Below are 57,671 nucleotides of genomic sequence, written 5' to 3'. Positions count from 1 at the left end.
AACAAGCAGGATGCCATCAGGTTTATCATCTTTGGAATTTAGATAAGCTTTCAGAGAAGTAAGGGGATTGAGAGGAATTGAAAGTATTATACATCGCCACATCGTTTCCGGCACCAGATAAGGGCGCAACCATATATACTGACTTAGCTGAAGAGCTGCATGATTCAGGTCATGAAATAACAGTCGTTGTTTCAGAGCAGGCAAGAAATAGAAAAAATACGGACATGAAAAAAGAACGCGGTTTTGATGTGCTTCGAGTTGTAACTGGGAATTACTACGATGTAGGTTTTATAGAAAAAGGAGTAACAACCCTTAAAATTCCTATTTTAATGAAAAAAGGTATTACTAAGTATTTAAGTGGAAGAAAATTTGATTTTATATTGTTTGAAGCCCCTCCGGTAACAAATTCAGGACTTGTAGCTTGGGCTAAAAAGAAATTTAATTGTTCTGCGTATTTAATGCTCAAGGATATCTTTCCACAAAATGCGGTTGATTTAGAGATTATCAAGCGTAATGGTTTGTTATATAAATATTTCACAGCTAAGGAAAAGAAGCTATATCGTACTTCTGATTTTATTGGATGCATGTCAATTGAAAATAAAAACTACATTATTGAACACAACCAATGGCTGGATTCAAGTAAGTTGGAGATATTTCCTAATACTAAGAAGATAACGAATGAAATTGAACCAAATGGTTTTCCTATGCGAGAACGTTATAACATCCCCCCGGAATCTTGTGTTTTCTTATTTGGAGGTAATATGGGAAGGCCGCAGTATATAGAGCTTCTATGTAGAGCGGTCAAGGAATGTAAAGATGAGCAGGGGATATACTTTCTCTTTGTTGGCAGAGGAACAGATCGACTTAAGATACAGGAAACAATTAGAGAGAATGATATAAAAAATGCTCTGTTAATTGAAAATTTACCGAGGCATGAATATGAACAGGTTACAAAAGAATGTAATGTAGGATTAATTGTTCTTGACCCGCGATTCACAATTCCTAATTATCCGTCGAGAATTTTATCATATATGGAGTATGCGAAGCCTGTATTGGCGGCTACCGATGATGTTACTGATCTTAAAAAACTGATCGATGAGGCTCAGTGCGGTGAATGGGTATGGTCAGGCGATGCTAATTCCTTTGTATCAGCAATAAGAAGAATGGCAGAAAGTGAAGAACTGTTCATTCAGGGAAATAATGGTCGGGAGTATGTGGTCAACAATTTTATGGTTAAACGTTCTGTACATATTTTAGAGAGTCACTTCAAATAATTAGAAGAGGTAATGGAATGTTCGCAAATAAAACTCTATTAATAACAGGTGGTACAGGTTCATTCGGAAATGCTGTTATGAAGAGATTCCTTAATACAGATATAAAAGAAATACGAATATTCTCCAGGGATGAGAAAAAGCAAGATGATATGCGTAAAGTTTACAAAAATGAGAAACTTAAGTTTTATATAGGTGATGTACGGGATTTAGCTAGTGTAAAGAATGCCATGTACGGTGTAGATTATATATTCCATGCAGCTGCGCTAAAACAAGTTCCATCATGTGAGTTCTTTCCTCTAGAAGCTGTAAAAACAAATGTATTGGGAACAGATAACGTACTTACCGGTGCTATTGAATGTGGTGTATCAAAAGTTATTTGTTTATCAACGGATAAGGCAGCTTATCCAATCAATGCAATGGGAATCTCGAAAGCTATGATGGAAAAGGTGTTTGTTGCTAAGGCAAAGACAGTAGATCCAAGTAGGACATTAGTTTGCGGGACAAGGTATGGAAATGTTATGGCTTCCAGAGGTTCTGTAATACCACTCTTCATAGAGCAAATAAAGAATGGCCAGCCGCTAACAGTAACCGATCCAAACATGACAAGATTCTTGATGAGCCTTGAGGAGGCTGTTGAACTTGTGGTGTTTGCATTCAAAAACGCTGAAGCTGGAGATATTATGGTCCAAAAATCTCCTGCTTCAACTATTGGGGATTTAGCAATAGCACTGAAAGAACTTTTTAATGCTGACAATGAAATAAAAATCATCGGTACCCGTCATGGTGAAAAATTATTTGAAACTCTGCTCACAAGAGAAGAACACGTAGTCGCTCAAGATTTAGGTGGTTTTTATCGAGTGCCGGCAGATCAGAGGGATCTGAATTATGATAAATATTTTGTAGAAGGCGATCAAAAGTTATCGACCGAATCAGAATATAATTCTCATAATACAGAAAGATTAAATGTTGAACAAATTAAAGATAAGTTATTGATGCTCGATTATGTTCGCGATGAACTGAAAGGCTGGGGTTAAATATGAAAATCCTGGTAACCGGAGCCAAGGGGTTTATTGCTAAGAATCTCATTACAGAATTGAAAAATCGGGACTACGCACAAATCTTCGAATATAGTAAAGAAACTGACCCAAACTTACTTAATGAATACTGTAAGGAAGCGGACTTTGTGTTTCATCTCGCTGGGGTAAATCGTCCGATTGATCCGACTGAGTTTACGAAGGGAAATGTTGATTTTACTTCGACTTTGATCGCTACCTTAAATGAGTATAAGAATACTTGTCCAGTAGTGATTTCATCTTCAATCCAAGCTTCTATTGAGAATCCGTACGGAAAGAGCAAAAAAGCGGGAGAAGATTTGCTCCTTAGACATGCTGAGGAAACAAAGGCAAAGGTGTTAATTTATCGTCTGCCAAATGTATTTGGCAAGTGGTGCAAGCCAAACTATAACAGTGCAGTAGCAACATTCTGCCATAGCATAGCTCGCAGTTTGCCGATAAAAGTAAATGATCCAAGCATTGTGATGAACCTAGTTTATATTGATGATGTAGTTGAAGAGCTAATTAAAGCATTAAACGGTAATGAAACGTTGGTTGGAGATTTTTGTGAAGTCCCTATAGTACATACGATTCCTCTTGGAGAAATTGCCGATTTGATCTATTCGTTCAAAAAAAGTCGTGAAGATCGAACGATTCCAGATATGTCAAATGGTTTTGCTAAAAAATTGTATAGTACTTATCTGAGCTATTTACCAATAGAACAATTTAGTTATGATCTAAAAATGAATATAGATCATCGTGGTTCTTTCACGGAATTCATAAAGACCCCGGACAGAGGTCAAGTATCCGTTAATATATCTAAACCTGGAATAACTAAGGGGAACCACTGGCACCATACTAAGAACGAAAAATTTCTTGTGGTAAGTGGGAAGGGGATTATACGTTTTAGAAAAATTGATTCAAATGAAGTAATAGAATATTACGTAAGTGGAGATAAGCTTGAAGTAGTAGATATACCTATAGGATACACACACAATATTGAAAATATTGGCGATACTGATATGGTCACGATTATGTGGGCGAATGAGTATTATGATCCTAATAAGCCGGATACTTATTTCTTGGAGGTATAACTAGTGAAGAAATTAAAAGTCATGACAGTTATTGGCACTAGACCTGAGATTATTAGACTGTCAGCTGTAATAAATAAATTGGAAGATTCTAATGCGATTGAACATACGCTTGTCCATACAGGCCAAAATTATGATTATGAACTAAATGAGGTTTTTTTTAATGACTTTAATCTGAAAAAGCCAGACTACTTTCTTAATGCGGCTACTGGAACTGCTGTAGAAACTATAGGAAATATCTTAATTAGAATTGACCCTATTATGGAAGAGATAAAGCCAGATGCTTTATTGATATTAGGAGATACCAATAGTTGTTTGTGCGCCATCGCAGCGAAGAGAAGGCATATTCCGATATTTCATATGGAAGCTGGAAATAGATGTTTTGATCAGCGAGTTCCGGAAGAAACGAATAGGAAAATTGTAGATCATGTCGCAGATATCAATTTGACCTATAGTGATATTGCAAGAGAGTATTTGTTAAGAGAAGGGCTACCTGCTGATCGCATCATAAAGACAGGAAGTCCAATGTTTGAAGTGCTTAAATCAAGGAAGGCTGAAATTGAAAAATCAGATATATTAGGGAAATTAGAACTTGAAGATGGAAAATATTTTGTTGTATCTGCCCATAGAGAAGAAAATATAAGTTCAGAAACAAACTTTTTAGATTTAGTTGATAGCTTAAATGCAATTGCAGATATATACAAATTACCCGTGATAGTAAGTACTCACCCTAGAACCAGAAGTATGATAAATGCTAAAGGAATTGAGTTTAATCCAATGGTGAGAACCTTGAAACCTTTAGGGTTTAACGACTATGTAAAGCTTCAAATTAATGCAAAAGCGGTCCTTAGTGATAGCGGAACAATTAGTGAGGAATCATCAATTTTGGGATTTAAAGCGCTAAATATTAGACAAGCTCATGAAAGACCGGAGGCAATGGAAGAGGCAGCGGTAATGATGGTTGGACTAAAAAAAGATAGAATACTACAGGGATTGGAAGTTTTAGAGAATCAAAGAGAAGATACGTTAAGGCGAGTAGCCGATTATAGTATGCCTAATGTATCGGATAAGGTGTTGCGGATACTATTGGCATATGTTGATTATGTAAACAGAGTGGTTTGGGAGAAAGATAAATAAAATATTGTTTTCTACTTAAAAGGAGAAATGACAGAGGATGCTGAGAAGTAAACATCAAAGACCAATTTCCAAGTAAAGCCTCATTGAATGGTACTATTGGAAACTATGGATGTCGAAACTTTTTAATAATTTAAGTTTAAGGATGAATAAAATGCGCGAAAATAAAGGTCTGAGCCAAAAACTTGCAGTCTTTGATTTGGATGGAACTCTTTACAAGTGCAACTCGCATATAGAACTCTTAAATCAAAGATATAGAGCGAGAATTTTTGACTCTATTTTTCTAAAGGCTTTTGGTAAAGTATACAGCAGAGGCTACATGAAATTATTACATTATTTTTATAATAGGGTACCGATAGGCTACATCAAAAAGTTTAATCCTGAATTTCGTGAAAGTGCATTGGAATTTTTGAAGGAAAAGAAAAGAGAGGGTTATTGTGTTGTAATTGTTTCTAATGCACCAAAGGAGTTAATAGAAGTAGCTGCAAAACGCTTAAAATTGAAGTGGTTGCGAGCAGAGATTGGTCAAAAGAACAAGGTTGTGTTAGAAAATTATTCTTTTGATAAACTCTTTGTATGTACAGATAATCTTAGTGATATAGATTTATTAGATATTGCACACGAAAGGGTAATCTATGCTACCAAAAGAAATATAAGCGTATTTAGTGATAGGTACCCTAATGCAACCATATTGTTGGAGGTTTAAAGGTGAAATACTTTCTGCCATTTGTTTATGGGTTCTCTACTAGAGCTAAAACAATAGTATATAAATTGTCTTTTTTTATTGTCGTTTTCCTACCAATTTTTTTTATTAGTGTATATGGAAATGGGGATTTTTTTTATACGTTTCCTCGTCTCATCATTGCATTTATAGCTTTGTACAGTGTATATGAAATTGGTTATATATTTAACGATACCCTTACAGTAAGATTTGAAAAAAAACCGACTTACCGATTAAATCAAACAGAAAGAAATAAAGTAGAGAGGTTATCAAATTTACTCATTTCTACGAGGATAATTGTTGTAATAGTATGTGCCATTTTACTAGACTATTTAGGTACAGAACATCTAATCTTATTTATAGCAATGCTTGGGTTGTTGGACATCTGCTATGCAGCTCATAATTACTTTAGAAATAGAATAAACATACTAACAATATTTCTAGTATTATTATTTAAATACACAACTGTATCTGTTTTATTTCTTAAAACAGAAGATTATTTAATATACTTAACTACACTAATTCTTATTGTACCAGTAGCAAGGACAATCGAATTTGCAGCTAAAAAAGAATATAATATTAAATTTCTGGAAAACTTTAATTACGATAGCTTTCGTGTGTGGTATTATTTAATCTTATCTGTTGTTTTTGTCGTACTAACAATTCTCGATAATAGGTTTATTCCTGCATTGATGTTATCAGTTTTTTTTCTAGTTTTTAGATCAAGTTCGATTATTATTTTAAAAACCAAAGATTTGGGTGGTAAAATAATGAAAATTAGAAAGAATGATAGTCAATAAGGATAAGAAATACACTGAATGAGGGATATAGCGTGAAGAAAAAAGTAACATTTATTATTACTGATATGAGCAGCGGTGGTGCTGAAAGGGTATTATCTATAATTGCCAATTATTTAGCACAAAGAACAAATATCGATGTGAAAATAGTTGCTATTCAGGATGACCTAGTAGACTATCCTCTCGATGAGAGAATAAATCATTTCTATCTTGAATGTAAAATGAAAAGTAAGCCATTAAGAATTATTGAGCGAGTCATTAAGTTAAGAAGAATAATTAAGGACTCAGATGTTGTAATCTCTTTTTTATGGTTTCTTAATATATATACAGTAATAGCCTCATTATTTCTTAACAAGAAGATTATTATTTCTGACAGAAGCGATCCCGCAAATGAGGTAAAGGGGATGTTTTCTATTGGAAGAATACTGAGGAATTTATTTTATAGACTTCCAGATAAAATTGTATTTCAAACTCTAGATGCAAGTAATTACTACCCAAATGCAATAAGGAAAAGTTCAACAATTATACCTAACCCCATATCCCCATACTTACCTCCTAGGTATTCCGGTGAAAGGAAGAAAGAAATTGTTGCCATGTGTAGATTGGCACCACAAAAAAATCTAACTATGATGATCGATTCCTTCGAAATGTTAGTCAAGGACCATCCAGAATACAGATTAATTATTTACGGCGAAGGTGAACAAAGACAAGAGTTGGAAAAATATATAGATCAATTGCGATTGAATGAAAAGATTGAACTGCCTGGCTTTAAGAATAATATACATGAAAAAATTATTGATAGTGCAATATTTGTTTCATCATCAAATTATGAAGGAATATCAAATTCAATGTTAGAGGCATTGGGAATGGGGATACCTTCAGTTGTAACCGATTGTCCAGTGGGTGGGGCAAGGATGTATATTACTACTAATGAAAATGGAATTTTAGTTCCGGTAGGAGATGCAAAAGCTATGTATAGAGGGATGAAAAAGATAGTTGAGGATAAAGACTTTTCTGAAAAAATGTCAAAGAAAGCAACTCTTATACGCAATGATCTTAGTGTAGATGTTATTTGTAAAAAATGGTTAGAACTAATCTAGTTTTTTAGCTACGTTCCCTAACGGAGGAATTGAAAAAAATGCTTGTGCATAAGGATGTCACTAAACATACAATAAATTTAGAGTCATTATCTAAGTTAGTACTCCTTTGTTATATTTGTACTTTGTATGCGTTTTATGAGATTAGAATATACGTTGAAGTTGCTTATTTACTTGTTTTTTTTCTATACCTTATCAATAGGAGAAATAACCAACTAACAATATATTTTGTTTGGAGTTTATTGTTCGTTGGAGTTTGTCTACTATCGAACTTGTGGACACTGGATCCAACCTCTTCATATAAAGGAACAAGGGCAGTATTAGAAGTAGTTATTATCGGCAACTTGTTAGTTATTTTTATTAATAGTAGAGAGAAGTTACATTATTTAATAAAGTGTTTTGTGATTGCTGGAGTAGTACTTGTTGCAAAATTATTAGTAACTACTCCTTTTGATGTTTGGGGAACTGAGCGTATCGGATCTTATCTATATAATGCAAATACAATGGGATTGTTTTTGTCAATTTCAGCAATAGCTGCAATGCAGATGAGTAACTTAAAGAATAAGAAAGTATATTATTTTTTAATCATTATTTTTTTTGTTTTTATTGCTTTCACAGGATCTAAAAAAGCATTTTTCTTATTTATCTTTGGGTTAGGATTGTTGTATTTATTAAATAAAAGAAATAAATCAAAAGTAGTATTTGCAATACCAATTTCTATTTTATTTGTTATAGTTGGCTATCAAATTATTATGAGTGTCCCTCAGTTTTATGCAGTACTTGGATCCAGGATTGAAGTCTTATTTAGTTTGTTCACAGGCGAAAATAATATTGATGCTAGTACAAGGGTAAGGATGGAACTAATAGACATTGGAATTCAGTTATTTAAACAAAAGCCATATCTTGGTTATGGTCTAGCATCATTCACTAATGTTTCCTATGCTGATGTATATTCTCATAATAACTACATTGAATTATTAGTTGGGGTTGGTGCAATTGGAACAATTATTTACTATAGTATTTATATTTATATAATATTTAAATTATATAAATATAGAGGAGAAACAATCGGCAATATTTTTTTAACTATAATATTTTTACTAATTTTTATGGAGTATGGACTGGTCTCCTATTTTGGTGAATTATATCAGATGATAATAGCCTCTTCTGTTGCAACTATAAAACTGATTTATGAAGAAAAACGAAAAACCCGATAGTAAATTAATTTCTGAAAAATTGCGAGAGGAGTCAATAGTTTGAGAAATTTATTGATTCTTGTGGACTACGACAATAAGTTCCTTATTTCACTTAATAATAAAAATAAATTTGTGACAATGGACATAGATAAACTTAAAAGATTATTTATATCTAAAGGTTATAATGTTAATGTAAAGCAGTTTTCAGAAATAGATTTTAATAATAGTTTTGCAGATCATTTTGTTATCTACCAGACGTCAGAAGATATAGGGCAGTTTTATAAAAAATATATTGAAGATATTATTTACTTATTACAGATGCTGGGAGCCATTGTGTTACCAGGATATCAGTACCTAAAAGCACATCATAACAAGGGTTTTATGGAACTACTTAGAAATACATTTTCTGATGTCTCTTTGAAATCAATATCGAGCAAATACTACGGTTCGACTTTTGAAGCTCTAAAGCATGATCATCTTAAATTGCCTGTTGTAATAAAACAAAATTCTGGTGCTGGCAGTGAAGGCGTATACTGCGCTAGGACAGAGAGTGACTATAGAAAGTATATTATGAAATCAAGTAAAACAATACTTGGAAGTAGCTATTATAATCTTTGTAGTGTTGCTTTAAAAAACAATATAAAGAAGGTTCTTGCAGTAATAGATCCCAAATATAAGAAAAGAGTCAAAAAGATTCAACGGCCTATAATTGTACAAAATTTTATTCAAGGTTTATCAGGAGATTACAAAGTACTATACTTTGGTGGAAAATACTACACTTTATATCGCCAAAACAGAGATAATGACTTTAGAGCTAGTGGAGGGGGACGATTGTATGAAGTGCCAGTGGAAGAAAACGCTCCACTTTTAGACTTCGCTAAAAAACTTGTCAATGAAATCGATTTCCCTATAATTGGGATGGATATAGGTTTTGATGGTGAATCATACCACTTAATAGAGTTTCAAATGATCCACCTAGGACCATACACATTACAAAGATCTAACTACTATTTTATTTGGGAAGATAATAAGTGGAAATGTGTTGAGAATAAATCAAATCTAGAAGAAGAGTTTGCAAGGAGTATTAGTGAGTACATTGCGAAAAAATTTCCCATAGACGAGAAATAATTACGGAGGTTACATGGCTAATTCGTTATTAATAGCAGGAGACCTAGTCCCAACTCAGTCAAATACCGATCTATTTAACAATGCGGACATCGTGAGGTTGCTTGGGGGTGAATTGTTCTCACTATGGAATTCAACTAACATGCGAATATTTAACTTAGAAGCACCTCTTGTTGATAAAGAAACCCCTATCCCTAAGTGTGGTCCCAACCTTAGTGCCCCAACAAGTACTATAAAAGGGATTAAAGCATTAGATCCTACACTACTTACTTTAGCTAATAATCATATCCTAGATCAGGGTAAAGGAGGGCTAAATTCAACTACAGGAATATTAAATAACTATGGAATTCAGTATGTTGGAGTTGGTAATAATTTATCTGAAGCTAGTACATCTTATACTCTAGAACAAGATGGCGTGAAAATCGGCATATATGCTTGTGCAGAACATGAATTTACTATAGCTACTGAGGATACTCCTGGCGCAAATCCATTCGACCCATTAGAAAGTCTTGATCATATACAAAATTTGAAAACGACTTGTGACTATGTAATCGTTTTGTATCACGGAGGCAATGAGCATTACCGATATCCCTCCCCTTACCTACAGAAGATCTGCAGAAAAATGGTCAGAAAGGGGGCAGATCTAGTCGTATGCCAGCATAGTCATTGTATTGGTGCGTATGAAAAATATGAAAAGTCTGTTATCGTTTATGGGCAAGGAAATTTCATATTCGATAGGTCTGAAAGTGAGCTCTGGAAGACAAGTTTACTAATAAAAGTAATCTTTGATAATGAGTTGCGTATAGAATATATTCCTATTGTAAAAAACGGGAATGTTGTGAATTTAGCTGATGAAAAAGAATCAGAAAATATATTAAAAGACTTTCATAAACGTTCACTTGAAATATTACAAGATGGATTCATTAACAGACGCTATAGTGAATATGCAAGTAATAATCATTTAATGTATTTGGGGCAATTTGTCGGATTTGGTAAATGGTTATCGAGAATTGATCGTTATTTATTAAAGGGGAAATTAGCAAAAAGTAGATATAATAAGAAGCAACTGCTAGCAATGCAAAATTTTATCGAATGTGAAGCTCATCGTGAATTATTGTTGAAGGGTTTGAAGGAGAAATTATGAGTGGAAGATGATAAGCAATTATATGGGAAAATTGCCAGTGCAGCTAAATGGTCATCAATTACTGAAATAATTGCAAAAATATTTGTACCTGTAACAAATATGATATTAGCAAGACTCTTGGTACCTGAAGCATTTGGTGTTATTGCAACTATAACAATGATCATCAGTTTTGTTGAAATGTTTGCAGATGCAGGATTTCAAAAATATTTAATTCAGCGTGAATTTAAAAGTGAAAATGATAAACATTTATATGCAAATGTTGCTTTCTGGACAAATTTTGTTATTTCACTTTTTTTATGGAGTATAATCTCCTTATTTAATGAACAAATTGCAACAATGGTGGGAAATCCCGGGCTCGGTGTGGTTGTTATAGTAGCATCAATTCAATTACCAATAACGGCTTTTTCTAGCATTCAAATGGCACTTTTTAGGCGCGATTTTGACTTTAAATCACTTTTTATTGTACGAATCATAGCAGTTATTATTCCTTTTATTGTAACAATACCGTTGGCTTTTTTGAATTTTGGATATTGGTCAGTAATTATAGGTGCGATTTGTATGCAACTTTTTAATGCGGTGATTCTTACAGTAAAATCAAAATGGAAGCCTAGGCTATTTTATAGTTTGCAGATATTAAGAGAAATGTTGTCATTTAGCGTGTGGTCGTTGGTGGAAAGTATCTCTATATGGCTCACAGCATGGGTAGATGCTTTTATTATTAGTTACTTTATGAATGAATATTACTTAGGAATATATAAGACATCTACAATTATGGTGAACTCTTTACTAGCATTAGTAACAGCTGCTACTGTACCAGTTCTTTTTTCAAGTTTATCACGGTTGCAAAATGATGATGAAAAATTCAAACAAGTTTTTTTAAAATTTCAAAGACTTGCTTCTATATTGATTTTCCCGATAGGCGTGGGTGTTTTTTTATATAGTGATTTAGCCACACAGTTACTTTTGGGGAGTCATTGGAAGGAAGCTAGTGGTGTTATAGGGATATGGGGTTTGACTAGCTCAATTATGATAGTTTTTGGCCATTATTGTAGTGAAGTATATCGAGCAAAGGGAAGGCCAAAGTTATCCTTTTTATCACAAGCATTACATCTAATAGTGCTCGTACCAACATGTGTAATAGCAGCAAAATACGGATTTTGGCCTTTAGTATTTGCGAGATCGTTGGTTAGAATACAATTTGTTATAGTGCATTTGTCAATTATGAAAATCAAAATAAAGATTTCTGTACTTAATACGTTTAGAAATGTACTACCAACTATGATTGCTACCATTGCTATGGGGCTATTCGGATATTTTTTGAAAACAGTAGTAAGTGAAAGTATATTATGGAGCATATTTTCTATTGTTTTATGTGTATGTTTATATCTGATTGTTTTATTCTTTTTTCCAACTTTGAGAATGGAATTGATGAGTTTAATTACAAAAGTATCGCCCAAAAAACTCTTTAAAAAGTAAACAGGCTTATGAAGGAAAGAAGCTTGAAATTTAATCATAATGGCAAAGTTTCAAATCAAATATTTGTATATTTTTTGCTAATGGAATTAGAATCATACTGTTTCTTTATAAAAAAACATGTTAAAAAGGCAGGCAATACTATGCACAAAATAACAGTAGCCGGTACCGGCTACGTCGGCCTAGTAGCTGGCGTATGCTTTGCCGAAATGGGCCACCAGGTGACTTGCGTCGACATTGATGAGAATAAAGTAGCCTTAATGAAGTCAGGTGTCACTCCAATTTACGAAGCTGGCTTACAAGAGTTGATGCAAAAGAATTATGCAGTAGGAAGAATTACGTATACTACAGATTACAAATCAGCATACAAAGATGCAGACGCTATCTTCATCGGTGTAGGCACACCTGAACAGCCGGATGGGTCTGCAAATCTTTCATACATAGCGAATGTCGCACGGCAAATTGCTGAAACGATAGAGAAGGACTGTCTTGTCATTGTGAAATCTACCGTGCCGATCGGTACGAATGATAAAGTCGAGCAGTTTATTCAAGATTTTCTAGTCCATGATGTGAAAGTAGAAGTAGCGTCAAATCCGGAGTTTTTATCCCAAGGTTCTGCGGTACATGATACGCTGCATGCAGAGAGGATTATTATAGGGACTGAAAGTAAGTGGGCAGAGGAATTGCTTAAGAAAATCTATAAGCCTTTTCATATACCGATCGTATCAGTGAACAGAAGATCCGCTGAGATGATTAAGTATGCCTCGAATGACTTTCTCGCCCTTAAAATTTCCTATATGAATGATATTGCTAATCTTTGTGAACTGGTCGGTGCGGACATTCAGGATGTTGCCAGAGGTATGAGTTTTGACGAACGTATTGGCGGTAAGTTTTTGAATGCCGGTATTGGTTTTGGCGGTTCCTGTTTCCCTAAAGATACTAAGGCGCTCGAGTATATCGCTAAACAGCATGGTTATGAGTTAAGGACGGTTAAATCTGCGATTGATGTTAATAAAGACCAAAAGACGATGCTATACAAGAAAGCCAGCAAAAGGCTGATCACGTTTAATGGTCTTAAAGTTGCGGTTTTGGGATTAACTTTTAAACCGGGGACAGACGATTTAAGGGAAGCGGCATCTTTAGAGAATGTCCCGTTACTTTTGGAACAAGGTGCAGATATTTTTGCTTACGATCCCGTCGGTGCCGCAAACTTTGCTAAAAACTTTCCTGAAGGTATAAGCGGTAGAGGAAGTATAAAATATGTTGAGCATATAGAGGATGCTCTAGAAGGAGCAAATGTCTGCTTTATCTTTACGGAATGGGGAGAAGTGAAGGCAGTGACTCCCGATATGTATAAGAAGCTGATGAGAACTCCTCTTATTTACGACGGAAGAAATATTTACGGTGTCGATGAAATGAGAGCAGCCGGGGTAGAGTATCACTCGATTGGACGGGAGCCTGCATTAAGAGAAGGTTTAAAGGAGTCGAAAAGCTTTGAATTACAAACCGTTAGATTCTAATAAGGTTTATCTTATTACCGGAGCGGCAGGATTTATAGGATATTTTTTATCGAGAAAACTATTGGAGCAGGGCTGTCAGGTAATCGGGGTAGATAATTTGAACGATTATTATGATGTGAACCTTAAATATGCTCGGTTGGAGCAACTAAAACCGTATGAGAAGTTTACCTTTATAAAAGGCGATATTTCAGACAAGACAATGATCACTAGAGTCTTTGAAGAGTACAAGCCCAATGTTGTGGTAAATCTGGCTGCTCAAGCCGGAGTACGGTATTCCATAGAAAATCCGGATGTGTATATTCAAAGTAATATTATTGGCTTCTTCAATATTCTTGAGGCTTGCAGACATCATCCGGTGGAACATTTAGTTTACGCATCATCCAGTTCTGTCTATGGATCGAATAAGAAAGTACCTTTTGAAGAGACGGATTTTGTGGATCATCCGGTTTCTCTATATGCTTCCACCAAGAAATCTAATGAGTTAATGGCTCATACGTACAGTCATCTTTATAACATACCAGCTACCGGACTTCGCTTTTTTACTGTTTATGGCCCCATGGGGCGACCGGATATGGCTTACTTTGGTTTTACCGATAAATATTTTGCCGGCGAGCCAATAAAGATATTTAATAACGGCGATTTCGAAAATGATCTCTACCGAGATTTTACCTATATAGATGATATTATTGAAGGAATTGAGCGAATTATAGGAAAGCCTCCTGCCGACTCTGTTCCTCATAGTGTTTATAATATTGGAAATAACAATCCGGAAAAATTAATGGTGTTTATTGAAACGTTAGAGCGGGTAATAAGTAATACGCTTGGTCAAAAAGTAGTATTCAAGAAAATCTTTGAACCTATTAAGCCTGGAGATGTTCCGGCGACCTACGCTTCTACTGATTTTCTGCAGCAAGCAGTTGGGTTTAAACCTGCAACGCTGATTGAGGAAGGTTTGCAGAAGTTTGCGAATTGGTATGTCAAGTATTACGGAGTCAAAGGCAAACATTAAGCATCTGAAAGGTATTAACTCTTATGATCCAACTCCAAAATATCACTAAACAAGTCCCCGATTCCAACGGCAATCTCGATGTTCTCAAAAGCATCGATTTATCCATTTCTTCCGGAGAGTTTCTCTCCATCATGGGTCCGTCGGGATCGGGGAAGTCGACGCTATTGAATATACTTGGTTTGCTGGATGAACCGACATCCGGCCAGTACTTGTTCGAGGGAACGGATGTTCGTAAACTAAGCGGACGTTCTCTGGCCCAGTTTCGGAACAGCAAGATCGGCTTCGTTTTTCAATCGTTCATGCTGATTCCTCGCCTTAGCGTAAGGGAGAATATTGAAGTCCCTATGCTCTATACAAGATGCGGACTCAAAGAGAGGAAACGCAGAGCGGAGAAAGCGCTTGAACAAGTCGGCCTCATCCATAAAGCCAAAGAACCGGTTATAAATCTTTCCGGCGGACAGAAACAAAAAGTCGCTATAGCTCGTTCTATAATTAATGAGCCGGATTTATTGCTGGCCGATGAGCCTAGCGGGAATTTGGACGCAGCCTCCAAAGAGGACATTCTCCGTATTTTTGAATCGTTAAACCAGATGGGCAAAACGATCGTGATGGTCACGCATGATCCGGAGGTCGCGCAAATCGGCAAACGCATCCTGACTTTAAAAAATGGAGAGTGGTCAGCAACCCCTGCCTTTGCCAAAACGGAGGTGACGGGTTGAGAGTAATTCGAACATTTGGCGTAGCTTTTCGGGGATTATGGAGTTATCCGGTACGCACCTGGCTCGCGTTATTGGGAATTACGATCAGTACGCTGCTAGTCGTTTTCCTGCTGGCTGTCCTGTTCAATTTCAAAAACAGCCTGGTCGGACAAATCCAAAATGTCGGCGTCCAACAAATTGTGGTGATGCCGGGAAAGCTTCTCAATAGCGGAAAGAACATAAGCGAAGTCAATCTGTCTAGTCTTCTTTCTTACACTTCCGTCACGAGTACCCTTACGTATCAGGATGCCATCGACGTCAAAGCCCAGATACCCGAAGTAGCCGGGGCGGCTCCGCAGCTTGAAACCGTCACGCGAATAGCGGGAGCAGGCAAAAGCGCCGAGGTTATGTACACAGGTACGATGCCTGATCTTGCGAATATGTATTCGCTCGAGCTCGAGGAAGGGCGATTTTTTACCGAAGAAGAGGCGGTTCAGGAAGAATCGGTTATTGTTTTGGGCCAAACGATCAAGCAGTTGTTATACGGGGAAAGTAGTGCGATCGGGAGTAAAGTGAAGATAAAAGGGATCGATTTTGAAGTCGTTGGCGTGTTGAAGGAGAAGCAGCTTATCGGTTTTACTTTTAACGAACGTGCGTATACCGGTTATCCGCTTGCCGCGAATACGGCAAATCTGCAAAACGCGTCGATGCTTTTTTTCGAAGCGCAATCACCCGAAGGGCTTGAGGCGGTAAGACAGGAAATAGCCAAGGTGATTACCAAAAATCACGGAGGCGTACAAGACTTCGGTTTGATGGCACCGGAAGGCGCCCTTCATGTGATTGATACAATTGGGAATCTGGTTACGGCTATTGCGCTGGGTATTACTGGCGTATCTTTCCTGGTCAGCGGACTGGGAATCATGAACGTGATGCTGCTTACGGTTAAGGAACGCACAAGGGAGATCGGCATTCGCAAGTCGGTCGGCGCCGAGTGGTGGGATATTTTGCTGCAGTTTCTTTTGGAAGCTGCGTACATCAGCGTTTTGGGCTGTGTGCTTGGACTAGCCGGCTCGTATGGATTGCTGCATCTGCTGCATTCATTTTTCCCTGTCCTTACCACATTATTCCCATTGCAATGGGTTGCCGGTTGTTTATTGTTCTGTGTTGCTTTAGGGTTGTTGTTCGGCATTATTCCTGCAGTGAAGGCTCTCCGAATTAAGCCGATCGATGCGCTGCGCTACGAGTGATTCATTTTGCAACAAATCACGCGCAAAGGGTAGGTGGAATCGAGTATGAGAAAAATGATTTTTAGCAGCGTAGTCCTTGCATTGAACGTATTGCTGTTTACTGGATGTTCTTCGTCTCCTTCTACTAAGGAGCCTACCCCTACTGTTTCTCTTGAGCCCTCCGCTTCTCCCCGGACTGAAGCCAATTCTTCGCCTGCACCTATCCCTTCGGGAAGCCCGTCGCCGGAAAACTCTCCTAGTCCTTCGTCTAATCCACCGGCAGATGACAAAGAGTCTAATAAAAATGGGAGTCAGCAGGGCGGCACATCACAACAAGGGGAAGGCAAGCAGCAGACGGAAGACGGGGATTCTAAGGGTTCGGAGCCAGCAAATAGCAATCAGCCTGAAAAGACACCTGCCGTGGCGGAGAAGGTTACAGTTGAGCAGATAAAAGGAAAATACGCAGCGCAGCTAACAGAGCTGGGGAACTTTTATAAATCGCAAATTCAGAGTATTTACAATGAAGCGGTCGGCGCTCAATCGAAAGAACAATCGAAGCGCGAGCTGTACGAAGCCTATTTAAAGAAGGCGGCGGCATTGGAAGAAGAGTCGCAGGCAAAGGTGAATCAGGCTCTTTCGCAAATGAAAGGAGCCTTAACGGAGAATAACCTCCCAACCGATAGCAAAAATGAACTGCGTTCCGCCTACTACGCTGAAGTGGCCAAGGCCAAAGAAAGCTTTACGGCGAAAGCGAAATCGGAGTTTGGGTTGAAATAAGGCTGGATTGAAAATAGATACACTGTATAGCTATGGGCGCTCAAGGAGGTACGACTGACATTGAAGAAAAGTCATAAAATATTGCTTTGGTCAGGCGGTATTGTAGTCGCAATTGCTACTACAGGCTATTTTGGGATGAACTATGCGGTTGATCGTGCGATGGATGCTTTTGTTGCATCAGCACTTCAAGCGGAGCTGGACTCCGCTGCAGGCTCGGTTTCTTCGCCGGCCGCATCGGATAAACCTAAATCTTCGCCTTCACCGGCAGCTGCAGATGGGGGCAAAGAACAAAAGTCGTTGAATCCGGCAAGCTCGGCGAACGATGTGCCTAAGGATCAGGGAGGCAATCAAACAGCAGGCAACGATGATAAAAAGACTGCCTCCGGACAGAAAGATACGCCGGGTACGACATATGACCCGTCAATTTCGGCAGAGCAAGCGAAGAAAGTCCAAGAAAGCATTACGGCAAAGGAAAAAGCGAGGGTTTCCGCCATACTGCTTAAGAAGCTGAGCGCCTCCGATATCTCCACTTTCATGAATATGTCTAAAGGGGGATTAACGAACGAGGAAAAGGAAGAAGCCAAAAAAATTGTCCTGCAAAAGCTCAGCGAGGACGAATACAACGAACTTATTGCCATTGCCGCAAAGTATGGGTTAAGTCAAGGAAAGAGTTATAAAGAAACATCAAAATAAATTATTTTTAATAGGAGGAGAACAAACAAGTGAAAAATGTACGTAACAGAACAAGAACATGGTTAGTTATTATGCTTGCGGTTATGATGAGCTTAACGGGAATAACGGCGTCAGCTCAGCAAATCCCAAAAGAAACGGAGGTATATTTCGTCCCACTGCAGTTTGTTTTTGACGGTAAGACCTTTGCCCCGCCTACTGATCAGAAGGGATTTATATATGAGGGCAGTACATATGTGCCGCTTCGTTTTGTCGCTTATGCTCTGAATAAGGATGTTCAGTGGGAGCAGTCGAGTTATACTGTGACGGTACAGGAGCCGGACAAGTTGGCGCAGATTGTGATTAAAGAATACAACATGAATCGCGAAGTGCGTGACCCGGAATCAAAGAAAGTGGATACGTCGGAAATTAAAGCTTCTATTATAGATGTCTATCAAGAGAAAGTAACTTATGTTTTTGATGAGGCCGAAAAAGAGCCGTCCGAGGAGCTGCCTGGCTTCATCTATCAAGATACGTTATACGTACCGCTCCGCTTCTTCTCTGAAGCGCTTAACCGGGTCATCGACTGGGATCAAGAAACCTATACGGTTTCCACGAGCACCAAGAAAGAGCCAAAGCCGGAAACGAAGCCTGACAAGAAGCCAGACAAAAAGCCGGAAGAAGGGAAAGAGACATCTACATCCAAACCTTCGGCGGCATCCCTTATTGAGGCAGCCAGGAGTCAGTTGTCCTCTATGGAGTCCAGCGCAACAGATTCATTCATGAGCTTGGCCATATCGTATTTATCCAGCAGTGATCCGAATGTTAGGGCAGGTATTAAAACGCAAGCGGAAAGCATGTTGGCACAGCTGGATTCTCAGGTTGCTTCGATTACAAGCAATTTGGAAGCTCAATTATCGGCGAATGGATACGATACAAGTGCTGTGGCTGCGATACGGCAGGAATATGCGGACAAAAAAGCGGCAGGCAGAGCTGCGTTAGAGCAAATGAGATAAATAAGCGAAATAGTAAAGAGCGTTCCGGAAAGGTTACCCTTTCTAGAACGCTCTTTCTATTGAATGAACTATTCGATAAATCCAGTGTTTGTCAGCAAACGTTTCAGCATGGTAGCGGATTGTGCACGAGTTGCATTCTCATTCGGAGCAATCGTCGTATCTGTCATACCGTCAACGATGCCGGCTTTAATAGCAGAAGCAATTTCGTTTTGAGCCCATACGATTTGGTCAGCATCCGTGAACTTCGAAAGCAGGGAAGCTTGCTCAGTTGCGGAAACCGTCGTATCTTGGCCTGCGAACTTCAGTGCGCGAACAACCATAGCGGCCAACTCTTCACGAGTAATTTGAGCATTCGGTTTGAAAGAACCGTCCTCATAGCCGTCTACGAGACCGGCAGCTTTAGCTGCACCTACAACGCCTGTGTACCATTCGTTACCCTTCACGTCCGTGAAGTAAGTAGCGCTTGTTGCAGTCGCTGTAAGACCCAAAGAACGAGTTACAAGAGCAGCGAATTCTGCACGAGTGATGTTACGGTCTGGTTCAAAGATATCAGCAGCTGTGCCTTCAACAATGAACTTGCTTGCAAGCAGCTCAATGTTGGCTTTAGCCCAGTGACCGGTGATGTCGCCGAACGAGTTGGAAGTTTCCACTACAACATAGATGCTGTTGCCTGTACGCATAAATTGAGCTTCTTTGCCGGAAACTTTACCAGGAACGAAAGTCAATTTACCAGTAGCAGGATCGAACATTGCAACTGTAGGTGTTTTAGTAGCTTCCTTGTTCAGAGGCATTTTACGCTTTACGTAAGTTTGACCGAAATCGTTGATTTCGATAGTCTTGCCGTCTTTCGTAATACCGACAAGAACGAATTCAACTGCATCGGACAAAGCTTCCGCTCCAGCCTCACTAACAGCATCAGCAACAGCTGTTGCATCATCGCCTGTTACCTTCTTGATCGTGAGTTTCAGCTCAGTAAGATCAGTCAGATCCAGAACGGAAAGCGGAAGCGCATAAGTACCGTTTTCGTTGACAACAGTGATTGTTGCTCCAGCTTTCGAAGCGGCGTCAACCAATGCAGCAACTGGAATTATGATGGTATCGCCAGTCAGCTTGATTGTAACATTCAAGTTAGACGCGAGAGCAGCTTTCAGCACATCAGCAGAGATTGTACCGTTGGAAGTCAGTTCTGTGGATGGGTTAGTAGTGCCACCACCGCCAGTACCGCCGCCACCGCCAGTACCACCACCACCGCTTGGGCATGAGCCTGCACAATAAGTTGCACCAGTTACATTGTTGTAAGTTGCTTTAAGGTTGAGATAGTCATAAACATTAGCTGTTACATTTCCGCTGAAAGTGTAGTACCAGTAAGTGGATCCTGATACCGAACCGAATCCATCATAAGCAGCCTTATCGAGAGATAGCAATTCCGTTCCATTCGGAGCGTAAACAGCTAGATTTACACTGCCGTAAGTACTGTCATACACATCGCTATAAACAGTTGCAGTAACGTTACCTGTGTTTTTGTCATACTGAAAGTCTTTTACCCATGTAGCGGCAAAAGCAAGAACTGGTGTCAGAATGGACATAATCAGCAATACGGCAAGTAATCCGGAAGTCTTCTTCACGGTATTAGATTTCAACATGGTTGAATTCCTCCTTTCTTTCGTACTTGTATTTGTATGGTTTGTTTTCTTTGTAAAACCCATTGTATTGGTTTCACCTCCTTTGTCTAGTGACCATTATATAGTAAGCAAGTCTATTTGTTAATGATTATTTAGACAAAATATATCCAAATGTGAGAAAAAATTCAAAATATGCCAACTTAACACGCTATTGAACCAACAAATTCGCTGTTACAAGTTTCTGAATTTCATTTGCCTCATTGGCATCTTTGGCGATCAATTTGTTGTATAATTCTTGGTCGTTCTTCTGTTGCTTTTGCAGCGATGCCAGATACCAGCGGATATTCATACGAATCTGTTGGTCGTCCAGTTGATCGGTAACGCCTAATTTCAAAATTTCAGATGCTGCAGGGAACTCTCCACGAATGAAATGGATTTGTCCGACATTAAAGGCAATTGTTTTGGTGACGTAAAATTCTCTTCCTTGGCCTTGTTCTTTAGGAAGCAGTGCAAGTTCTTTGGTCCTATCAACGATGCCGTTATATAGTTCGAGTGCATGGTTCCAATATTGGTCCGTCTTGTTAATGTTATTCTCATTTCTGGATTCATTTCCTAGTTGTACATCTAATGCTATTAATCTCTCATAAATACTGAGCTCCCAAGGGAAGTTTTTCAGACCATCTATTAAGACGTTACGAGCGTCCAAAAAGTTGCTCTTTAGAATATTTTGGTTGTACTGAGCTTCCATGACATAACGATTAATCGGCTCAGTCTGCTTAATCTTCTGAATGGTCACTCCCAAATCGGAATAAAACTTCTCATCCTTGGTTTGTTGATAGGCTTGGCTAAGCAAATTCGCTTTAAAAAGCATATAGTCCGGATGTTTAGGATTACGGTCAATCGCTTTATCCAGTTCAAGCATAATTTCCTGAAATGGTTTGTTATTCTGCTGAGCACCGGCTACGGCGGAGGTATATAAACGATCCGCGCTTAGCATGCGAAGGGAGATAACAAGGAATACGATTGCCAATAAACCTAGGGCAATAGGGAATCCTTTATGGTATCCGGATTTTATCTTGGCAAGAAGCTTTCCGTTCCCTTCTTCCGACTCGGCAATCATACCTCCCATACAGAGAAAGAGAAGCACGGCGATATAGGCATAACTCATATTAAAGTCGATAATACTGTGAATAAGTATAGATATTGTTACTAACGCGTAGAAAATTCTCCGGTCTCTTTGCTCTTCGTCCTTCTTTAAGAAAAATCTAACGAATAGATAGAAGACAAAACAAATAAATAATGTGAGAATCAATGTGCCGATAATCCCGATTTCAACAATATATTGCAAATAAAAATTATGAGCTTGCCGGCTTGTATAAGGGTTGTTTTGATATTTCTCGTAAAGTGCAGCCCAACCGCCGCCGCCAGCCCCAAGAAGCGGGTAATCTTTAATAAGCTTGAAGGAATCTTTATAAAATGTTCCGCGTTCAAGTACGCTATGTTGCGCAAAATTAATATTCTCGATTCGGTTCTTAATCGTTTCTGGCAGAAACTTCGTTACACCGGTATTTCCGAATAACAAATAGGCAGCAAGGCCCCCCAAAATAATAGACGCGACTGGAATGGCGAGCACCGCAAAGCGCGAACCGTTATATTTGTTTAATTTCTCCTGAAGCCAAGACGCTCCATACATTTGGATAATTGCAATAATGGCTGACAATACGGCGGATGCCCCAAGTACGATAAGCCAGCCCTTCCAAGAAGCTGATGCGGAGAATTGCTTGTATAAATCTTCACCGATCGTAGTAACCGGGCTCAAAATAATAAATGTAGCAATAAGTGCCAAGGCCGTATAAACCATAATCAAAATTTGTCGATGAAGTCTAAACAGAAAAAGACTTAACAATAGGATAATAGGCAGCAGCACGAGGGCACCACGCGATAAGGTCACAATAAAAGAAATGCAGATAGGCACTAGCATGAAAGCATGAAGAAGTGTGTAGTGCCATTTTTTGGACTTGACGATCTCGAGTAGACAACCGAGTAGAATAGCCATCAAGAATGCAGCATAGGTGTTGGCGTACTGAAAGGCGGAGGTAAGACGATAACCGTTAAACTCATCACCCATAACTGCATCCCGGTAATGGGCAAGTCCGAACCAGTTAAATACCGTGTAGATGAAGTTGCCTTCGTATCTTGGACTGCCGAACCAGTAGAACAAACCGAACCAAACAATAACATAGCCTGAAATCATTATCGTTCCTTGCAGCAGTTGATTTCCATGGGGATTGCGGGTTAAGTAAACACCGATTACAAAAAATAAAGCGTACATGATATGTAAATAAATCATGTTGGTAGAGAAATAACCGGAAGCTGCATTAAAAGAAGACAGCAAATAGGAAAGAGGCAGAAGCCAAACTGCTAATGCCATCACGTCCTTGTGTTCTTTCAACTTCCACTGAAAGTATAAAAAAATGGCAATCAGAATCATCAGGATTGAAGTCCAAACGAATGAACTGATGATCGGACTATCGAAATCCGACGTATAGCCGTTGAACAGCCCCCGTTGAAAAGGTGCCCAAAATAAAAAGATAACGACAATCCCTAACGCTCCCCACAAGGTCATGGACTGGTTATCGGTTGCCGGCACCGCCGCGGGAGCTTTCCCGTATTGTTTGGTTTTCCCGTACATGAAATTAAAACTCCTCTAATTTTAGTAATTGACAACCATAATTTTATCATACAAGATTCGACAGACAAAATGATATATTATTTTGGGAAGTATATTAAAATCTGGGAAAGAATCGTCGAAGTCTAGTTTTATTCGACTTATTTTGATAAGATGAGGGTTGAAAACTCTTGACACATGACTTCCCATAAAATTGTAGGAGTATGGAAATGATAGTAGCATTCATGAAAAACATGCTTAGTCAGCAAAGATTTATTTTGAATCTTGCTAAGAAGGATTTTAAAACTAAATATATGGGCTCTTATTTAGGGACGTTTTGGGCGTTTCTACTTCCGGTCGTTCAAATTTTAATTTTTTGGTTTGTTTTCCAAGTCGGATTCAAATCAATGCCTGTCGATAATTTTCCATTTATCCTATGGTTATCTTCGGCAATGATTCCCTGGTTTTTTATTTCCGATTGTATTCAGAATTCAACCAATTCCATTGTTGATAACAGCTATTTGGTAAAGAAGGTTGTTTTTAGAGTAGGTGTTTTGCCTCTTATCAAAATATACTCTGCAATCTTTGTTCATCTGTTTTTTATATTTTTTATTTTCATTATGTTTCTGATTTATGGATATATGCCGTCGATCTATAATCTTCAGGTGTTGTATTATATGTTCGGCATCATCGTGCTTGTACTTGGTATTTCATGGATAACCTCAGCGTTAGTTGTGTTTTTTAAGGATACGGGGCAAATTGTCGCTATGTTCCTGCAAATTGGCTTTTGGTTAACGCCTATTTTTTATTCTCTAAACATCGTGCCGGAGAAGTTCCGCGTTTTTTTGAAATTGAACCCGGCGTTTTATTTGATCGAAGGTTATCGGGATACGTTTGTGTACCATAAGTGGTTTTGGGAGCATCCTTACTTGACCATATATTTTTGGACTGTATCGCTGTTGCTAATGGTAATCGGTATTTTCGTGTTTAAGAGATTAAGACCGCATTTTGCGGACGTCCTATAAGGAGTCATTCGGCATGAGCTCTAAGAAAATCATATCGCTAAGCAACGTTACAAAAATATATAAGTTGTACGATGAACCGATAGATCGATTGAAGGAGGCACTTCATCCCTTTCGAAAAAAATATCACCGTGAATTTTATGCGGTTAATAATGTTAGCTTCCACGTAAACAAAAATGAAATCGTAGGTCTAATCGGGAAAAATGGTTCGGGTAAATCAACTATTCTAAAAATGATTACCGGGATATTAAATCCTAGCGATGGGGCCATTCAAGTAGAAGGAAAAGTTTCCGCTTTACTGGAATTGGGGGCGGGTTTTAATCCGGACTATACGGGTATGGAAAACATTTATCTCCACGGTGCGATTATGGGTTTCACAAAAGAGGAGATAGATTTGAAGGTTTCGGAGATTTTGTCTTTTGCCGATATCGGGGAGTTTATTAACCAACCGGTTAAAATGTACTCAAGCGGTATGTTTGTAAGACTAGCGTTTGCCGTAGCCATTAATGTAAATCCTGACATTCTTATTATTGATGAAGCACTTAGTGTGGGCGATGTGAAGTTCCAACAAAAGTGTTTTAGAAAAATAGAAGAGTTTAAAAGAGATAAAACCATTTTAGTAGTTTCTCATGATATGGGTGTCATTACAAAGTACTGCGATCGGGCGATCTGGATTAACGAAGGGACTCTGCTTCATGATGGTTCGCCTGTTGAAATATCAAAGAAGTATCAGGCTTTTATGATTGACTCCACGCTGACGAAATACGATACCACATCGGAGCCTTCGGTCAATTCGGCCCATGCAGACAATACAATAGATCCGATAGATTCTAATCTTGATGTGCTTGGGGATCAGAAAGTCGAGATTCTTGGAATAGCGATGTTCGACCAAGAAAACGGGAAAACCTTGATTGTATATCCAGGACAGATTGTAAAAATTGTATTAAAGGTTAAATCACACACCCATATACAGGCTCCAATTGTCGGATTTACTATAAAAGACCGATTAGGGACTATTTTGGCACAATGCAACAGCTTTGTCCAAGATAAGATGCTATTGGATTTGGCTGAGAACCAGGTTTCGATGTTTACTTTTACATTTCATATTCCACAACTAAATCAAGGCAGATATTCGATTTCACCCGCTATCGCTTCAGGAACTCAAGATGAGCATGTACAGCATTGCTGGGTTCATGACGCTCTCGTTTTTCAAGTTTTAAATAAGCAGAAGTATCACCTTGAAGGTATTTTAGTATTGGATGAAGTCGATATCAATCAAATCAGTTAAGGTGGTTCTTGAAGATGGAATTTACAGGTGAGAGGTTTACTCCAAGCTTAGACGATAAACAGCTTGAAACCGAACATTTACAAAGATACTACTCCATTACTGAGCTGGTAAAAGGGAAAGTAGTATTAGATGCTGCATGCGGAGAAGGATATGGAGCATTCTACATAGCTCAATACGCGAAGACCGTATACGGCATCGATATAGATCATGACACTATATTTCACGCGAATCAAAAATATGGGAAAGCAAATCTACACTACAAGCAAGGCTCAGTAGAGAAGTTAGAGATACCGGAGTGCTCTATTGATGTCGTTATTTCGTTTGAGACAATTGAGCATGTTGACGAATCTCAGCAGCACACCTTTCTGAAGGAGATTAAGAGGGTCTTGAAGAAAGACGGTATTGTCATTATTTCGACCCCAGACAAATATCTCTATTCCGATCTTCCTCGGTATGACAACCCTTTCCATATTAAAGAGTTCTATAAAGATGAATTCCGTGACTTTCTAGAAGGTTATTTTGCGAATGTGAAAATGTATTTTCAACGATTTGAAGTAGTTTCTCTACTTGGGAATGAAATGTGCGAATCGTTTGATGATATTCAAATAAATGATGGCGAACGATTGAATAAAGGCAAGTATATGGTTGCCGTTTGCGGCGATTTGGACATTAGTGATGTTGAAATCCATTCATTGGTTTTGGATAATGGCATACACTATCAGGATTTAATAAGCAGGGTCATAGGCCTTCAAGATGAGGTCGAGGAACGTAATTCGCATATTAGTAAACTTGATGAGTTCATAGAATCCAAAGAAAAACAAACAGCTCAATTAAATGAATTGCTGCTAAGCGAACAAGCAAATAATCATAATTTACGTAATTATTTGAACGTTGCGGAAGCGGAATTAGAGGAAACAAACGCAAAATTTGTAACTATGGAAAATGATTTTAAAGAAATAGCAAACCATAAGGATATCGTTATTAATAATCAACTTGGACACATTAACCAACTTTTGGAACAAGAGCGTAGGCTGGTAACGATTTTAAACTCAAGCGGATGGAAAGGGTTAAATAAATATTACAGGTTCAGAGACGCTATATTACCACAGTCAAGTAAAAGAAAGCTTGTTGCGAAGCTTTTACTTAAAACGATAAAGAATCCCAGGAAAATGTTTGGCATGGTGAATTCTGCAAACATTAAGAAATTCATGTACTATTCTCGTACGGATAAGACAGCATTGCTTCAAAATCGAATTGATAATTACTTGGATCGGCAACAATCACAACCGAAACAAGAATTTACTATAACTAAAATTGATGATACTAGCAAGAAACTTATTTTTCCGAAAACAGACAATCCTACAATCTCAATAATAATTCCAGTCTATAACCAATGGAGTTACACTTACTCATGTCTAGCCTCTATTCTTGAGAATACGGACGGAGTTAGTTATGAGATTATTATCGCAGATGATCTATCTACTGATGAAACGCAGAATATCCAAAGTGTCGTGGAAAATATTGTCGTGATCCGTGATGATGTGAACCGCGGTTTCTTATTGAACTGTAATCATGCTGCTACATTTGCAAAGGGCAAGTATGTATATTTTTTGAATAATGATACCAATGTGCAGCCAAACTGGCTGTCATCTTTACTGGATATGATTGAGAAAGACGAGACGATTGGTATGATAGGTTCGAAATTGGTCTATCCGGATGGCAGGCTTCAGGAAGCCGGCGGCATTATATGGAGTGATTCTAGCGGATGGAATTATGGCAGGCTAGATGATCCCGCTCATTCTGATTATAACTATGTAAAAGAAGTGGATTATATTTCTGGGGCTGCTATCATGATCCGTTCTCAATTATGGAAGGAACTCGGCGGATTCGATGAAAGGTTCGTGCCTGCCTACTATGAAGATACGGACTTGGCTTTTGAGGTAAGAAAACTGGGATATAAGGTTGTACTCCAACCCCAATCGGTAGTTATCCACTTTGAAGGAATATCTCATGGAACGGATACGAATGCCGGAATTAAAAGCTATCAGATTAAGAACAAAGAAAAGTTTGTTGAAAAGTGGAAAGATACATTACAAAACGAACATTTTGAAAATGCTACGGATGTTTTTTGGGCAAGAGACCGCAGCTCGAAGAAAAAAACCATTGTTGTAGTCGATCATTATGTACCTCATTATGATAAAGATGCAGGCGGTAGATGTGTATATCAATATTTAACCTTGTTCGTAGAAATGGGTTATCACGTTATTTTTATCGGTGATAACTTTTTCAAGCATGAGCCTTATACGTCGCAGCTTGAGCAATTAGGTATTCAGGTGCTTTACGGAAATTGGTATGCAAAGCATATAGATGATTGGGTTAAGCAAAATCAAAAATACATTGACTATGTATATTTGAACAGACCTCATATCTCGATTAAATACATTGATTTATTTAAAAACCATACGAATGCAAAAGTAGTTTATTTCGGTCATGATCTGCATTATGTAAGAGAAAGAAGAAATTATGAAATCGATAATAACCCGGAGTTTTTGAAATCGGCAGATAAGTGGAAGAAAATGGAGTTCGAACTTTTCCGGAAGTCGGATGTTATCTACGTAGTAGGAAACTATGAGCAAGAGCTTGTAAAACGGGAGTTTCCACATAAAGAAGTAAGAAATATACCTTTATACCTATATGATCATAATCACTTTTCGAGTGAACAGTTATCTGATTTTGAGGAACGTAAGGACCTGTTGTTCGTAGGCGGATTTGGACATAAACCCAACCAAGATGGAGTGTTGTGGTTTGTAAAATCCGTTTGGCCTAAGATCTACGAAGAGAGGAAGGATGTAAAACTCTTTATTGTAGGATCCAATCCTCCTAGCGAAATCAAAGAACTAAGTTCGGATCGAATCATTGTCACCGGTTTTGTAAGTGACGAGGAGCTTGAGAAATACTACAAACAGTGCCGAGTGGTAGTAGTGCCTTTAAGGTTTGGCGCAGGGGTTAAGGGAAAAGTCGTTGAAGCAATGGCGAACGGACTTCCACTCATTACGACCTCAATTGGTGCTGAAGGGCTTCAAGAAGTGGAGAGCGTTGTAAGGATCGCTGACGATGAACAAAAATTTGGCGATGAAGTACTTTCTCTCTATACGAACAGGGATATGTGGGAAGAGATCTCGAGAAAGTCATTCGAGTATATTGAAGACAATTTTTCTAAAGCCTCTGCAAAAGAACTGATAAAAGAGGATTTTGGTAAAAAAGGATAGGGGTGTGAAACGTGATCAATATTATTCTATGTGGTGGTAGTGGGACACGTTTATGGCCCCTTTCCAGAGAACTATTTCCAAAGCAATTTATCAAGCTGTTTAACGGACAGTCTCTTTTCCAAGAAACGTTGCAAAGAAACAAAGGGATATGCGAACAATTTATTATTGTATCTAATAAAGAACAACATTTTCTTGCATTAGATCAATTGGAGAAGTTACAGGTCGGTTCGACAAGGTTTATCTTAGAATCGGCTGCAAGAAATACAGCACCCGCTATAGCTTTGGCTTGTCTGGCGGTTGATCCTGATGAGATCGTCTTGGTTACTCCATCCGATCACTTAATTACGGAGACAGAGGAATACAAGGAATCGGTTAAACAAGCTGAAGGTTTGGCGCGAGATGGTTATTTGGTTACATTCGGTATCAAACCGACTCATGCTGAAACGGGATATGGGTATATTCAGAGTGACGGGTATGATGTTATTTCTTTCAAAGAAAAGCCAGACCTAGAGACAGCAAAGCAATATATATCCGATGGGAGATTCTTTTGGAATAGCGGAATGTTTGTATTTAGAGCAGGTACCTTTTTGCGAGAGCTTGAAACTGTTGCCGTTAATGTATATGAGGCGACAAGCAACGCTTTCCAATCAAGTGATGGAATGGACCCTATACTCATTGGCAGAAGAGAAATGGAGAGTATTCCGAGTATTAGTGTTGACTACGCAGTGATGGAGAAAAGTAAAAAGGTTAAAGTTATACCCTCTCAATTTGGTTGGTCCGATCTTGGAAGCTTTGATGCTGTATATAATGAGTTTGACAAAGATGAACATGGCAATACTCTAAACGAAAACTATATCAATGTTGATTCAGGTAAAAACCTGATTATATCTGATCGGACTGTAGCAACAGTGGATATCGAGGATCTAATAATCGTTGATACAGACGACGCTCTGCTGATTACGAAAAAGGGATCCTCGATGAAAGTGAAAGAAGTAGTAAATCAATTAAATGAAATAAACTCATCGCTTACTAATGTTCATGTAACAACTTATAGGCCTTGGGGATCGTATACCTTATTGGAAGAATCGGGCGGCTACAAGATCCGTCGTACAATTGTTAAACCTGGTTGTAAGCTAACCATGCAGAAACATTATCACCGTAATGAACATTGGATTGTGTTAAGTGGTACAGCAAAGGTAACACTTGGCGATAGGGAAGTCATTATCCGTCCGAATGAATCGACGTATATCCCAATCAGCGAGCTCCATCGTCTTGAAAATCCGGGGAAAATTGATCTAGTGCTGATTGAGGTACAAACAGGAGAATATTTAAGTGAAGATGATATTGTGAGGGTTGGTGACTTACGTGACAAGTAGTAGATTAAATTTGGAAATCCGTACTCAGGAACGATATAAAAGTTTGGTCTACTATGTAACAGGAACGCTTATTTGTGCGGTCGTTATGTATTACGTACTGAAACTGCAGCAATTTCAACTTAGAATTCCTTACGTTTACAACGGAGATGGATTGTCGACTGGTTTGGTGATTAAGGGGATGGTTGATAATGGATGGATCAATGTTAATGAATACGTAGGGGCACCCTCTAGGTTGGAAATGTATGATTATCCTCTTGGTGGAGATAATCTGCACTACTTGATGATGAAATTTATATCTCTATTCTCTTCTGATTATGCCGTAGTTATGAATTTGTATTTTTTATTGACCTTTCCTTTGGTAATGATATCTTCAATGTTTGTTTTTAAACATTTTAAAATACCGTTCATACCAAGTCTGATGGGCAGTCTTCTTTTTACTTTTATTCCTTACCATATCATTAGAACAGGACATTTATTTTTAGTAGCATACTATTTTGTGCCATTGATTATTATGATAATTTTATGGTTATCCATACATGATGATTTAATTCTAAAAAAGGAAGAAACTACAAGAAAAATAAAACTCAATATTTTTAATCGCAAATCACTTTTTAGTATTTGTGTTTGTATACTAATATCTGCTGCTGGTGTATACTATGCGTTCTTTTCTTGTTTCTTTTTAATTGTTATAGGTACATTTACATCAATGTTCAAAAAAAAACTACTGCCTTTTTTAGTTTCGTGTATTCTTGTGACAGTTATAGCCGGAGGCTTAATTCTTAATATTTCGCCGAGTTTATACAACAAATATGCAAATGGTGGGAACGGAGAAGTAGCCAGCAGAAATGCTTTGGAATCAGAAACTTACGGGCTGAAGATTATTCAACTTATTTTGCCGGTAACTTATCATAGAGTTTCGTGGCTTGCCGAAAAAAAAGAAAGTTATAATAATAAAGCTCAATTTGTTAATGAGAACGATTCTTCATCACTTGGAATAATCGGAGCTTTTGGTTTTTTAGCCTCTTTATTTATTTTTTTATTTAGAAAAAACTCTATTAAAAATACCATAGGGCAAAATCTCGGTCTGATGAATATTAGTGCAGTTTTGTTGGGGACCATTGGCGGATTTGGTACAATAGTTGCTGTGTTACTTACTGCTCAGATACGTAGCTACAATCGAATTAGCTTATTTATCGCATTCTTTTCAATTTTCATTATCATGATTTTCCTTAAGAAAATAAATGAGAATTATGTAACAAACACTTTGAGAAGAGTATCTTTTTCTATCTGTGTCATTTTGATTGCAGTATTTGGACTGTATGATCAAACAAGAGATAGCTTAGTACCATCCGAAATAATTAAAAAAGAATTTAATAGCGATCGTGACTTTGTTAAGCAAATTGAATCTCAGCTCCCAGCCGAATCTATGGTCTTTCAACTTCCATATGTTACTTTTCCGGAGGGAGAAACTCTCCAGAATATGGGAAATTATGACTTGGCAAAAGGATATATTCATTCTAGTAGTTTAAGATGGAGTTTTGGTGGGATGAGAAATCGGGAAGGTGATTTATGGCAAAGGGCACTGATACAAAGGCCGGTAAACGAAGTATTGGAAAAACTATCTATCGTGGGTTTTAAAGGGATTTATATAGATCGAAATGGGTATTCCCAGGAATTTGCTAACAAAGTGGAGAAAGAAATTCACTCTATTTTGAAGGTGGATCCTTTGGTAAGTTCGGATAAAAGACTTGTTTATTATAGTTTGGAAGAGTACTCAAATTCTATACTTGGAAAATACTCGAAGGATGAACTGGCTTTAAAGAAAGGTGAAGCTTTAAATATTACTAAGAAAAAAAGTGCATATTTAAATGGTAAGCTAGACTGGCAATACGTTGACTCAATGCCTGATTATAAAAGTGTTCAAATAGTTGCTTTTGAGGGGCTTCCAACAAACCAGTACCAAATTAAGCTAACAAAACCAAATAAGAAGCCGTTACAATTTAATGATAGCTTTAGTGCTCCTGATAATTATTCATACAGACATTGGGAAAACCCTAAACATTTGGTGATATCGATATCGAATAAGGATTCTGGATGGTCAGATTCATTTATACCTCAGAAAGAAGATATTTCAAAGTATTTTGATTTACACCCTTATTTATTAGAATATACACATATGGAACAACTACCGGCGGGGACTCTGACACTACGTGAGTAATTTATCCTAAAACAAAATAAGGGGAAATGAAATGGATGGTTTTTTAAGGAAAGTGATGCTAAAAAAACATAATATCTCGACAATATTAGTTATCATTTCCTCTTTCTGTTTATTTTTATACTACCTAAATAATAATTATAATGTAAGTTATTATGATGAAACAAAATATATCGATATCAGTAGTTCAATTCTTAAGTCTGGATTATTTGAAATAGTAGAACCTTTGCGGACTTATTTATATCCTCTTATTATTTCTATATTTAGCTTTCTAGTAAGCGGTAATATTATCATAACTAAAGTACTTGTTAGTGTATTCCAATTCATCATTTATTTAATAACAATCATCTATCTAGCACATGTTTCACTTAAAGTTACAAAGGACAAAAAGTCGTGGTATTTTGTTTTGGTAGCAGGAGGTCTTAATCCTTATTTAATTCAGTCAACTACATTGTTTTTGACAGATATTCTCTCTACTTGTTTTGTAGTAATAGCTGTTTTGATTTTTTTCTCTGAGAATATCAATAAATATAGAATAAGCACCCCAGCAATGATTCTATTATTTGCATCAGTTATGATCAGACCATCGTCTGCTATTTTTATACCAATAATTTTTGGTCTGGTCTTGATTCGTTTTTATAAGAAAAGGGATTTTAATATTATTAAAATCTTTTTGGTTGCTGTCCTATCCCTTGTTGTTTTTTTGCCTCAATTGTATAACAATGTAGTGCATTTTAATCACTGGACACCATTAATTCATGAAGATCTTTATTCTTCACAAAGCATGTGGGCAACACAATATTTAAAATATGGAACAGTTATATCTCCTATGGAGGTTCCTCAACTCTATTATTACAGCCCTTTTAATTTAGAGGGGATAACGAATATTTATCAAATGTCTTATAAAAACACTATAGCGTTTATAATTACGTATTTTAGTCACATTTTTGGTGTTCTCGATTGGGGGTATGTGGATGCATATATTAAATCATTCTACCCTATCAGTAGACTAGTAGCGTCGTTTTTTCTATATATTACTTGGTTTGTAATATTATCGGGTATTTACTTCTATATACGAAATAAAAAAAATCGAGACAATAGGTATTCATTTACATTATTCTCAACAATTTTGTTATCTGTTGTTTATGCTGCTTTTATTGGAACGACATGTGTAGAGAGTCGATTTGGTTATCCAATCTTTTTATTACTCCTTCCATTCTCCGGTATTGCAATCAGTAGTATCATGAGTAAGACAAGAGTTATTTACTATAGTCTCGTTTCCTGTTTTCTACTTATAATTTTATTTTTTTGGGTTTCGTTCACAATTGATCTGCAGACCAAACGAATAGATTGGTATAATTTTTTTCTACATGGTGAGGAAAAAAAAGTAGAGAGATTTATAGAACTGAACGGTGGTTTAGAGTGGAATTTTGTGGTCGGGTTATCGAACTACAAGATTGTACAGGTTACGTTATCAAATGGGGATATTTCATCTAATCAAAATGATATGTTAGTTACGAAATACAATGGAAAAACCCTTAAATTTGATGATAGTTTTAGTCAAGCTGATAAATATTCCTACCGACATTGGGAAAACCCAAAGCATTTAGTAATTTCTATTTCAAATAAAGATAGTGGATGGGAACAAGGATATAATCCTACTACAGAAGATATCAAGCAATATTTTAATAAAAAGCCGTATAAACTTGTTTATTAAGTTTGATGGAGGGTAGGAAATGAAACCTGTATTTCAAAGTGAAGTTATTGAAATAAAAGAACTAGGTGATGAGCGAGGCTTTCTATCAGTTGTCGAGGAAAATAAAACAATACCCTTTGAAATTAAGAGAGTATTCTATATTTACGGTACTAAAGAAGGAGTACGACGAGGATTCCATGGGCATTTTAAAACCAGACAAGCCCTTATTGCAGTCACAGGATCTTGCAAAATTCATCTGGATAATCTATCTAGAAAAGAGGAGGTGTTACTTGACTCACCGACGAAAATATTGATATTAGAACCGAATGACTGGCATGAGATGTATGATTTTTCTCCTGACTGTGTATTACTAGTCTTGGCGTCACATCATTATGACTCAGAAGACTATATTAGAGACTATGATAATTTTGTGGAAATATATAATGGTTAATAACAATTATGAAAATAGGTGGGCATTCAATGATTCCGTTTCTGGATCTAAAGCAAATAAATTTGCGCCATGAAGAAGAGATCATGCAAAGTATTAGTCGTTTTTTACAATCCGGATGGTACATTCTTGGAAAAGAAGTTGATCAATTCGAGCAAGAGTTTGCCGAATACTGTGGTACAAAGTTTTGTTTAGGTGTCGCAAATGCCTTAGATGCTTTGACATTAATATTACGGGCATATGGTATTGGTGAAGGTGATGAAGTAATTGTTCCATCTAATACGTACATTGCTTCTATTCTATCTATTTCGGCTAATGGAGCTACTCCTATTCTTGTAGAACCGAATATTGGAACATATAATATAGATCCACTTAAAATTGAACAGAGCATTACAGTAAATACGAAAGCTATTTTGGTTGTACATTTATATGGACAATCCTGCAATATGGAACCTATTCAGGCGCTAGCGAAAAAATACGGGCTTAAGATCGTGGAGGATTGCGCTCAAGCCCACGGGGCTATCTATAAAGGGCAAAGAGTTGGCAATTTAGGTGATGCTGCAGCATTCAGCTTTTATCCTGGAAAGAACCTGGGAGCTCTCGGTGATGGTGGATCTATTACGACAAATGACGAAGATGTTTATTCACGATTAAAAGCACTTCGGAATTACGGTTCGCATAAAAAATATGAAAACCTCTATAAAGGAGTAAATTCTCGACTTGATGAGATACATGCTGCGGTATTGAGAACTAAGCTGAAATATTTAGATGATGACAATCAAAAAAGAAGAGAAATTGCCGATTACTATAATGCGCACATAAACAACGAACTTATATCTATACCAAAAATAGAAGATGATAGTCCACTTAGCCATGTCTGGCATGTGTATGTAGTTCTCACAGAAAAACGGGATACCCTTCAACGATATTTAACAGAACGAGGTATACAGACATTAATACACTATCCAATACCACCGCACCAGCAAGAGGCATACAAAGAGTTGAGCAGTCATGTATATCCCATATCGGAAAAAATTCATAGGGAAATATTAAGTTTACCTATAAGTCCGGTTATGTCTATTGATGATGCTGTTAAGGTAGTGGAGGCACTAAATGAGTACAAAGAAAATCTTTAGCATAGTTGTACCAATTTATTTTAATGAGTTAAACATCCCTCATACCGTACCTAGATTGCAAAAACTGCGGGAAATGCTAACCGATTATGAAGTTCAGCTTGTTTTTGTCGATGATGGTTCAAAGGATAAGTCCTTAGAATTATTACTTGATGCCAAAAAGCTTGATGACAGTATAAAAATAATTAAGTTAAGTAAAAATTTTGGTTCTATGTCAGCTGTGCAAGCTGGTTTACACGCTGCATCAGGTGATTGTGTTGGGATAATCTCAGCTGATCTACAAGACCCCCCAGAACTTTTTGTCGATATGATTGCAAGTTGGGAGCAAGGAAATAAAGTTGTAATGGCAACAAGATCAGATAGGGATGAATCAGTCTCACAAAAGATGTTTTCTAATTCGTACTATTATCTCATGGATAAATTCGCCATAAAGGGGTACCCTAAAGGGGGATTTGACTTTGTTCTTATTGATAAACAAGTCGTAAATGAACTGAAGGGTATTAGCGAAAAGAATACAAATATCATGAGTCTGATATTTTGGTTAGGGCACAATCAAGATACATTCTCATATGTTCGACAAGAGCGTAAGTTCGGGAAGTCCAGATGGACACTAAGCAAGAAAATTAAACTTTTTATAGACTCATTTGTTAGTTTTTCTTATGCTCCAATAAGATTTATGTCATTTGTAGGGGTACTGACTGCCGTGTTGAGCTTTTTATACGGAATTTTCGTTATAATTAATGCTATCTTTGGTGGTATTGAATTACAAGGATGGACAACTCTAATTGGACTAATTACCTTCTTATTAGGTATGATTATGGTAATGTTGGGTATTATTGGCGAGTACTTGTGGAGGATTTTGGATGAAAGTAGGAGACGTCCTCCTTATATTGTTGATGAGGTATACGAATAAGTAAAAAAGATGGAGGTAGCCTTTATGATTCGAGAAACAGCCAGGATATACACAGATCGATTAGGCAAACAGCTTGAAATAAAGGACTATGCAATTATTTATGAACATGTATCGTTGGAAGATAACGTAATAATTGGTGAACATGCTGTTCTTGGTCGTTCAGCATCACCGACCTCAGTAGTGAAGAAGGAGTTTTCGAAAGAACGAGAGACTTATATATCCAGTGGAGTTTCGATTTGCAGTAATGTTATTATATACGAGGATGTTAAAATTGGCAGGGATTCACTAATAGGGGATAATTCGTCGATCATGCCAAAAGTTCGAATTGGTGATGAAGTTCTTATTAGCCGTGGAGTGACAATAAATACGGATGTTGATATCGATTCTTATACTAGAGTGATGGATAACTCACATATTACAGGCCGGGTGAAGATCGGGAGTCACGTTTTTATAAGTGTTGGTGTGACTATGGCAAACGATAATTTATTCGGAAGAAATGGCTACGATGATAAAGTGTTTGGGGCGGAAATAGGCGATTATGTTTCAATAGGTGTCGGTGCTATAATACTGCCAGGTATAAAGATAGGGAAAGGCAGCATAGTTGCCGCAGGAAGTGTCGTTAAAAAAGATGTTCCTGAACACGTAATTGTGGCCGGCAATCCCGCAAAGGTAGTGTCAAAAGTTCCTGCCTCACTAAGTAGATACGTTCAAGAATAGGGGGGAATCCGGTGAGACATAGCTATATAAAAGCAATTGATTATTATTTGCCTGTAGATAAAGAATATAACGATCCAAATGATCGATTAACAGGGAAAATAGGGATAAATTCCAAAAGTATCGCTGGGGAAAATGAGTTTGCATCAGATCTAGCGTGCAAGGCAGCTGAAAAATTGTTCAGTAAAGGGAAATGTACACCTGATGAAATTGATTTTATCTTGTACTGTACACAGTCACCTGACTATCTGTTACCTACAACAGCATGTTTACTTCAAGAACGATTAAGCTTACCAACTTCATGCGGTGCACTTGATATTAACTTGGGTTGTTCTGGGTATGTTTACGGGTTATCTCTAGCAAAAGGATTGATTGAAACCGGAGCAGCAAATAATGTGTTACTGATAACCTCAGACACGTATAGTAAATATGCAAATCCCAAAGATAGAAGTGTCAGATTACTTTTTGGTGATGCGGCCTCTGTGACACTGTTATCTTACTCGGAAGATGGGAATTCTATTGGCCCATTTGTTTTCGGGACAGATGGCAAAGGTGCAAACAATTTAATAGTGCCGGCAGGCGGACTAAGAGAGCCAATGACTTCCGCTTCTTATGAAGAAGTCCAGGATGAGTTTGGAAATATCAGATCAAGAAGCAATCTGTATATGAATGGAAATGAGATTTTTAACTTCGCTTTGAAGGAGGTTCCGAAAGCAGTACAATCTCTTTTACAAAAGGGAGACTATACTGTGGAAAACTTCGATTATTTTGTATTTCATCAAGCCAATCAATATATGTTGGAAACACTGCGAAGGAAGTTAAACATTCAAAAAGAAAAATTCTCAGTACAGTTCGCAGATTGTGGTAACACAGTCTCCTCTACAATCCCAATTGCTCTCTTAAGAGATTTTGAAGAAGGTAAGATGAAATACGGGGATCAAGTAATGCTGGTTGGTTTTGGGGTTGGATATTCGTGGGCTGCTTGTTCTATAAAAATGAAATTATAACACGGGAGGCATTTATATGAATTTACAGGAGTTTACAAAGGCGTTCGAAGAAATCGTTATGGTCGAAGAAGGTACTGTTCAGCTTACTACGGAACTATCAAGTTTAGATGATTGGGACTCTTTATCTAGAGCATCTTTATTGTCAGTATTTGAAGAAAGTTTTCAGTTGAAAGTAGAAGAGTCTATAGTTCGAAATGCAGCTACATTTCAAGATATTATTGATATTGTGAAGGATAAGTTGGAATCTTAAATGAATCGTTTCATAAGGAAAGAATTTATTTGGTATGTAATGGTAGGTGGTTTTAATACTGCTATTACATACCTGTTGTATTTAGGTTGCCTAATTTTCTTTTCGTATACTATTTCTTACTCTATATCATATATCATTGGAATCTTTACAGCATTTATACTAAATTCTAAACTTGTATTCCGTACCAAGTTATCTTGGAGGAAAGCATTCCAATTTCCGCTTGTATATATCGTTCAGTATATAATTAGTACGTTTCTACTATATGTAGGAATCAGTATGCTGAATATCAACGAAAAAATTGCACCATTAGGTGTTTTACTGTTGACAGTTCCTTTGACTTTTATATTGGCCAAATGGATATTCAAAAACAAAAACAATTAAAGGGAGAGAGTGAGAACAAAATGAAAGGTATTATCCTTGCTGGAGGTACAGGCTCACGTCTGTACCCTTTAACGAAAGTAACCAATAAACATCTGTTGCCTGTCGGGAAATACCCTATGATTTTCCACTCCGTTTATAAACTTAAACAAGCAGGCATTCAAGATATTCTTATCGTGACTGGTAAAGAACACATGGGGGATGTCGTTAACCTATTGGGAAGTGGATATGAATTAGGAGTCACTTTCACCTATAAAGTCCAAGATGAAGCAGGTGGGATTGCACAGGCTCTTGGTTTGGCTGAGCATTTTGTGGGGCAAGATCAAATGGTGGTCATTTTAGGTGATAACGTTTTTTCCGATAGTATATCTGTTTATGCGCAAAATTTCTGTGATCAAGGTGTAGGAGCTAAAATTTTGCTTCAAGAGGTCCATGACCCGCAGCGATATGGCGTTGCCGAGCTTGAAGGAGAGAAAATTGTTTCTATTGAAGAAAAGCCGAGCCAGCCAAAAAGCAGTTATGCAGTAACCGGTATTTATATGTTTGATCACAAGGTGTTTGATATTGTAAGGACATTAAAACCTTCCGCTCGGGGCGAATTGGAAATCACCGATGTAAATAATGCATACATTAATAGAAATGAACTGACTTACGATATACTTCAGGGTTGGTGGACAGATGCGGGAACTCACAGTTCTTTGGCTAAAGCAAATGAATTGGCTAAGGACATTACATTCGGCGAGGAGTTCGGCAAGTTGAAACTCTAAAGAGGTGTGTATGTGAATAAGAAGGAAACAAAGCTAAGCGGAGTCTATATACTAGAGCCAAAGGTGTTCGGTGATCACCGTGGTTTTTTCATGGAGAGCTATAACCGGCAAACCTTTGCTAATCTTGGATTAGATTACTCGTTTATTCAGGATAATCATTCGTTGTCTAAGGAAATCGGCGTGCTTCGGGGACTGCACTATCAATTAGAACCGAAAGCTCAAACAAAGCTTATTCGGGTGATACGAGGAGCAATATACGACGTTGTAGTGGATATCCGCAGAAATTCTTCTACCTTCGGCCGATGGGTAGGGGTGGAACTTTCTGCTGAAAATAAACGGCAGCTTTTGGTTCCAAAGGGTTTTGCGCATGGATTTTGTACAATTGAGCCCAATACGGAAGTTGTTTACAAGGTGGATGAAGTGTATTCCCCAGCTCATGATCGGGGTATTTTGTGGAACGACCCTGCACTGGCGATTAGCTGGCCGGTTTCAAAGCCAATCTTATCCGAAAAGGACGAGAAGCACCCTTGTTTACAAGATGCGGAAAACAATTTTAATTAGCGGAGGCCTAACATGAAGGTATTGGTTACAGGTGGTGCCGGCTTTATCGGCAGCAACTTTGTTCTATATATGCTTAATAAATATCCGGATTATGAAATTGTTAACTTGGATGCTCTGACATATGCGGGGAATCTTGAGAATCTGTCCTCTGTACAGGGCAATTCGAAGCATACGTTTGTCAAAGGGGATATTGCGGACCGAACGTTGGTAAATGAATTATTTTCGAAGGGAATTGACATGGTTGTCAATTTCGCGGCTGAATCCCATGTCGATCGCAGCATTACGGAACCTGATATCTTTGTGCGGACGAACGTAATGGGAACCCAAGTATTGCTGGATGCTGCTAAGAAATATGGCGTCCAGAAATTTGTTCAGGTCTCTACTGACGAAGTGTATGGGACGCTTGGGGAGACAGGGCTTTTTACTGAAGAGACCCCACTGGCTCCAAACAGCCCATATTCCGCAAGCAAAGCGGGGGGAGATCTTCTTGTACGGGCTTATCATGAAACGTTCGGCCTGACTGTAAACATAACACGGTGTTCCAATAACTATGGACCGTATCAGTTCCCTGAAAAGCTTATTCCGCTAATGATCGCTAATGCATTGAACGATAAATCACTCCCGGTTTATGGCGACGGATTAAATGTTCGAGATTGGCTGTATGTAGAGGATCACTGCAGCGCGATTGATTTAGTTATGCATGAAGGTAAAAACGGCGAAGTGTATAATATCGGCGGAAATAACGAGCGGACGAATATCCAAATTGTGAAAACTGTTTTGGAGCAGCTTGGCAAGCCGGAATCTCTGATTACTTATGTGAAAGACCGTCTTGGTCACGATCGCCGATACGGCATTGATGCAACCAAGATAACAACGGCACTGGGATGGAATCCGAGATACCACTTTGAGTCTGGAATTAAAGCTACGATTGAGTGGTATTTGGAAAATCAGGACTGGTGGAAAAGAATACAGTCCGGTGCTTACCAGGAATATTACGCTAAGCAATACGGTGACAGACTGAAAGGGGAATAAACATGAAGGTCGCAGTTACAGGAGCGAACGGCCAACTGGGTAAGGACCTAGTTGGAATACTCCGTAGTCGAGGCTTTGATGTTTATGGTTTTGGCAGAGACGAGCTGGATATTTGTAATTTGGATCAATGCCAACAAGTTCTAACTAGAACGCGGCCTGAAGTTATTATTCATAGTGCTGCGTATACGGCCGTCGACCAAGCGGAATCCGATCAGGATAGAGCATACGAGGTCAATGCATTTGGCACGCGCAATATTGCGGTTTGTGCTAATGAAATTGGAGCCAAGCTGGTTTACATCAGTACAGATTATGTTTTTGACGGTACGGGTCAAGTACCTTATAAGGAGTTCGACTCAACGAATCCGAACGGGGTATACGGGAAGTCGAAGCATGCCGGAGAGCTTTTGACACGATCTCTTTGTCATAAGTTTTTTATTGTGCGGACATCATGGGTTTATGGCCTTCACGGTAATAATTTTATCAAAACGATGTTGAAGCTTGGTAAAGAACGTGATTCGCTCAAAGTCGTTAATGATCAAATCGGTTCGCCGACATATACGGTTGATTTAAGTCATTTTCTTGTCGAGCTGATTCAGACCGAGAAGTATGGCATTTATCATGCCTCCAACTCAGGAGTGTGTTCGTGGTTCGATTTTGCAAAAGCAATATTCGATGAAAGCGGACTTGAGATTAAGGTTGAACCATGTACTACTGACGAATTTCCTAGGCCTGCTCCAAGACCTAAGTATTCGGCGATGGACCACATGGCGATTCGTTTAAACGGTTTTGCCGATATACCGCCTTGGCGTGATGCGTTGAAACGGTTTTTGGAACAGCTGCAGCACTTAGATGCTTAAATAAAAGATAGTGCAGTAAAGACTAGATGACTGGAAAATCTAGTCTTTTTTTCATTGTCTCGACCAGTATGAGTGCTTTCATGGTATAATGAAGCTACTTACATTTTAATGGGGATCGTTATGGATATTAGTGTGTTGATTCTAAACTATAATACGCGCGATTTAACGCTGCAAACGATTCGTTCCGTACAACAGTCGGTTACCGAATATTCTTATGAAATCATACTAGTGGACAATGCTTCGACGGACGGCGCAGTTGAAGTTGTTAGAAGCGAATTTCCAGCTATTACGGTGATTGTTAATGATGTGAACGTTGGCTTCGCACGCGCCAACAATCAGGCTATACAGGTCGCCAAGGGGCGTTATATCCTTTTGCTGAACTCGGATACCGTGGTGCAGCCGGATACGTTGGATATCATGATTCGACATATGGACACAAATCCGGCTGTAGGAGCAAGCGGCTGTAAGGTTGTACTTCCAGACGGATCGTTGGATAGAGCCTGCCTTCGCGGCTTTCCTACCCCTGAAGCCTCTTTTTACTATGCATTCGGGTTCTCCAAGCTATTTCCCGGCAACCCGCGATTCAGTCAATATCAACTTAATCACTTGGATCCTGATCTGCCCCATCGGATTGATTGTTTGGTCGGAGCGTTTATGTTGGTACGTCGGGAAGCAATCGAACAAGTCGGGATGCTGGATGATACGTTTTTTATGTACGGTGAAGATATTGATTGGTGTTACCGGATTAAAGAAGTTGGATGGGAGATATCATACTATCCGCTTACCCGGATTATTCATTATAAAGGGGCCAGCAGTCGAAGAAAGCCAGTTAAGATTGTATATGAGTTTTATCGGGCGATGTGGGTATTTCACCGGAAGCATTTTATCCCAAAATACTCATGGGTTGTAAATGCGATGGTTTTCGCAGGAATTTCGCTAAAACTGACGCTAGCTTTAGTTCAAAATCAGATTAGACGTATGAGGTGATTAGCCGCCATGATTCGTCGAAGTCAAGGCATGTTGACGCAGCTTTATGCAGGCTGTGATTTTATAATTATGCAATGTTCATTTCTAGTTGCTTTCTACATAAAGTTCATGTCCGGATGGATGGGGTATGAATGGCATCTTCCGCGTTCAAATTATCTTACTTGGAGCTTGATTTACGGAGTTATTGCCGTAGGCTTAGGTTATTTAACCAATTTTTATTCGCCAAAGCGTAAAAAACGGTTTTCTTTCGAAGTTTTCAAAATTATTCAAATTCAGGCAGTCAGTTTGCTCATTCTTATTATGATTCTGTTTCTTTTGAAACAAATGGATGTGTCCAGGCACTTTCTTGCCATGTTCTTTATTTCTAATCTGGTATTTATCGGTTTTTATAGGTATGCAATTAAACTTGGATTGAAAAGTCTTCGAGAGAAAGGTTATAACAAACAATTTGTCCTTATTCTTGGGGCGGGGAGTCTAGGAAGACGGTTTTATAAAAATGTCATGCACCACCCTGAGCTTGGCTTTGAAGTTGTCGGCTTTTTGGATGATTTCCAAACCGCGCATGAAGAAAGCCCACAGTACTATAAGCCTATTTTGGGGAAGGTAGAGGAACTCGAATCCATACTTCAGAGTATGTTAGTAGACGAAGTCATTATCGCGCTGCCTCTGGATGCACATGACAAGTATGGCCATATAATATCGATTTGTGAAAAAGCCGGAGTCCGTACAATGATTATCCCTGATTATTATGACTTTTTGCCGGCTAGACCGCATTTTGATAATTTTGCAGGCATGCCGCTCATTAATGTTCGTGATATCCCTTTAGATGATCTAAGTAATCGGGTAATGAAGCGAATGTTCGATATTGGGTTCTCTCTAATCGCTATTGCCTTTACGTTGCCGCTTATGCTCATTATCGTACTAGGAATTAAGGCGACCTCTAAAGGCCCTATAATTTTTAAGCAGGAGCGGGTCGGTTTGAATCGTCGCACATTTCAAATGTATAAATTTCGTTCGATGAAAGTATTAGAACAAGCAAGTTCTGATCAACAATGGACAACTGCAGATGATCCTAGAAAAACCAAGTTTGGTTCATTCTTAAGAAAAACAAGCTTAGACGAATTGCCGCAGTTTTTCAATGTTTTATTCGGGCACATGAGTGTAGTTGGACCGAGGCCGGAGCGCCCATTCTTTGTAGAGCAATTTAAAGAAGAAATTCCGAAATATATGGTTAAACATCATATTCGACCGGGTATTACCGGTTGGGCGCAAAGCAACGGATTGAGGGGCGACACGTCAATCAAGGATCGCATTTCTTATGACATTTTTTATATAGAAAACTGGACTTTTTTGTTTGATATTAAAATTATTTGGAAAACGGTTTGGAATGGTTTTGTGAACAAAAACGCATATTGAGAAAGGTTGGGATCTCGCATTAGCGTCCCAACCTTTTTTCTTACCCCAACAACTCCCCCAAAACCTCATCCCCTGCCGCGCGCGCCGCGATATCGGGGCAGGTGCTTTCGGCGGACTCGATCGTCCAGCCGGCGACTTTGGTGCCGCAGACGACGGCCTTGGCAAGCGGCAGGCCGCTTACGAGGCCGGCGACGGTGCCGGCGAAGAAGGCGTCGCCCGCGCCGGTTGTGTCGACGACGTTGACCGGGAATACCGGCTGATAGCCGGATTCGCCGGTCGTTGCGTCGAAGTAGACGGAGCCTTCAGCGCCGAGCGTCATGACGATCGACTGTAGCCCGCTGGTTTTGACATAGGCCTTCAGATGGCCGATGATCGTCTCCGGCGGAACCCCCTCGAACGTCGCGTTCATCAGGCGCTCCCCTTCGATATGGTTGCAAATGAAGCAGGCCATGCCCTGCAAGAGATCCGGATGGCTGCCGATCACGTCAAAATTGCCGGGTATGCCGTACACGGGCTTTCCGTGCTGGGCTGCCAGCTGGATGACGCGTCGGGAGATGGGCTCGTTCAAGTCAAGCTCGAGGGCGATATGCGACGTCTCTTGGACCAGCTTGTCGCCTTGCTCCAACAACTGCTGCTCTATATGCGCCATGTCGGGCATTTGCGAAATGGAGCCCGCCAAGTCCCCGTTCTCGTTCAGAATGGCGAGCCACATCCCCATGCCTCCGCTCGGCGCTTCCTTCACGTAGCTTACGTCGATGTGACGGGCTTGCAAGTGGTTCACCACTTCATGGCCGATGCCTGTCGCATCAACGGAGCTGACGAAGGTTGTCGGCACGTTGAGGGAAGCGATCGTCTCGGCTACATTACGCCCGACGCCGCCGTGAACGAATTGGATCGAGCCTAAATTCCGGCCGGCCGGCCGATAATCTTGAAAGGCGAATCCTTTACAGTCTATAAATACCGTTCCGATGACGGCAATTCGTTTATTTTTCAAGGGGAGGCAGCTCCTTAATATGCTTAATTTTTTCAAGACGCCCATAAGGAACGGCTGCCTTGAAGTACACATGTTCTCTGCCGAAGAAACATATACTTGGATATATATGCAAACGCAGCTTTCGAGTGACTTCGACAACCGTATTCTCATATATTATAGGGAAAAACGCAGCTGCATGAAAGAGCTGGGCGAATAAAACGCGGACGGACGTGCCATACTGCTGAGTAGGAAGGTTATGGAAGAGGAGGTCCGAGCATGGTCGATCAAGACGATAGGGTTCCGGAGGACACGCTTTCGGTCGGAAAAGGAATTGCTTACGGCATCCTGTTTGGCTCTATATTATGGGCAGCGCTTATCGGGGCTTTTTGGTTTCTGCTGAGGTAGGCCGGATTCGGCAACTATTCAGGTTTTGGATATGGCTTGCGGTTTATTTCTAATAAGATGAAAAAAGCCTGCTCGCAGCAATACTATGCTGCAAGCGGGCTTTTTGCGTTTAGCTCGGGGAATGACCGCTGCGCTATGAAGCTAGAATATGCGTCTTTTTTGCCGTCACGGAACACCGCAATGGAAGGCGTTTCGACCGCAGTCATGTAACCGTCGTTATGTGTATCGTTTTGGCATCGCACAACACCGCTATGCGCGCTGTTCGACAGCCGCCATGTGCCACCATAATCTTGACCGCCGCCGTGCCGCTAAATGCGCGTTACGGAGCGCGATGACAAGAGCGCAAGTTACATGTAAGCTTTACTACTACAATCCCGTCACGATTTTCTCGATATCTTTAACCAGCAGCTTGGCTGCCATCATGCCGCCTGCCGAGTTCCAGATCGCCTCGTCGACGTTGAAAATGCGGTTGCTTTTCACGACGTTCATATTTTGGGCAAGCGGATCTTTAAACCAGCTCTTGGCTAAATCGGTCGCTGCTGTAGCGCCGTCCCGGTCCGAGGTGAAATAGAACAGGACGTCTCCATCCAGCATTGGCAGCTGCTCTTTCACGATGTCCAACGTGAATTCCTTCTTATTTTGCGATTCCGGACGCGCGAAACCGAGTTTTTCCAGCACGACGCCGGCAAAGTTCTGCTTCAGGTAGACGCGGACTTTGTCCGGCTGGAAGCGGGCCATGGAAATTTGCAGCTTCGTTTTGTCCCCCAGCTTGGCTTTGGTATCGGCGATGAGCTTGTTGAATTGGTCCAGGACGGCTTTGCCTTCGGTTTCTTTGTTTAATGCTTTTGTGTAAAGCTCGAAGTTTTCCAGCATGCTGTCGCCCAAATTTTCGGTAAATACGGTAGGTGCGATGGCGGTAAGCTGATCGTAAATTTTCTCCTGGCGCACCTTGGTGCCCAAAATTAAATCGGGCTTCAGGCTCGCAATCAGCTCCATATTCGGCTGCGTTTCATCGCCGACGACTTGCACGCCGTTCATGCGGTCTTTAATGTGGTCATACCACGGATTCCCGATCCACGATTTGACGGCGCCTACAGGCTGTATGCCGAGCTCCAGAAGCGTTTCGGTTCCTTGGGTAGTAAGAACGACTATGCGCTGCGGCGTGCCGGTGATCGGGGTGCTGCCCATCGCGTGCGTGATGGTTCTCGCCGCGTTTTGCGTTGGGCTAGGCTCCGGACTCGGAGTCTCGGTGGCGCTTTTGCCGCACGCTGCCAGCAGGGAAATTAGGACAAGGGATAGAAGAAGGGCGAGTGGTTTTCGGAATAGCTGCATGATCGTAAATTGATGCCTCCTTGATGATGTAAGCTTAAACATGTTCTAATTGACAATGATTATCACTCTTATGTTACAGTTGTAACATTAGTATAAGTTCGTTCGTTACGCAACTGGAAATAGCACACATTGCATCAAAAATGGACAGAGAAGAGGATGTGTCACATTTGGCGGAAGCGCAAACCGTTCGGACGCCGCGTTCGAAGGAATGGATTATGACGGCTTTGCTTCAATTAATGGAGCATACGGGGTATTCGGATATTTCTATTCTTCAAATAGCGGACAAGGCCGGCGTCGTTAGGCAAACCTTTTACCGGAATTACAAGGATAAAGATGAAGTGTTGTTCGCGTCGATAACGGAGCTGTTTGAGCAGTTTTTCGGAGATTTCGGCAAGGAAAGCTTGTGGAGCGAGCGGTTGTTCATCCGATTGTTCGATAAGTGGAAGCATCGGCTGCCGCCGGCCTTGCTTAACAACATAACCAATAAAGACCGCAAGGTTCGTCAAATTTTATATAGAAGCTTGAGTTTTTGCTTGGATCGGATGATTGCGGAGGCGGCGGGAGAAGAAACGGGAGAAGGACTTTCGGAGAGTCGCTATTATGCGCGCGCTTCCTTGTCTTCAGTTATTCATGTTATGCTGATCGATTGGACGCTCAGCGGCTTTCGGCTTCCGCCGGAAGAAATGGGGGCGATCTGCTTTCAACTGACCGCTTCCATGAGAGACGAGCTGGGACGAGTCGCGGCGGACCGGGGGTTTTAGTATAGTGTGGCGGCCCTGCGTCCGTGAAAAAAAAGGTTTTGTCCGGCGAAAATCATGTTGTTTAACAGCAGCCGTGTGACCGGGCGTCGCGCGAAAAATGCCATGCGACCGTCCAACCGTTCTTCGATCGCTGAAGGCGCATCGTCTTCCCGTGCGGAAGCTTATTTTGACAACTTGTCAGGCTCGTCACACTTGTCTGCATAATTGGCCAAGTACCCTCATAGACATGTATCAGTGTTCGATATTTAGCCAATGAGGGGATGATGCACAATGCGTCGGATCACATGGATAGCAGCCATCGTGATAAGTTTAGCGGTAGTTCTGGCCGGATGCGGCAGCAAGGACGCAGGATCGGTAGTCAAACAGTTGGATCATGTGATCAGCAAGCTCGAAAGCTATCAAAGCACGGGTACGATGACGCTGAATACCGGTCAAGAGCCGCAAGTATATCAGGTCGAAGTTTGGTTCCAAGACCCTCATTACTATCGCATTTCGCTGACCAACGACAAGAAGGATATCACGCAAATCGTGCTGCGCAACGACGAAGGGGTGTTCGTACTGACGCCTCATCTGAACAAAAGCTTCCGCTTCCAAAGCGATTGGCCGGAAAATCAGGGACAAGTTTACTTGTACCAGTCGCTGGTTCAAAGCATCATGATGGACGGCGACCGGCAGTTTACGACCGAAGAGAACAATTACGTGTTCGATGTGATGGCGAACTACCAGAACGCTTCGCTATCCCGGCAAAAAATATGGCTGGACAAGAAGGACTACGCGCCAAGACATGTCGAGGTGCTTGACGCAAACGCGAAAGTGATGGTCGTCGTCGACTTCAACCAATTCCAATTCGGCAAAAAGTTCGACAAGGATTCGTTCGACATGCAGCGCAACATGACAAGCTGGAACGTTCAGTCGCTGCCTACTGCAGCACAGCCGAACGACGGCAAAACGAACGCCGGGACGGGAGAAAAGGCGGCGGACGGCAAAGCCAGCTCGACCTCCGCGCCTGGCAGCAAGTCGACGGACGGCAAATCGTCCGATGCCGACGGGAAGCAAACCGGCGCGAACGCGGCGAACGGCGGTACGAACGGAACGAAATCGACGGACGGCAAAACGCCCGAAGCTTCCGGAAAACCAGCCGGCGCGAGCCCCGCAGCAGGCCACACGGATACATCCGGCGGCAAAACAACCGGAGCAAGCGACAAACCGGCAAGCGGCTCGGTGCAAGGCGGCACGAAGGTGGGAGCGAATGAAGTCTCTTTCGGCGTGATCGAGCCGACGTATTTGCCTAAAGGCGTGACGAAGCAGGATGTGAGCGAGGTTACGCTCGGCGACAACAAAGGGATCATGCTCCGCTATTCGGGAGCTTACAACTATACGCTGCAGGAGTTCCAGCCGAAGGAGCAGGAAATGCTCGGACCGGAAGGCTCGTGGGTCGATCTCGGCTATACGGTCGGCGTGATGACGGGTACCGAGAAGAAGACGCTCGTTTGGACGTATGACGGCATCCAGTACCGGCTTTCCTCCGGAGATTTGGCGCAGCCGGAGATGGTGAAAATCGCTCAATCGGTACAGGATGGAATCGGCAAGTAACGTCCGGGAGCGGTGAAAACGGCATGAAATGATGCTGTAACGGTATTGGCTCTAAACTGTGCCGCCTGGATCCGCTTTTGGTATAAGTCTCGGAAAGTATATCTCCGCTGACCGCTCGACTTCCGGTAAATGGAAGCGTCAAAAACGCCCGTAATCATTTATCATTCATTGACAGCATTGGTAGTTCGGATTAACATAGGTTTATTGGTTACGGGACGCGAGTTTACAGCCGATTGTGGGGAGCCGGACACCGCGATGATGCGATGCTCCGGCCCCCTTGTCGGTTTCAGGAGAAGGTGAACGGCTTGGATTCGTTTTATCGCCCTACTTGGGTAGAGGTGTCGCTGGATGCGCTTAGCCGCAATATAGAAGCGTTTCGCAGGCTGCTGCCCGCCGAAATCGGCATTATGGCGGTCGTCAAGGCCGATGGGTACGGTCACGGCGCGGTGCAGGTGGCAAGAACGGCGCTTAACTGCGGCGCGGCGTATTTGGCGGTTGCCTTCCTCGACGAAGCGCTGGAGCTGCGCAGGGCGGGCATAACCGCGCCGGTGCTCGTGCTGGGTTATACGCCGGTCGAAGGGCTGGCTCTGGCCAGAGACTACGACATTACGATCAACGTATTCAGCGACGAAGTGCTGGATGCGCTGGCCGAGCAAGGGGATAACGGGCGGCCGGTATCCGTCCATATTAAGCTGGATTCGGGTATGGGGCGGATCGGGCAGCATAGGGAAGAAGACGCCATTTCGTTTATCGAGAAAGCGCTGCGCTTGCCCGGCGTTCGCGTCGAAGGGCTGTTCACGCACTACGCATGCGCCGATGAAACGGACAAAACGCACACGCATGAGCAGCATCGGCAGTTTAAGCGGATGGTGGATCATTTTGCGGATAAAGGGATTCGCTTTCCTTATGTGCATGCCGGAAACAGCGCCACGGCGATCGATTTGCCGGAGCTTGCCTGCAACATGGTTAGATTGGGCATCAGCATGTACGGATTGTACCCGTCCGCTGAAGTGAATCGGGAGAAGATCGAGCTGGAGCCGGTCATGAGCTTGAAAACGGGTCTCGTCATGGTCAAAACGCTTCCCGCCGGCAAAACGATCAGCTACGGCGCGACTTACGTCACGCAGCGGGATGGCGAACGGATCGCGACGTTGCCGATCGGGTATGCGGACGGTTTTTCGCGGATGCTGAGCGGCAAGGCGAATGCTCTGGTACAAGGCCAAAAAGTGCCGGTTGTCGGAAAAATTTGTATGGATCAATGCATGATCGATGTGACGGACGTCTCCGGGCTGCGTTTGGACGACGAGGTCGTGCTGCTGGGACGTCAGGGCGAGCAAGCGATTACGGCGGAAGAGATCGCCGAGCAGCTCGGCACGATCAACTACGAGATCACGTGCATGATTTCGCACCGCGTTCCAAGGGTATATATGCAGGGCGGAACCGTGCGAAATACGGTCAATCTTTTGCAGCATACGATTGATTAGGCTGGGTTGGGATGATTTACCGCTGCCATTTTGCGAAATAAATGGGAGGAATTTTACGTCCCTTGCCGAATACGTATAGTTGGAGAAGCTTTGAACGAGTGAAAGGCCTACGCCAAGAGGAGTATATGGCTGCGGGGCGTCAGTATGCCTTCCTGAATTTTGGCTGACGAGCCGAACGATATAGACATACATGATATACTGAGCGCATATATTTGTCTTTGTATAAAAATGATTGAGCTACGCCATAATGGTAATATTGTCTTTGGTAAAGTTGTGGGGGTGCGATACCGAATATGTCCAACGTCAATACGAAGCGGATTATGATCAGTTTGCCGGACCAGCTGCTGCAGGAAGTGGATGGGATTGTCGAGAAGGAAAACTCGAACCGGAGCGAATTTATCCGCCAAGCGATGAAGTTGTATCTGATGGAACGGAAAAAGCGCCATTTGCGTGAATCGATGCAGCGCGGCTATATGGAAATGGCCAAAATCAATCTCCACATGGCATCGGAGGCTTTTCAGGCGGAGGAAGACGCAGGCAGTACACTTGACCGCTTAGTTAGCGGGGTGTGACCATTGATCGTAAAACGTGGCGATGTATTTTTTGCGGATTTATCACCCGTCGTCGGTTCCGAGCAGGGGGGCGTACGTCCCGTTCTCGTCATTCAGAACGATATTGGAAACCGTTTTAGTCCGACTGTCATTATTGCCGCGATAACCGCACAAATCCAGAAGGCGAAGCTGCCGACGCACGTCGAGATCGATGCGGCGATGCACGGCTTCGATCGCGATTCGGTCATTCTGCTTGAGCAGATCCGTACGATCGACAAGCAGAGGCTGACCGATAAAATCACGCATTTGGACGACGAAACGATGCGTAAAGTCGACGAATCGCTGCAGATCAGCGTCGGCTTAATCGAATTTTAGCGTCCGGTTTACACTTACAACGAACAGGCGAGGGAGACCCCCTCGTTTTTTTGATTTTGTGGGATGATTCTGCATGGGAGCCGGAGCGGTGCGCGACGTGTGTCTTTTTGCTGGAAGTGCGATACAATAGAGGATATTCGGTTTGAACATGGAACCTTACTACTACTATTTGACGTTGCAAAGGATGATGCAAATGGCTAATGAGATCGGACAAGTTCAAGGGGAGCAGTCGGCGTTCGAGCTGACGGAGGAAGCGAAAGCGGCCGTTCAGGAGCGCATTCTGAAGCAGGTTGCGGCGGAGCTGCAGCTCGCGCCCGGCAAGGTGCGGACGACGGTCGGCCTGCTGGACGAAGGAAACACGATTCCCTTCATTGCCCGCTACCGGAAAGAAATGACCGGCGAGCTTGACGAGAACGAGCTCCGTGCCATCGAAGAGCGGCTGAACTACTTGCGCAACCTGGAGGACCGCAAGCTTGAGGTGCTGCGTCTCATCCATGAGCAAGGCAAGCTGACGGACGAGCTGCGGCAGTCGATCGAGCAGTCGGCCAAGCTGCAAGAGGTCGAGGACTTGTACCGTCCGTACCGCCAGAAGCGGAAAACGCGCGCCAGCGTAGCCAAAGAACGCGGTCTCGAGCCGCTGGCCGACTGGATCATGGCGCAGCATCGCAAGGGCGATTTGCAGGCTGAGGCGGCCAAGTATGTCAAGCCGGACAAAGAAGTGGCCACCGCCCAGGACGCGATTCAAGGGGCGATGGACATTATCGCGGAGAATATCGCCGACGATGCCAAAATCCGTACCTGGATTCGGCGTTATACGCATGATAACGGCCAGCTCGAGACGCTTGCCAAGGACGATAAGCAGGAATCCGTTTACGAAATGTACTACGACTACAAGGAGCCGGTCCGCAAGCTGCCTCCTCATCGGATTTTGGCGATCAACCGCGGCGAGCGTGAAGAAGTGTTGAAGGTGTCGCTTACCGTCGCACCCGATAAAATTCATGATTTTATCGGCCGTCAAATCTTGAGAGGCGATTCCCCTGTCCGCGAAACGCTTGCGGCAACCATTGAGGATTCTTATAAACGGCTTATCGCGCCGTCGATCGAACGGGAGGTGCGCGGGGCGCTGACGGAAAAAGGGGAGGAGCAAGCGATTCAAATTTTTGCCGAGAATTTGCGCAATCTGCTGCTTCAGCCGCCGATCAAGGGCAAGGTTGTGCTGGGCGTCGATCCCGCCTACCGTACCGGGTGCAAGCTGGCGGTCGTAGACGATACCGGCAAAATGCTGAAAATCGCCGTCACATACCCGACGCCGCCGAACAATAAAATCGCCGAAGCGAAGGCGGTCATCAAGCAAATGATTGACGCGTACGGCGTTGAGCTGATCGTAATCGGCAACGGCACGGCCTCCCGGGAGACCGAGCAGTTTATCGCCGAGCTCATTCGCGAGGTTAATCATAAAGGACTTCAATATATTATCGTAAGCGAAGCGGGAGCGAGCGTATACTCGGCTTCTAAGCTGGCGCAAACCGAATTTCCCGATCTCGACGTGGCGGAGCGCAGTGCGATATCGATCGCCCGCCGGATGCAGGATCCGCTTGCCGAGCTTGTCAAAATCGACCCGAAATCGATCGGCGTCGGCCAGTACCAGCATGACGTTTCGCAGAAGCGGCTGGAGGAAAGCCTCGGCGCGGTCGTCGAGTCGGCGGTTAACCATGTCGGCGTCGATTTGAACACGGCATCGCCGTCGCTTCTATCGTATGTGGCCGGCGTGAACGGCACGATCGCCAAAAACATCGTCGCGTACCGCGAAGAGAACGGCAAATTTACCGACCGCAAGCAGCTGCTTAAAGTGCCGCGTCTCGGTGCCAAAGCGTATGAGCAATGCGTAGGTTTTCTGCGCATTCCGGGCGGCGGAAATCCGCTCGACAATACGCCGATTCACCCGGAATCGTATACGGTCGTCGATAAGCTGTTCAAGGAGCTGCGCGTAGAGCTGGCGGCTCTCGGCTCATCGGACCTTAAGGATCGGCTTGATTCGCTCGGGCCTGCCGAACTGGCGGCGAACCTCGGCGTCGGGGTACCGACGCTGCGCGATATTCTCGACAGCCTGCAGCGCCCGGGCCGCGATCCGCGGGAGGAGCTGCCGCCGCCGATTTTCCGTACCGACGTGCTGAAAATCGAGGATCTGACGGCAGGCATGGAGCTGCAGGGGACGGTGCGCAACGTCATCGACTTCGGGGCATTCGTCGATATCGGCGTGAAGAACGACGGACTTGTCCATATATCCCAGCTGAGCGACAGCTATGTCAAACATCCGACGAACGTCGTTTCGGTCGGCGATACAGTGACGGTATGGGTACTCGGCGTCGATTTGAACAAGGGGCGCGTCAGCCTGACGATGAAAAAGCCCCGCGCATAATTGTGGCTGCGGATCCCGGAGCTCGGGCCCCGTGCTCAATCTTGTATAAGTAGAAGGATAAACGCAAAAAGAGCAGCGTCCGTTTCCATGGCGAACGGCCTGCTCTTTTCGTATGTGAGGCGTAATAGCGTTCCGAATTCGCGGCGGCTTTGCCGCAGAAATCAGTTTTTGCGATGGGGACGATCCCCTGGGAGCGTTTCCTCTGGCCCGGTATGGGAGTAACGGGTTCGGTAAAAATACCAGCAATCGTTCAACAATCGGATTTGACGGCGGTTTTTTTTCTGGAAAGCTCGCATCAACTGATTGCAAAGCCACTGCGGCATATTTCCAGCCCCTTCCTGCTGTGCTTACTATTACGATATGAAGGGAATGGTTAAATGGTGCAGGTCCGCTGTCTGTGGTATATTACCCCAATTATGAAGGCTAGCCTTCTTCATCCTCGTACCATTGCTCAAGCTGCGCCTGAAGCGCCCGGATTTCCGTTAAAAGCGACACAAGCGGATAAGCCTTCTCTTGAATCGAGGCGAATGATTGCTCAAGCGAATTGATGTAGGAAAGTCCGTTCGTTACAGGGCATGCGTTGTCGATTACGTCGAGATCGTCGCATTCCGCTATCATATGCGGCAGCTTAGGGATGTTGCCTGCCGTAAGCTTCTCGATTTCTTTATGTAAGCGGCGGTTCAGTGCGGTCAATTGGTACATGTGTGTGGCGGGCATTTCTACAAATTCCAGCTCATTGTCCAGCTTTAGCAGTCCGTATCTATATTTCGGCATAATACCACCAAGTTCCCCTCTCGTCGCGGCTGCGGCATTCAGGCGGTCTCTGTCGAGCCAGCGCAGCATCAGTCTTTACTTGACAGTTTAGCGCAACCTGGTGTAATAATTCAAGCAAGGATAAACACATATCCGATAAACCGAGAAAGTGAGGCGGGCGGGGTGGAAAACGAACAATTGCAGCAATGGGTCGAGCGCATATCCCTGACGTATTTTGGTATACCGTTCGTCCATAAGGCGACCTTCAACCGGCGGCTTCGGGCAACGGGGGGGCGTTATTTTACGCGGACGCATAATATAGAGATCAGCACACTGCAGCTGGAGCTTCACGGGCCAGAGGAAGTGGAGAAAATTATCAAGCACGAACTGTGTCATTATCATCTCCATATCGGGCGCCGGGGATACCAGCACCGGGATGCGGATTTTCGCCAGCTGCTGAAGCAGGTGGGGGGAACGCGCTTCTGCAAAGCGCTGCCGATCGCTTCCCGCAAGCAGCCGTACCGTTATCGGCTAATTTGTACAAGCTGCAGTCTGGAATACCTCCGCAAAAGAAAGCTGGATACGCGCAAATTCGTTTGCGGCAAGTGCAGGGGAAAATTGAAGCTTATCCCTCTTGACTTGGAGAACAAAGTTTGATAAATTTGAAAGTGCACAAAACATATTCCCTGATAGCTCAGTTGGTAGAGCACTCGACTGTTAATCGAGTTGTCACAGGTTCGAGTCCTGTTCGGGGAGCCATGGAGAGATACCCAAGTGGCTCAAGGGGACCCTCTGCTAAGGGGTTAGACTGCGTAAGTGGTGCGAGGGTTCGAATCCCTCTCTCTCCGCCATACATAACAAACCGGCCGCTGCGAAGCGGCTTTTTGTTTTGTCTTTTTTAGAGTGCCGTGGGGCTCGGCTCTCGGCGTTGCTTATAAATGCCGCTGTGTTCAACCGACTACACGATATAAAGGGGTAAGTACCCCGGACCGCACCGCGTGCGCCTCCCAGCGCGCGGTGCCATCGCGGCACGCGGTGCTTGGTCACACGTCGGCGGTCAAACCTCTTACGCACTACAGCTTCAAACGAGCGGGTTTTCGCTGCATGATGGAGACTTAGCGGAACGTTTTCAATCGAAACGTTTGAACAAAGTCCATTCTGGGTACTATAAATAAAGCGGATTTAGCGTTCGAAATATGGGGCAAAAGTTTTTTTGAAAAAGGCTTGTCAACCTCTCGGCGATCTGTTACAATAACTCTTGTCGCTTCGGAAGAGTAACAAGAAAGCGGCAGTAAATTAACAGCATGGCCCGTTGGTCAAGGGGTTAAGACACCTCCCTTTCACGGAGGTAACAGGGGTTCGAATCCCCTACGGGTCACCATTATCACCCTTCATTTAAGCTTCGGGTAGTACCGACTGGGAAGCCGGGAAGCAATCATGAGGCATTAGCTCAGTTGGTAGAGCACCTGACTTTTAATCAGGGTGTCGTAGGTTCGAGTCCTACATGCCTCACCAGTTTTTTATATCCCTCGTAACATGCGGTCGTGGTGGAACGGCAGACACACCATCTTGAGGGGGTGGCGCCCATTGGGTGTGCGGGTTCAAATCCCGCCGACCGCACCATACATATTTAAAGCGCAAAGTCTTGATAAGCAAGGCTTTTTTTGTTGTTTGGATTTTTCTATAATTAGGAAGACAAAGGTTATTTTAGCATAAGAAACGAATAAATGCTCTCTGACATCATGACGTTAACTTCATCATATATCCTGAAACAAAAAGGATGATTTTTACATGGCTACGATGACAGCGAGTATTCTAGTGGGTATGTCAGTAGGGCATACTAATGATGGTGGTATCAATCCAACCCATTTTTTATTTCTTTCTGAAAATGCCGCCCCTGAATTTTGGTAAATCAAATATTTCATGAGCATGATAAGGAAGCTCAAGAATCAAAGGATTGTGTGGATCCCGACGAGGATCATCTAATGATTTTGGATTCAATCAGCTGCTCACTTATAAATCTAATTATATTTAAAAGCGCTTTTATTAAGGTTTTATGGTATTGTCCAGTCATTCTGAATACATAGTCAGAAGGACTAAGATTGCTTTTAGTTAGAGCAGGAAGAAAGAAAAAGTAATAAATAAAAGATACATTTTGACTATTGGAAAAAAATTATGCTTGCAAGATACTACAATCAATGATACATTATAACTCCGGCCGAGAGAGACAAGCGGTTGGGACAAGCAAGTAAGAAGAATTGTCCTTTGAAAACTGAACAATGAGCGAAATAAAGCCAGCAAAACAAGCAACAAATCGCATTGAGCAAATCAATATCGAAATAAAAGAAGCTTCGGCTTCAACTTTTATGGAGAGTTTGATCCTGGCT

General features: G+C 41.4%; 52 protein-coding genes and 5 tRNA genes (1 of these 57 running past the window's edge). 51 read left to right on the top strand and 6 right to left on the bottom strand.

The genetic code is table 11. The features are described 5' to 3' along the window. The 19 genes from DQG23_RS32520 to DQG23_RS32430 all read left to right on the top strand — a co-directional run. Window positions 1-62: the 3' end of a GNAT family N-acetyltransferase gene (locus DQG23_RS32520; protein ID WP_113035206.1), read on the top strand. The gene continues 688 nt to the left of window position 1, outside the view; the window shows 62 of its 750 coding nt (coding positions 689-750); its start codon lies beyond the left edge, outside the window; its stop codon occupies window positions 60-62. Between the two features lie 15 nt (window positions 63-77). Continuing rightward, window positions 78-1,274, top strand: a complete 1,197-nt coding sequence (locus DQG23_RS32515; protein ID WP_113035205.1) for a glycosyltransferase family 4 protein — start codon at window positions 78-80, stop codon at window positions 1,272-1,274. A 17-nt stretch (window positions 1,275-1,291) separates the two neighbouring features. Continuing rightward, complete coding sequence (locus DQG23_RS32510; protein ID WP_113035204.1) at window positions 1,292-2,308, top strand: polysaccharide biosynthesis protein; 1,017 nt, start codon at window positions 1,292-1,294, stop codon at window positions 2,306-2,308. A gap of 2 nt (window positions 2,309-2,310) precedes the next feature. Continuing rightward, complete coding sequence (locus DQG23_RS32505) at window positions 2,311-3,420, top strand: capsular polysaccharide biosynthesis protein CapF (protein WP_113035203.1); 1,110 nt, start codon at window positions 2,311-2,313, stop codon at window positions 3,418-3,420. A 3-nt stretch (window positions 3,421-3,423) separates the two neighbouring features. Next, on the top strand, window positions 3,424-4,554 hold the full coding sequence (gene wecB, locus DQG23_RS32500) for a non-hydrolyzing UDP-N-acetylglucosamine 2-epimerase (RefSeq protein WP_113035202.1): 1,131 nt from the start codon (window positions 3,424-3,426) through the stop codon (window positions 4,552-4,554). Window positions 4,555-4,705: 151 nt separating this feature from the next. Beyond that, entirely contained in the window at window positions 4,706-5,257 is a 552-nt protein-coding gene (locus DQG23_RS32495; protein WP_158560808.1) for an HAD family hydrolase, read from the top strand. Window positions 5,258-5,259: 2 nt separating this feature from the next. Further along, window positions 5,260-6,072: a hypothetical protein gene (locus DQG23_RS32490; RefSeq protein WP_113035200.1), complete on the top strand. Its 813-nt coding sequence runs from the start codon at window positions 5,260-5,262 to the stop codon at window positions 6,070-6,072. 32 nt (window positions 6,073-6,104) lie between these two features. Further along, window positions 6,105-7,169, top strand: coding sequence for a glycosyltransferase (locus DQG23_RS32485; RefSeq protein ID WP_113035199.1), 1,065 nt, complete (start codon window positions 6,105-6,107; stop codon window positions 7,167-7,169). A 38-nt stretch (window positions 7,170-7,207) separates the two neighbouring features. Further along, window positions 7,208-8,383 (top strand): O-antigen ligase family protein, encoded by a 1,176-nt coding sequence (locus DQG23_RS32480; protein WP_113035198.1) that lies wholly within the window; start codon window positions 7,208-7,210, stop codon window positions 8,381-8,383. Window positions 8,384-8,422: 39 nt separating this feature from the next. Then, entirely contained in the window at window positions 8,423-9,490 is a 1,068-nt protein-coding gene (locus DQG23_RS32475) for an ATP-grasp domain-containing protein (protein ID WP_113035197.1), read from the top strand. A 13-nt stretch (window positions 9,491-9,503) separates the two neighbouring features. Continuing rightward, window positions 9,504-10,631: a CapA family protein gene (locus DQG23_RS32470; RefSeq protein WP_113035196.1), complete on the top strand. Its 1,128-nt coding sequence runs from the start codon at window positions 9,504-9,506 to the stop codon at window positions 10,629-10,631. Beyond that, on the top strand, window positions 10,632-12,107 hold the full coding sequence (locus DQG23_RS32465; protein WP_113035195.1) for a lipopolysaccharide biosynthesis protein: 1,476 nt from the start codon (window positions 10,632-10,634) through the stop codon (window positions 12,105-12,107). Between the two features lie 140 nt (window positions 12,108-12,247). Then, window positions 12,248-13,624: a UDP-glucose dehydrogenase family protein gene (locus DQG23_RS32460; RefSeq protein WP_113035244.1), complete on the top strand. Its 1,377-nt coding sequence runs from the start codon at window positions 12,248-12,250 to the stop codon at window positions 13,622-13,624. Then, the gene (locus DQG23_RS32455) at window positions 13,599-14,633 is read left to right on the top strand and encodes an SDR family NAD(P)-dependent oxidoreductase (RefSeq protein WP_113035194.1); all 1,035 of its coding nucleotides are present in this window, start codon (window positions 13,599-13,601) and stop codon (window positions 14,631-14,633) included. Before DQG23_RS32460 ends, DQG23_RS32455 begins: the two co-directional genes overlap by 26 nt. A gap of 23 nt (window positions 14,634-14,656) precedes the next feature. After that, window positions 14,657-15,352: an ABC transporter ATP-binding protein gene (locus DQG23_RS32450; protein ID WP_113035193.1), complete on the top strand. Its 696-nt coding sequence runs from the start codon at window positions 14,657-14,659 to the stop codon at window positions 15,350-15,352. Beyond that, window positions 15,349-16,578 (top strand): ABC transporter permease, encoded by a 1,230-nt coding sequence (locus DQG23_RS32445; RefSeq protein WP_158560807.1) that lies wholly within the window; start codon window positions 15,349-15,351, stop codon window positions 16,576-16,578. The genes DQG23_RS32450 and DQG23_RS32445 overlap by 4 nt, the downstream gene beginning before the upstream one ends. Before the next feature lie 45 nt (window positions 16,579-16,623). Beyond that, window positions 16,624-17,334, top strand: a complete 711-nt coding sequence (locus tag DQG23_RS41940) for a hypothetical protein (protein WP_146762424.1) — start codon at window positions 16,624-16,626, stop codon at window positions 17,332-17,334. A gap of 60 nt (window positions 17,335-17,394) precedes the next feature. Next, window positions 17,395-18,027, top strand: coding sequence for a hypothetical protein (locus tag DQG23_RS32435; protein ID WP_113035190.1), 633 nt, complete (start codon window positions 17,395-17,397; stop codon window positions 18,025-18,027). 29 nt (window positions 18,028-18,056) lie between these two features. Beyond that, window positions 18,057-19,019 (top strand): copper amine oxidase N-terminal domain-containing protein, encoded by a 963-nt coding sequence (locus DQG23_RS32430; protein ID WP_113035189.1) that lies wholly within the window; start codon window positions 18,057-18,059, stop codon window positions 19,017-19,019. 68 nt (window positions 19,020-19,087) lie between these two features. Here DQG23_RS32430 and DQG23_RS32425 read toward each other — a convergent pair whose 3' ends face one another. Together DQG23_RS32425 and DQG23_RS32420 are read right to left on the bottom strand one after the other, a co-directional pair. After that, window positions 19,088-20,662 (bottom strand): S-layer homology domain-containing protein, encoded by a 1,575-nt coding sequence (locus DQG23_RS32425; RefSeq protein WP_158560806.1) that lies wholly within the window; start codon window positions 20,660-20,662, stop codon window positions 19,088-19,090. 187 nt (window positions 20,663-20,849) lie between these two features. Next, entirely contained in the window at window positions 20,850-23,333 is a 2,484-nt protein-coding gene (locus DQG23_RS32420) for an O-antigen ligase family protein (RefSeq protein WP_113035187.1), read from the bottom strand. A gap of 206 nt (window positions 23,334-23,539) precedes the next feature. On the opposite strand from DQG23_RS32420, the gene DQG23_RS32415 reads away from it, so the two are divergent. The 19 genes from DQG23_RS32415 to DQG23_RS32325 all read left to right on the top strand — a co-directional run bounded on the left by DQG23_RS32415 (window position 23,540) and on the right by DQG23_RS32325 (window position 44,638). After that, on the top strand, window positions 23,540-24,334 hold the full coding sequence (locus DQG23_RS32415) for an ABC transporter permease (protein ID WP_113035186.1): 795 nt from the start codon (window positions 23,540-23,542) through the stop codon (window positions 24,332-24,334). 13 nt (window positions 24,335-24,347) lie between these two features. Then, a complete protein-coding gene (locus DQG23_RS32410) occupies window positions 24,348-25,619 on the top strand; it encodes an ABC transporter ATP-binding protein (protein WP_113035185.1) in 1,272 nt (423 codons plus the stop codon). Between the two features lie 14 nt (window positions 25,620-25,633). After that, window positions 25,634-28,888, top strand: a complete 3,255-nt coding sequence (locus DQG23_RS32405) for a glycosyltransferase (RefSeq protein WP_113035184.1) — start codon at window positions 25,634-25,636, stop codon at window positions 28,886-28,888. 11 nt (window positions 28,889-28,899) lie between these two features. Then, a complete protein-coding gene (locus tag DQG23_RS32400; protein ID WP_113035183.1) occupies window positions 28,900-30,264 on the top strand; it encodes a mannose-1-phosphate guanylyltransferase/mannose-6-phosphate isomerase in 1,365 nt (454 codons plus the stop codon). Continuing rightward, on the top strand, window positions 30,254-32,482 hold the full coding sequence (locus DQG23_RS32395; RefSeq protein ID WP_146762423.1) for a hypothetical protein: 2,229 nt from the start codon (window positions 30,254-30,256) through the stop codon (window positions 32,480-32,482). Before DQG23_RS32400 ends, DQG23_RS32395 begins: the two co-directional genes overlap by 11 nt. A gap of 31 nt (window positions 32,483-32,513) precedes the next feature. Then, window positions 32,514-34,196, top strand: coding sequence for a hypothetical protein (locus DQG23_RS32390; protein ID WP_113035181.1), 1,683 nt, complete (start codon window positions 32,514-32,516; stop codon window positions 34,194-34,196). Between the two features lie 19 nt (window positions 34,197-34,215). Continuing rightward, window positions 34,216-34,626 (top strand): sugar 3,4-ketoisomerase, encoded by a 411-nt coding sequence (locus DQG23_RS32385; protein ID WP_113035180.1) that lies wholly within the window; start codon window positions 34,216-34,218, stop codon window positions 34,624-34,626. Between the two features lie 29 nt (window positions 34,627-34,655). Further along, entirely contained in the window at window positions 34,656-35,759 is a 1,104-nt protein-coding gene (locus DQG23_RS32380) for a DegT/DnrJ/EryC1/StrS family aminotransferase (RefSeq protein WP_113035179.1), read from the top strand. Next, on the top strand, window positions 35,737-36,669 hold the full coding sequence (locus DQG23_RS32375) for a glycosyltransferase family 2 protein (protein WP_113035178.1): 933 nt from the start codon (window positions 35,737-35,739) through the stop codon (window positions 36,667-36,669). The genes DQG23_RS32380 and DQG23_RS32375 overlap by 23 nt, the downstream gene beginning before the upstream one ends. A gap of 24 nt (window positions 36,670-36,693) precedes the next feature. Further along, window positions 36,694-37,386, top strand: a complete 693-nt coding sequence (locus DQG23_RS32370) for an acyltransferase (protein WP_158560805.1) — start codon at window positions 36,694-36,696, stop codon at window positions 37,384-37,386. An 11-nt stretch (window positions 37,387-37,397) separates the two neighbouring features. Further along, on the top strand, window positions 37,398-38,390 hold the full coding sequence (locus DQG23_RS32365; protein ID WP_113035176.1) for a 3-oxoacyl-ACP synthase III family protein: 993 nt from the start codon (window positions 37,398-37,400) through the stop codon (window positions 38,388-38,390). A 16-nt stretch (window positions 38,391-38,406) separates the two neighbouring features. After that, window positions 38,407-38,640 (top strand): acyl carrier protein, encoded by a 234-nt coding sequence (locus tag DQG23_RS32360; RefSeq protein WP_113035175.1) that lies wholly within the window; start codon window positions 38,407-38,409, stop codon window positions 38,638-38,640. After that, window positions 38,641-39,021 (top strand): GtrA family protein, encoded by a 381-nt coding sequence (locus DQG23_RS43865; protein ID WP_113035174.1) that lies wholly within the window; start codon window positions 38,641-38,643, stop codon window positions 39,019-39,021. A 20-nt stretch (window positions 39,022-39,041) separates the two neighbouring features. Next, window positions 39,042-39,785 carry a sugar phosphate nucleotidyltransferase gene (locus tag DQG23_RS32350; RefSeq protein WP_113035173.1) on the top strand — a complete coding sequence of 248 codons (744 nt, stop codon included), beginning with the start codon at window positions 39,042-39,044 and terminating at the stop codon, window positions 39,783-39,785. A gap of 12 nt (window positions 39,786-39,797) precedes the next feature. Beyond that, the gene (gene rfbC, locus DQG23_RS32345; RefSeq protein WP_113035172.1) at window positions 39,798-40,346 is read left to right on the top strand and encodes a dTDP-4-dehydrorhamnose 3,5-epimerase; all 549 of its coding nucleotides are present in this window, start codon (window positions 39,798-39,800) and stop codon (window positions 40,344-40,346) included. A gap of 12 nt (window positions 40,347-40,358) precedes the next feature. After that, a complete protein-coding gene (rfbB, locus tag DQG23_RS32340; protein ID WP_113035171.1) occupies window positions 40,359-41,378 on the top strand; it encodes a dTDP-glucose 4,6-dehydratase in 1,020 nt (339 codons plus the stop codon). Between the two features lie 2 nt (window positions 41,379-41,380). Then, complete coding sequence (rfbD, locus tag DQG23_RS32335) at window positions 41,381-42,235, top strand: dTDP-4-dehydrorhamnose reductase (protein ID WP_113035170.1); 855 nt, start codon at window positions 41,381-41,383, stop codon at window positions 42,233-42,235. Between the two features lie 120 nt (window positions 42,236-42,355). Next, window positions 42,356-43,222, top strand: a complete 867-nt coding sequence (locus DQG23_RS32330) for a glycosyltransferase family 2 protein (RefSeq protein ID WP_113035169.1) — start codon at window positions 42,356-42,358, stop codon at window positions 43,220-43,222. A gap of 9 nt (window positions 43,223-43,231) precedes the next feature. After that, window positions 43,232-44,638 (top strand): undecaprenyl-phosphate glucose phosphotransferase, encoded by a 1,407-nt coding sequence (locus DQG23_RS32325; protein WP_113035168.1) that lies wholly within the window; start codon window positions 43,232-43,234, stop codon window positions 44,636-44,638. Between the two features lie 40 nt (window positions 44,639-44,678). Here the strand turns inward: DQG23_RS32325 and DQG23_RS32320 are convergent, their stop codons facing one another. After that, the gene (locus DQG23_RS32320) at window positions 44,679-45,632 is read right to left on the bottom strand and encodes a carbohydrate kinase family protein (protein ID WP_238178152.1); all 954 of its coding nucleotides are present in this window, start codon (window positions 45,630-45,632) and stop codon (window positions 44,679-44,681) included. Window positions 45,633-45,887: 255 nt separating this feature from the next. On the opposite strand from DQG23_RS32320, the gene DQG23_RS43515 reads away from it, so the two are divergent. Beyond that, entirely contained in the window at window positions 45,888-46,016 is a 129-nt protein-coding gene (locus DQG23_RS43515) for a hypothetical protein (protein WP_272949082.1), read from the top strand. Between the two features lie 366 nt (window positions 46,017-46,382). Here DQG23_RS43515 and DQG23_RS32315 read toward each other — a convergent pair whose 3' ends face one another. Next, complete coding sequence (locus tag DQG23_RS32315) at window positions 46,383-47,348, bottom strand: ABC transporter substrate-binding protein (RefSeq protein WP_113035166.1); 966 nt, start codon at window positions 47,346-47,348, stop codon at window positions 46,383-46,385. Between the two features lie 167 nt (window positions 47,349-47,515). Here DQG23_RS32315 and DQG23_RS32310 point away from each other — a divergent pair, with 167 nt between their 5' ends. From DQG23_RS32310 to DQG23_RS32285, 6 genes are all read left to right on the top strand, one after another. Continuing rightward, window positions 47,516-48,109, top strand: coding sequence for a TetR/AcrR family transcriptional regulator (locus DQG23_RS32310; protein WP_158560804.1), 594 nt, complete (start codon window positions 47,516-47,518; stop codon window positions 48,107-48,109). Between the two features lie 270 nt (window positions 48,110-48,379). Further along, entirely contained in the window at window positions 48,380-49,702 is a 1,323-nt protein-coding gene (locus tag DQG23_RS32305) for an outer membrane lipoprotein-sorting protein (protein ID WP_113035164.1), read from the top strand. Window positions 49,703-50,007: 305 nt separating this feature from the next. Continuing rightward, window positions 50,008-51,186 (top strand): alanine racemase, encoded by a 1,179-nt coding sequence (gene alr, locus DQG23_RS32300; RefSeq protein WP_113035163.1) that lies wholly within the window; start codon window positions 50,008-50,010, stop codon window positions 51,184-51,186. A 293-nt stretch (window positions 51,187-51,479) separates the two neighbouring features. Then, window positions 51,480-51,758, top strand: a complete 279-nt coding sequence (locus tag DQG23_RS32295; RefSeq protein ID WP_113035162.1) for a CopG family ribbon-helix-helix protein — start codon at window positions 51,480-51,482, stop codon at window positions 51,756-51,758. 3 nt (window positions 51,759-51,761) lie between these two features. Continuing rightward, the gene (locus DQG23_RS32290) at window positions 51,762-52,112 is read left to right on the top strand and encodes a type II toxin-antitoxin system PemK/MazF family toxin (protein ID WP_113035161.1); all 351 of its coding nucleotides are present in this window, start codon (window positions 51,762-51,764) and stop codon (window positions 52,110-52,112) included. Between the two features lie 193 nt (window positions 52,113-52,305). Beyond that, a complete protein-coding gene (locus DQG23_RS32285; RefSeq protein WP_113035243.1) occupies window positions 52,306-54,531 on the top strand; it encodes a Tex family protein in 2,226 nt (741 codons plus the stop codon). A 161-nt stretch (window positions 54,532-54,692) separates the two neighbouring features. On the opposite strand, the gene cmpA is transcribed toward DQG23_RS32285, so the two are convergent. After that, entirely contained in the window at window positions 54,693-54,854 is a 162-nt protein-coding gene (gene cmpA, locus DQG23_RS32280; RefSeq protein WP_113035160.1) for a cortex morphogenetic protein CmpA, read from the bottom strand. A gap of 100 nt (window positions 54,855-54,954) precedes the next feature. Beyond that, window positions 54,955-55,305, bottom strand: coding sequence for a hydrolase/acyltransferase (locus tag DQG23_RS32275; protein WP_113035159.1), 351 nt, complete (start codon window positions 55,303-55,305; stop codon window positions 54,955-54,957). Window positions 55,306-55,467: 162 nt separating this feature from the next. Here DQG23_RS32275 and DQG23_RS32270 point away from each other — a divergent pair, with 162 nt between their 5' ends. The 6 genes from DQG23_RS32270 to DQG23_RS32245 all read left to right on the top strand — a co-directional run bounded on the left by DQG23_RS32270 (window position 55,468) and on the right by DQG23_RS32245 (window position 56,907). After that, window positions 55,468-55,941: a SprT family protein gene (locus tag DQG23_RS32270; protein WP_113035158.1), complete on the top strand. Its 474-nt coding sequence runs from the start codon at window positions 55,468-55,470 to the stop codon at window positions 55,939-55,941. A gap of 26 nt (window positions 55,942-55,967) precedes the next feature. After that, window positions 55,968-56,043 (top strand) — tRNA-Asn (locus DQG23_RS32265). 1 nt (window position 56,044) lies between these two features. Continuing rightward, window positions 56,045-56,135, top strand: a tRNA-Ser gene (locus DQG23_RS32260). Window positions 56,136-56,590: 455 nt separating this feature from the next. Then, window positions 56,591-56,665, top strand: a tRNA-Glu gene (locus DQG23_RS32255). A gap of 58 nt (window positions 56,666-56,723) precedes the next feature. Beyond that, window positions 56,724-56,799 (top strand) — tRNA-Lys (locus DQG23_RS32250). Window positions 56,800-56,822: 23 nt separating this feature from the next. Continuing rightward, window positions 56,823-56,907: transfer RNA gene (locus DQG23_RS32245), tRNA-Leu, on the top strand. Window positions 56,908-57,671 lie beyond the last annotated feature (764 nt).

The organism is Paenibacillus contaminans (genome assembly GCF_003285015.1).
Taxonomy (GTDB): domain Bacteria; phylum Bacillota; class Bacilli; order Paenibacillales; family NBRC-103111; genus Paenibacillus_V; species Paenibacillus_V contaminans.
The sequence above is the reverse complement of the archived record's forward strand: the minus strand, read 5'-3'. Positions and strand labels throughout refer to the sequence as shown.

Excerpts from the sequence above, each read along its gene's own strand:
- DQG23_RS32350 (WP_113035173.1), top strand. The coding sequence starts at position 39,042 with ATGAAAGGTATTATCCTTGCTGGAGGTACAGGCTCACGTCTGTACCCT.
- DQG23_RS32410 (WP_113035185.1), top strand. The coding sequence starts at position 24,348 with ATGAGCTCTAAGAAAATCATATCGCTAAGCAACGTTACAAAAATATAT.
- DQG23_RS32480 (WP_113035198.1), top strand. The coding sequence starts at position 7,208 with ATGCTTGTGCATAAGGATGTCACTAAACATACAATAAATTTAGAGTCA.
- DQG23_RS32295 (WP_113035162.1), top strand. The coding sequence starts at position 51,480 with ATGTCCAACGTCAATACGAAGCGGATTATGATCAGTTTGCCGGACCAG.
- DQG23_RS32510 (WP_113035204.1), top strand. The coding sequence starts at position 1,292 with ATGTTCGCAAATAAAACTCTATTAATAACAGGTGGTACAGGTTCATTC.
- cmpA (WP_113035160.1), bottom strand. The coding sequence starts at position 54,854 with ATGCCGCAGTGGCTTTGCAATCAGTTGATGCGAGCTTTCCAGAAAAAA.
- DQG23_RS32315 (WP_113035166.1), bottom strand. The coding sequence starts at position 47,348 with ATGCAGCTATTCCGAAAACCACTCGCCCTTCTTCTATCCCTTGTCCTA.
- DQG23_RS32360 (WP_113035175.1), top strand. The coding sequence starts at position 38,407 with ATGAATTTACAGGAGTTTACAAAGGCGTTCGAAGAAATCGTTATGGTC.
- DQG23_RS32275 (WP_113035159.1), bottom strand. The coding sequence starts at position 55,305 with ATGCCGAAATATAGATACGGACTGCTAAAGCTGGACAATGAGCTGGAA.
- DQG23_RS32495 (WP_158560808.1), top strand. The coding sequence starts at position 4,706 with ATGCGCGAAAATAAAGGTCTGAGCCAAAAACTTGCAGTCTTTGATTTG.
- DQG23_RS32470 (WP_113035196.1), top strand. The coding sequence starts at position 9,504 with ATGGCTAATTCGTTATTAATAGCAGGAGACCTAGTCCCAACTCAGTCA.
- DQG23_RS32330 (WP_113035169.1), top strand. The coding sequence starts at position 42,356 with ATGGATATTAGTGTGTTGATTCTAAACTATAATACGCGCGATTTAACG.
- DQG23_RS32385 (WP_113035180.1), top strand. The coding sequence starts at position 34,216 with ATGAAACCTGTATTTCAAAGTGAAGTTATTGAAATAAAAGAACTAGGT.
- DQG23_RS32285 (WP_113035243.1), top strand. The coding sequence starts at position 52,306 with ATGGCTAATGAGATCGGACAAGTTCAAGGGGAGCAGTCGGCGTTCGAG.
- rfbD (WP_113035170.1), top strand. The coding sequence starts at position 41,381 with ATGAAGGTCGCAGTTACAGGAGCGAACGGCCAACTGGGTAAGGACCTA.
- DQG23_RS32460 (WP_113035244.1), top strand. The coding sequence starts at position 12,248 with ATGCACAAAATAACAGTAGCCGGTACCGGCTACGTCGGCCTAGTAGCT.
- DQG23_RS32420 (WP_113035187.1), bottom strand. The coding sequence starts at position 23,333 with ATGTACGGGAAAACCAAACAATACGGGAAAGCTCCCGCGGCGGTGCCG.
- DQG23_RS32450 (WP_113035193.1), top strand. The coding sequence starts at position 14,657 with ATGATCCAACTCCAAAATATCACTAAACAAGTCCCCGATTCCAACGGC.
- DQG23_RS32425 (WP_158560806.1), bottom strand. The coding sequence starts at position 20,662 with ATGTTGAAATCTAATACCGTGAAGAAGACTTCCGGATTACTTGCCGTA.
- DQG23_RS32325 (WP_113035168.1), top strand. The coding sequence starts at position 43,232 with ATGATTCGTCGAAGTCAAGGCATGTTGACGCAGCTTTATGCAGGCTGT.
- DQG23_RS32390 (WP_113035181.1), top strand. The coding sequence starts at position 32,514 with ATGGATGGTTTTTTAAGGAAAGTGATGCTAAAAAAACATAATATCTCG.
- rfbB (WP_113035171.1), top strand. The coding sequence starts at position 40,359 with ATGAAGGTATTGGTTACAGGTGGTGCCGGCTTTATCGGCAGCAACTTT.
- DQG23_RS32305 (WP_113035164.1), top strand. The coding sequence starts at position 48,380 with ATGCGTCGGATCACATGGATAGCAGCCATCGTGATAAGTTTAGCGGTA.
- DQG23_RS32375 (WP_113035178.1), top strand. The coding sequence starts at position 35,737 with ATGAGTACAAAGAAAATCTTTAGCATAGTTGTACCAATTTATTTTAAT.
- DQG23_RS41940 (WP_146762424.1), top strand. The coding sequence starts at position 16,624 with ATGAGAAAAATGATTTTTAGCAGCGTAGTCCTTGCATTGAACGTATTG.
- DQG23_RS32370 (WP_158560805.1), top strand. The coding sequence starts at position 36,694 with ATGATTCGAGAAACAGCCAGGATATACACAGATCGATTAGGCAAACAG.
- DQG23_RS32415 (WP_113035186.1), top strand. The coding sequence starts at position 23,540 with ATGATAGTAGCATTCATGAAAAACATGCTTAGTCAGCAAAGATTTATT.
- DQG23_RS32405 (WP_113035184.1), top strand. The coding sequence starts at position 25,634 with ATGGAATTTACAGGTGAGAGGTTTACTCCAAGCTTAGACGATAAACAG.
- DQG23_RS43865 (WP_113035174.1), top strand. The coding sequence starts at position 38,641 with ATGAATCGTTTCATAAGGAAAGAATTTATTTGGTATGTAATGGTAGGT.
- DQG23_RS32380 (WP_113035179.1), top strand. The coding sequence starts at position 34,656 with ATGATTCCGTTTCTGGATCTAAAGCAAATAAATTTGCGCCATGAAGAA.
- DQG23_RS32505 (WP_113035203.1), top strand. The coding sequence starts at position 2,311 with ATGAAAATCCTGGTAACCGGAGCCAAGGGGTTTATTGCTAAGAATCTC.
- DQG23_RS43515 (WP_272949082.1), top strand. The coding sequence starts at position 45,888 with ATGGTCGATCAAGACGATAGGGTTCCGGAGGACACGCTTTCGGTCGGA.